Origin of the sequence: Moraxella lacunata (genome assembly GCF_900453205.1) — a bacterium.
In the GTDB taxonomy this organism is placed as follows: Bacteria; Pseudomonadota; Gammaproteobacteria; order Pseudomonadales; family Moraxellaceae; genus Moraxella; species Moraxella lacunata_B.
Genome location: NZ_UGQU01000001.1, coordinates 56,045 through 113,715, shown reverse-complemented (window position 1 = coordinate 113,715; position 57,671 = coordinate 56,045). Strand labels below are relative to the sequence as shown.

Annotated in this window: 56 protein-coding genes and 1 pseudogene (2 of these 57 running past the window's edge); 13 read left to right on the top strand and 44 right to left on the bottom strand. The window is 45.2% G+C overall.

The window, feature by feature from the left end:
- On the top strand, positions 1 to 156 hold the 3' portion of the coding sequence (locus DX073_RS00615; protein WP_115004596.1) for a LysM peptidoglycan-binding domain-containing protein. Its footprint begins 120 nt before the window's first position; only the last 156 of its 276 coding nucleotides appear in the window; the start codon falls outside the window, past its left edge; it ends in the stop codon at positions 154 to 156.
- A gap of 267 nt (positions 157 to 423) precedes the next feature.
- Positions 424 to 846: a M23 family metallopeptidase gene (locus tag DX073_RS00610; RefSeq protein ID WP_147279657.1), complete on the top strand. Its 423-nt coding sequence runs from the start codon at positions 424 to 426 to the stop codon at positions 844 to 846.
- Between the two features lie 808 nt (positions 847 to 1,654).
- On the opposite strand, the gene DX073_RS14970 is transcribed toward DX073_RS00610, so the two are convergent.
- From DX073_RS14970 to prmB, 7 genes are all read right to left on the bottom strand, one after another.
- Positions 1,655 to 1,810 (bottom strand): helix-turn-helix domain-containing protein, encoded by a 156-nt coding sequence (locus tag DX073_RS14970; protein WP_181814336.1) that lies wholly within the window; start codon positions 1,808 to 1,810, stop codon positions 1,655 to 1,657.
- Between the two features lie 159 nt (positions 1,811 to 1,969).
- Positions 1,970 to 2,095, bottom strand: a complete 126-nt coding sequence (locus tag DX073_RS14605; RefSeq protein ID WP_258556837.1) for a hypothetical protein — start codon at positions 2,093 to 2,095, stop codon at positions 1,970 to 1,972.
- Positions 2,096 to 2,251: 156 nt separating this feature from the next.
- Entirely contained in the window at positions 2,252 to 2,638 is a 387-nt protein-coding gene (locus tag DX073_RS00600; RefSeq protein WP_115004590.1) for a hypothetical protein, read from the bottom strand.
- A gap of 20 nt (positions 2,639 to 2,658) precedes the next feature.
- Positions 2,659 to 3,126, bottom strand: coding sequence for a Cys-tRNA(Pro) deacylase (ybaK, locus tag DX073_RS00595; RefSeq protein ID WP_115004588.1), 468 nt, complete (start codon positions 3,124 to 3,126; stop codon positions 2,659 to 2,661).
- A 395-nt stretch (positions 3,127 to 3,521) separates the two neighbouring features.
- Positions 3,522 to 3,809 carry a hypothetical protein gene (locus tag DX073_RS00585; RefSeq protein WP_115004584.1) on the bottom strand — a complete coding sequence of 96 codons (288 nt, stop codon included), beginning with the start codon at positions 3,807 to 3,809 and terminating at the stop codon, positions 3,522 to 3,524.
- 147 nt (positions 3,810 to 3,956) lie between these two features.
- Complete coding sequence (aroC, locus tag DX073_RS00580; RefSeq protein ID WP_115004582.1) at positions 3,957 to 5,045, bottom strand: chorismate synthase; 1,089 nt, start codon at positions 5,043 to 5,045, stop codon at positions 3,957 to 3,959.
- 1 nt (position 5,046) lies between these two features.
- Positions 5,047 to 6,171, bottom strand: coding sequence for a 50S ribosomal protein L3 N(5)-glutamine methyltransferase (gene prmB, locus DX073_RS00575; RefSeq protein WP_115004580.1), 1,125 nt, complete (start codon positions 6,169 to 6,171; stop codon positions 5,047 to 5,049).
- Between the two features lie 253 nt (positions 6,172 to 6,424).
- On the opposite strand from prmB, the gene DX073_RS00570 reads away from it, so the two are divergent.
- On the top strand, positions 6,425 to 7,582 hold the full coding sequence (locus DX073_RS00570) for a cupin domain-containing protein (RefSeq protein ID WP_115004578.1): 1,158 nt from the start codon (positions 6,425 to 6,427) through the stop codon (positions 7,580 to 7,582).
- A 132-nt stretch (positions 7,583 to 7,714) separates the two neighbouring features.
- Entirely contained in the window at positions 7,715 to 9,085 is a 1,371-nt protein-coding gene (locus tag DX073_RS00565) for an ABC1 kinase family protein (protein WP_115004576.1), read from the top strand.
- Between the two features lie 14 nt (positions 9,086 to 9,099).
- On the opposite strand, the gene DX073_RS00560 is transcribed toward DX073_RS00565, so the two are convergent.
- The 3 genes from DX073_RS00560 to ypfJ all read right to left on the bottom strand — a co-directional run bounded on the left by DX073_RS00560 (position 9,100) and on the right by ypfJ (position 12,949).
- On the bottom strand, positions 9,100 to 9,987 hold the full coding sequence (locus DX073_RS00560) for a LysR family transcriptional regulator (protein ID WP_258556836.1): 888 nt from the start codon (positions 9,985 to 9,987) through the stop codon (positions 9,100 to 9,102).
- A 960-nt stretch (positions 9,988 to 10,947) separates the two neighbouring features.
- On the bottom strand, positions 10,948 to 11,775 hold the full coding sequence (locus DX073_RS00555; protein ID WP_258556835.1) for a LysO family transporter: 828 nt from the start codon (positions 11,773 to 11,775) through the stop codon (positions 10,948 to 10,950).
- A 274-nt stretch (positions 11,776 to 12,049) separates the two neighbouring features.
- Complete coding sequence (gene ypfJ, locus DX073_RS00550) at positions 12,050 to 12,949, bottom strand: KPN_02809 family neutral zinc metallopeptidase (RefSeq protein ID WP_115004574.1); 900 nt, start codon at positions 12,947 to 12,949, stop codon at positions 12,050 to 12,052.
- Positions 12,950 to 13,073: 124 nt separating this feature from the next.
- Here ypfJ and DX073_RS00545 point away from each other — a divergent pair, with 124 nt between their 5' ends.
- Positions 13,074 to 13,751: an alpha/beta hydrolase gene (locus DX073_RS00545; RefSeq protein WP_115004572.1), complete on the top strand. Its 678-nt coding sequence runs from the start codon at positions 13,074 to 13,076 to the stop codon at positions 13,749 to 13,751.
- A gap of 45 nt (positions 13,752 to 13,796) precedes the next feature.
- Here DX073_RS00545 and DX073_RS00540 read toward each other — a convergent pair whose 3' ends face one another.
- The 17 genes from DX073_RS00540 to DX073_RS00460 all read right to left on the bottom strand — a co-directional run bounded on the left by DX073_RS00540 (position 13,797) and on the right by DX073_RS00460 (position 30,069).
- Positions 13,797 to 14,324, bottom strand: coding sequence for a hypothetical protein (locus tag DX073_RS00540; RefSeq protein WP_115004570.1), 528 nt, complete (start codon positions 14,322 to 14,324; stop codon positions 13,797 to 13,799).
- A gap of 119 nt (positions 14,325 to 14,443) precedes the next feature.
- Positions 14,444 to 15,853: a type I glutamate--ammonia ligase gene (glnA, locus tag DX073_RS00535; protein WP_115004568.1), complete on the bottom strand. Its 1,410-nt coding sequence runs from the start codon at positions 15,851 to 15,853 to the stop codon at positions 14,444 to 14,446.
- Positions 15,854 to 16,016: 163 nt separating this feature from the next.
- Positions 16,017 to 16,322: a hypothetical protein gene (locus DX073_RS00530; RefSeq protein WP_115004566.1), complete on the bottom strand. Its 306-nt coding sequence runs from the start codon at positions 16,320 to 16,322 to the stop codon at positions 16,017 to 16,019.
- Between the two features lie 21 nt (positions 16,323 to 16,343).
- Positions 16,344 to 16,859 (bottom strand): hypothetical protein, encoded by a 516-nt coding sequence (locus DX073_RS00525; protein WP_115004564.1) that lies wholly within the window; start codon positions 16,857 to 16,859, stop codon positions 16,344 to 16,346.
- A 304-nt stretch (positions 16,860 to 17,163) separates the two neighbouring features.
- Positions 17,164 to 17,967 (bottom strand): glutathione-dependent disulfide-bond oxidoreductase, encoded by an 804-nt coding sequence (yghU, locus tag DX073_RS00520; protein WP_258556875.1) that lies wholly within the window; start codon positions 17,965 to 17,967, stop codon positions 17,164 to 17,166.
- 38 nt (positions 17,968 to 18,005) lie between these two features.
- Positions 18,006 to 18,479 carry a hypothetical protein gene (locus DX073_RS00515; protein WP_115004560.1) on the bottom strand — a complete coding sequence of 158 codons (474 nt, stop codon included), beginning with the start codon at positions 18,477 to 18,479 and terminating at the stop codon, positions 18,006 to 18,008.
- Between the two features lie 9 nt (positions 18,480 to 18,488).
- The gene (locus DX073_RS00510) at positions 18,489 to 19,034 is read right to left on the bottom strand and encodes a hypothetical protein (RefSeq protein ID WP_115004557.1); all 546 of its coding nucleotides are present in this window, start codon (positions 19,032 to 19,034) and stop codon (positions 18,489 to 18,491) included.
- Complete coding sequence (locus DX073_RS00505; protein ID WP_258556834.1) at positions 19,027 to 19,698, bottom strand: GDSL-type esterase/lipase family protein; 672 nt, start codon at positions 19,696 to 19,698, stop codon at positions 19,027 to 19,029. The genes DX073_RS00510 and DX073_RS00505 overlap by 8 nt, the downstream gene beginning before the upstream one ends.
- A 31-nt stretch (positions 19,699 to 19,729) precedes the next feature.
- Entirely contained in the window at positions 19,730 to 20,482 is a 753-nt protein-coding gene (locus tag DX073_RS00500; protein WP_115004555.1) for a hypothetical protein, read from the bottom strand.
- Between the two features lie 59 nt (positions 20,483 to 20,541).
- Entirely contained in the window at positions 20,542 to 22,194 is a 1,653-nt protein-coding gene (locus DX073_RS00495) for a dihydrolipoyllysine-residue acetyltransferase (protein WP_115004553.1), read from the bottom strand.
- Positions 22,195 to 22,205: 11 nt separating this feature from the next.
- Positions 22,206 to 25,037 (bottom strand): pyruvate dehydrogenase (acetyl-transferring), homodimeric type, encoded by a 2,832-nt coding sequence (gene aceE, locus DX073_RS00490; protein WP_115004551.1) that lies wholly within the window; start codon positions 25,035 to 25,037, stop codon positions 22,206 to 22,208.
- 315 nt (positions 25,038 to 25,352) lie between these two features.
- A complete protein-coding gene (locus DX073_RS00485) occupies positions 25,353 to 25,880 on the bottom strand; it encodes a hypothetical protein (RefSeq protein WP_115004549.1) in 528 nt (175 codons plus the stop codon).
- 288 nt (positions 25,881 to 26,168) lie between these two features.
- Complete coding sequence (locus tag DX073_RS00480) at positions 26,169 to 26,699, bottom strand: tRNA (cytidine(34)-2'-O)-methyltransferase (RefSeq protein ID WP_115004547.1); 531 nt, start codon at positions 26,697 to 26,699, stop codon at positions 26,169 to 26,171.
- Positions 26,700 to 26,719: 20 nt separating this feature from the next.
- The gene (gene hemW, locus DX073_RS00475; protein WP_181814335.1) at positions 26,720 to 27,901 is read right to left on the bottom strand and encodes a radical SAM family heme chaperone HemW; all 1,182 of its coding nucleotides are present in this window, start codon (positions 27,899 to 27,901) and stop codon (positions 26,720 to 26,722) included.
- A gap of 126 nt (positions 27,902 to 28,027) precedes the next feature.
- On the bottom strand, positions 28,028 to 29,203 hold the full coding sequence (locus DX073_RS00470) for a DEAD/DEAH box helicase (protein WP_115004543.1): 1,176 nt from the start codon (positions 29,201 to 29,203) through the stop codon (positions 28,028 to 28,030).
- An 82-nt stretch (positions 29,204 to 29,285) separates the two neighbouring features.
- Positions 29,286 to 29,693, bottom strand: a complete 408-nt coding sequence (locus tag DX073_RS00465) for a hypothetical protein (protein WP_115004541.1) — start codon at positions 29,691 to 29,693, stop codon at positions 29,286 to 29,288.
- 163 nt (positions 29,694 to 29,856) lie between these two features.
- Positions 29,857 to 30,069 (bottom strand): cold shock domain-containing protein, encoded by a 213-nt coding sequence (locus DX073_RS00460; RefSeq protein WP_029102179.1) that lies wholly within the window; start codon positions 30,067 to 30,069, stop codon positions 29,857 to 29,859.
- 226 nt (positions 30,070 to 30,295) lie between these two features.
- On the opposite strand from DX073_RS00460, the gene aroQ reads away from it, so the two are divergent.
- The 4 genes from aroQ (at position 30,296) to nudC (ending at position 35,064) form a co-directional block, all read left to right on the top strand.
- On the top strand, positions 30,296 to 30,790 hold the full coding sequence (gene aroQ, locus DX073_RS00455; RefSeq protein WP_115004539.1) for a type II 3-dehydroquinate dehydratase: 495 nt from the start codon (positions 30,296 to 30,298) through the stop codon (positions 30,788 to 30,790).
- Positions 30,787 to 32,382: a DNA polymerase III subunit epsilon gene (gene dnaQ / locus DX073_RS00450; RefSeq protein WP_115004537.1), complete on the top strand. Its 1,596-nt coding sequence runs from the start codon at positions 30,787 to 30,789 to the stop codon at positions 32,380 to 32,382. The genes aroQ and dnaQ overlap by 4 nt, the downstream gene beginning before the upstream one ends.
- A 109-nt stretch (positions 32,383 to 32,491) precedes the next feature.
- Positions 32,492 to 34,201 carry a hypothetical protein gene (locus DX073_RS00445; RefSeq protein WP_115004535.1) on the top strand — a complete coding sequence of 570 codons (1,710 nt, stop codon included), beginning with the start codon at positions 32,492 to 32,494 and terminating at the stop codon, positions 34,199 to 34,201.
- On the top strand, positions 34,198 to 35,064 hold the full coding sequence (gene nudC, locus DX073_RS00440) for an NAD(+) diphosphatase (RefSeq protein WP_115004533.1): 867 nt from the start codon (positions 34,198 to 34,200) through the stop codon (positions 35,062 to 35,064). Before DX073_RS00445 ends, nudC begins: the two co-directional genes overlap by 4 nt.
- A gap of 191 nt (positions 35,065 to 35,255) precedes the next feature.
- On the opposite strand, the gene leuA is transcribed toward nudC, so the two are convergent.
- The gene (gene leuA / locus DX073_RS00435) at positions 35,256 to 36,986 is read right to left on the bottom strand and encodes a 2-isopropylmalate synthase (protein WP_115004531.1); all 1,731 of its coding nucleotides are present in this window, start codon (positions 36,984 to 36,986) and stop codon (positions 35,256 to 35,258) included.
- Between the two features lie 245 nt (positions 36,987 to 37,231).
- On the opposite strand from leuA, the gene DX073_RS00430 reads away from it, so the two are divergent.
- The gene (locus tag DX073_RS00430; protein WP_115004529.1) at positions 37,232 to 37,696 is read left to right on the top strand and encodes an Lrp/AsnC family transcriptional regulator; all 465 of its coding nucleotides are present in this window, start codon (positions 37,232 to 37,234) and stop codon (positions 37,694 to 37,696) included.
- On the opposite strand, the gene DX073_RS00425 is transcribed toward DX073_RS00430, so the two are convergent.
- The 8 genes and pseudogenes from DX073_RS00425 to DX073_RS00385 all read right to left on the bottom strand — a co-directional run bounded on the left by DX073_RS00425 (position 37,693) and on the right by DX073_RS00385 (position 48,183).
- On the bottom strand, positions 37,693 to 38,292 hold the full coding sequence (locus tag DX073_RS00425) for a manganese efflux pump MntP (RefSeq protein WP_115004526.1): 600 nt from the start codon (positions 38,290 to 38,292) through the stop codon (positions 37,693 to 37,695). The two genes, DX073_RS00430 and DX073_RS00425, sit on opposite strands and share 4 nt — an antisense overlap.
- 9 nt (positions 38,293 to 38,301) lie before the next feature.
- A complete protein-coding gene (mfd, locus tag DX073_RS00420; protein WP_258556833.1) occupies positions 38,302 to 41,922 on the bottom strand; it encodes a transcription-repair coupling factor in 3,621 nt (1,206 codons plus the stop codon).
- Positions 41,923 to 41,985: 63 nt separating this feature from the next.
- Positions 41,986 to 43,809: a SurA N-terminal domain-containing protein gene (locus DX073_RS00415; RefSeq protein ID WP_258556832.1), complete on the bottom strand. Its 1,824-nt coding sequence runs from the start codon at positions 43,807 to 43,809 to the stop codon at positions 41,986 to 41,988.
- Between the two features lie 108 nt (positions 43,810 to 43,917).
- A pseudogene (locus DX073_RS14600) lies at positions 43,918 to 44,616 on the bottom strand (DUF1345 domain-containing protein).
- Between the two features lie 245 nt (positions 44,617 to 44,861).
- Positions 44,862 to 45,491, bottom strand: coding sequence for a MarC family protein (locus DX073_RS00400; RefSeq protein ID WP_115004517.1), 630 nt, complete (start codon positions 45,489 to 45,491; stop codon positions 44,862 to 44,864).
- Positions 45,492 to 45,640: 149 nt separating this feature from the next.
- Positions 45,641 to 46,348 carry a YidX family protein gene (locus tag DX073_RS00395; RefSeq protein WP_115004515.1) on the bottom strand — a complete coding sequence of 236 codons (708 nt, stop codon included), beginning with the start codon at positions 46,346 to 46,348 and terminating at the stop codon, positions 45,641 to 45,643.
- Between the two features lie 132 nt (positions 46,349 to 46,480).
- On the bottom strand, positions 46,481 to 47,680 hold the full coding sequence (locus DX073_RS00390; RefSeq protein ID WP_258556831.1) for a glycosyltransferase: 1,200 nt from the start codon (positions 47,678 to 47,680) through the stop codon (positions 46,481 to 46,483).
- 5 nt (positions 47,681 to 47,685) lie between these two features.
- Entirely contained in the window at positions 47,686 to 48,183 is a 498-nt protein-coding gene (locus DX073_RS00385) for a peroxiredoxin (RefSeq protein WP_404932904.1), read from the bottom strand.
- A gap of 200 nt (positions 48,184 to 48,383) precedes the next feature.
- Here DX073_RS00385 and DX073_RS00380 point away from each other — a divergent pair, with 200 nt between their 5' ends.
- Both DX073_RS00380 and DX073_RS00375 read left to right on the top strand, forming a co-directional pair.
- Positions 48,384 to 49,697 (top strand): NCS2 family permease, encoded by a 1,314-nt coding sequence (locus DX073_RS00380; RefSeq protein ID WP_115004510.1) that lies wholly within the window; start codon positions 48,384 to 48,386, stop codon positions 49,695 to 49,697.
- A gap of 153 nt (positions 49,698 to 49,850) precedes the next feature.
- Positions 49,851 to 50,411 carry a hypothetical protein gene (locus DX073_RS00375; RefSeq protein ID WP_115004507.1) on the top strand — a complete coding sequence of 187 codons (561 nt, stop codon included), beginning with the start codon at positions 49,851 to 49,853 and terminating at the stop codon, positions 50,409 to 50,411.
- 132 nt (positions 50,412 to 50,543) lie between these two features.
- Here DX073_RS00375 and DX073_RS00370 read toward each other — a convergent pair whose 3' ends face one another.
- From DX073_RS00370 to queC, 3 genes are all read right to left on the bottom strand, one after another.
- Positions 50,544 to 51,143: a TetR/AcrR family transcriptional regulator gene (locus DX073_RS00370; protein WP_115004506.1), complete on the bottom strand. Its 600-nt coding sequence runs from the start codon at positions 51,141 to 51,143 to the stop codon at positions 50,544 to 50,546.
- 244 nt (positions 51,144 to 51,387) lie between these two features.
- A complete protein-coding gene (locus DX073_RS00365) occupies positions 51,388 to 51,732 on the bottom strand; it encodes a DMT family transporter (RefSeq protein WP_181814378.1) in 345 nt (114 codons plus the stop codon).
- A gap of 524 nt (positions 51,733 to 52,256) precedes the next feature.
- Complete coding sequence (gene queC, locus DX073_RS00360) at positions 52,257 to 53,006, bottom strand: 7-cyano-7-deazaguanine synthase QueC (RefSeq protein WP_115004502.1); 750 nt, start codon at positions 53,004 to 53,006, stop codon at positions 52,257 to 52,259.
- A 228-nt stretch (positions 53,007 to 53,234) separates the two neighbouring features.
- Between queC and DX073_RS00355 the strand changes: the two genes are divergently transcribed.
- Positions 53,235 to 54,542: an NCS2 family permease gene (locus DX073_RS00355; protein WP_115004500.1), complete on the top strand. Its 1,308-nt coding sequence runs from the start codon at positions 53,235 to 53,237 to the stop codon at positions 54,540 to 54,542.
- 410 nt (positions 54,543 to 54,952) lie between these two features.
- Here the strand turns inward: DX073_RS00355 and lptB are convergent, their stop codons facing one another.
- The 5 genes from lptB to DX073_RS00330 all read right to left on the bottom strand — a co-directional run.
- On the bottom strand, positions 54,953 to 55,678 hold the full coding sequence (lptB, locus tag DX073_RS00350; protein WP_115004498.1) for an LPS export ABC transporter ATP-binding protein: 726 nt from the start codon (positions 55,676 to 55,678) through the stop codon (positions 54,953 to 54,955).
- Complete coding sequence (lptA, locus tag DX073_RS00345; protein WP_404932916.1) at positions 55,675 to 56,154, bottom strand: lipopolysaccharide transport periplasmic protein LptA; 480 nt, start codon at positions 56,152 to 56,154, stop codon at positions 55,675 to 55,677. The genes lptB and lptA overlap by 4 nt, the downstream gene beginning before the upstream one ends.
- A 72-nt stretch (positions 56,155 to 56,226) precedes the next feature.
- Positions 56,227 to 56,802, bottom strand: a complete 576-nt coding sequence (gene lptC, locus DX073_RS00340; RefSeq protein WP_115004494.1) for an LPS export ABC transporter periplasmic protein LptC — start codon at positions 56,800 to 56,802, stop codon at positions 56,227 to 56,229.
- A 47-nt stretch (positions 56,803 to 56,849) separates the two neighbouring features.
- Complete coding sequence (locus DX073_RS00335; RefSeq protein WP_115004492.1) at positions 56,850 to 57,371, bottom strand: KdsC family phosphatase; 522 nt, start codon at positions 57,369 to 57,371, stop codon at positions 56,850 to 56,852.
- A gap of 26 nt (positions 57,372 to 57,397) precedes the next feature.
- Positions 57,398 to 57,671 carry the end of a KpsF/GutQ family sugar-phosphate isomerase gene (locus tag DX073_RS00330; protein WP_051225776.1) on the bottom strand. Its footprint extends 716 nt past the window's final position, so the window shows 274 of its 990 coding nt (coding positions 717–990); its start codon lies beyond the right edge, outside the window — the gene reads right to left on this strand; its stop codon occupies positions 57,398 to 57,400.

Below are 57,671 nucleotides of genomic sequence, written 5' to 3'. Positions count from 1 at the left end.
AATAATAACACTCGCACCACGCCTGCTGGTGGCAACCATGCCAAACAAGGCGTGCCCCAGCGTTACCAAGTCCAACGTGGTGATACCGTCTCAAAAATCGCCGCTCGCTATGGTCTTAACTGGCGTGAAGTTAGTCGCATCGGTATTGTTAAATAAAGATAGATTTTAAGGTTTTCCGTTCGGACTGAGCTTGTCGAAGTCTAGGAAAACCGTTATGGTTCGACAAGCTCACCACGAACGGCTTTCTAGAAAAGTATACTCAATTAACAATACCGTCGCATCAATCGCCTAGACAGTAATCACACCATCCGTGTCGGGCAGTGGCTAACCCTATGGGGAACATCAAACCCCGCCCAAGCTGGCACAAGTACCAGTATCACACAAAGCCCCATACACTCAAATACCAATACAAACACAACCAAGGTGATTACCGTTAAAAACCCCATGGTCGGCAGTGTGGGCGTCATGCAATTTGAATACCCTGTCAGCAAAGATAATAAAGTTGTGCGTCACTTTGGTGAAATTAGCAACATCAACGGCATTAACACCAAGGCCGAAGGCATGTGGTTTATTGGCAAAAACAATGATCCGATTCGTGCCGCCCGTTCAGGGACGGTGGTACATGCTGACAATGCTAGTACAGGTGGCATTATTACTATCTCACACCCCGACGGCTTTGTCAGTAGCTACCTGCATGTCAAGGATGTCAGCGTTCGCAAAGGGCAAAAAATCGGTGTGGGCGACCCTATTGCCAAGATGAAACAGCAACAAAATGGGGCAACTTTACTAGAATTTCGTATTGCTAAAAATGGCGTCTACATTGACCCTGTGACGGTTTTAAAATAATTGGATACAACTAAAAACCCTGCCAAAAAGAAAACCATTCATGGCAATTTGTCTGTCCATAACGGCTTTCTTTAAACTTAGAGCCCCAAGAACCTGTTCACAATCAAAATATACTTGCAAGAAACTAAGAGTTATTTGCACTTTGTTTAAAATAAAACTCTAACCACTCATAAGAAGTAAAGGTTTAATGCCAAATCTTGCTTATTTAAAGCAATTGTTGGTGCTAGCTTGTAGTTTAAGTAGTTTAACTTGTACACCCAAGAAACTTTAAAATTACCACAAACACAATGATGTGTGGACGTAGGGGCGTGCTGAGCATGCCTTGCACGGTAATGTCATCAAAGGGTGTGCTCAGCACACCCCTACAAACCCGTGGTAAATATCAAGTTGGTTGGGTGTACCTTGCGATAAGACATGCCTTTGTCATTGATGGGTGCCAAAGCTTTTTTACGAAAGTCTAAGGAGTAGGTCATGGTATTTAAAGCTCTATTTGATGGGTGTTAGGGTATTGTAGCATATTTGGGGTTTGTGGGGTGTATGTTGGTCTATCCTTTATTGTGCAACTGACAATCTTGCCATGAAACAAGTCGATGATGGGGGGATAGGTAGAGTTTTTGGTAAGCTGTGCTGTTACTGCTGTTGTGATTTGACTTCACTGCCACCCTAAACTCTGTCACATCCGTTGTCCACTTCTGGTTGGGTTTGTCTGCGTTAAAGTCTCTTTGTAGGACATTGTCTTTAATCTTGTCTTACTCTTTACCTTGATAAGGTGAGTAAGCTTTGTACCTTTGCTGTCTGATTTTGGCTTTTAAGCCCATCTCTTGCATGAGTCGTTGGTACTCTTTTGTGTAATAACCATGCCTTTTTGACTAAGCTGATTGTTAAGCTGTAATGTGATTCTACGATAGCCATACCTGCCTTTGTGATGGTAGCAGATGCGCTTTATCTGTTCTTTTAAAGACAAGTTTTTTGTCTGGTTTTTTTGCTTTGACGAATGTGGCAATAAAACACACTTCTTGGCAAGCTTGACACTGCCAAGAAGTCGTTAAGTTTGTGCTTATGCCTTAATTCTTGAATCATCAGGACTTGTTTTTTGTTTGTACTGATTGTTCCTTTTGGCGAATTAAGGCATTTGGCTTTTTAGGTAGTCGTTCTCTGCACGCAAATAGGCAAGCTCATGAAGCAAATCATCCACACTTTTCTCGTAATCTTGTTTGGTTTTCCAAGTTGATTTGGTTTTGTTTGACATTGCTTTTTTGCCTTTGGGTATGAGTCTCATTGCACCAAAGGACTGGTAGCGTTTTAACCAGTTTAAAAGTGTTGTGTATTTTGCTATAGAAAGCACCCCAAAGGTTAGAGTGACGAGCTTTGGGTGGGGTTCACACGAGATTTGGATTTATATTTATCAAATACCGCCAGCAAACTCACTCACGCAGGCATTAATCGTCTTGCTTACCGCAGATGTGGCGATTTGCACACGAGCATTTTCATCAATGACAGCTTGACCCAGTTCGGTAAGGGTGACACTTTGTGGGGCTTTTTCGCTCACACAACCACATACTTTGTTTTCAAGAGCTGTTTTTTGTTCAGTAGTCATCAGCATGGTGATGGTTTTGTAGGCATTATAGCCATTGAGCTGGGTGCGACATTGGGTGTCCACAGCAGTTTTAAATACTGCCATACCGACATTAGTTGCGGTATTAATGGCGTTGCTTGTGCCATCCGTGCCTGTGGTGGCACAACCTGTTAGTAGGATAGCACCTGCCATCGCACTTAGGACTAATTTTTTCATAAAGCCTCTCTGATTAAAAATTACTCATCTATGATATCATAAAATTGTGCTGTTAAAACACCCGCTAACTCATCAGGGGCAATGCCAATATCCAGCCCACGTCTGCCACCACTCACATACATGTTATCAAGGGCTTGGGCGGACGAATGTATCACGGTTGTTAGGCGTTTTTTCTGCCCAATGGGACTAATCCCACCCACGATATAGCCCGTTAAGCGTTCAGCATCGACAGGGTTTGCCATTATGAGCTTTTTTACACCAACAGCTGTTGCCATTTTCTTTAAATTAAGCAGATGGCAAACAGGTAGTATCGCCACAAAATACGCCTTGCCATCCGTAACGAGCAAGGTTTTAAACACTTCATCAGGCGATAAACCTAACTTTTCGGACGCTTCCAACCCAAAATTGGTGTTATTTGGGTCATGGTCGTATTCATGAATACTGTGGGCGATTTTTTGCTTTTTTAATAGACGAATGGCAGGGGTCATTGATACTCCCAACGATAAAAACTAAGTCCAATTTGATAACACCAAAACATAAAAATCCAAAAATGCAATCATCACACAAAATACAATTTTTACAAATTTATTGATTTTATCAATATTTAAATAAAAAACACCACAAATCATAAAATAAATAACTGATAAAACACTATTAAAATTAAAAGAAAATAATTGTATAATCAGATTAAGTTTTGAAAATAAAACCACAAAAATAATATTGGTAATTTCACCAATCTTCCCAGAATGGTATGACATAAAAATAAAAATACCCAAAATTTGCATCAATAATGACAAACCATAATAAATGGCAAATTTCTTTATATGATTAACATTGAAGTAATTGTAAGGCATCGTTTTAAAATACCATTTCTAGCACCCAATTATAAAGGAGCATTTAGCACTTCGGTATGAAAAAACAATCCCAAAATTGCTGATAATAGCCCAAATATTATAAAAGAAACAATGGCTAAAATTACCGCCAGCCATTTCTTTTTATATAAAATAAAATAGCCCTTAAAATATACAGGTAAAGCAATAACCATCATCAATATCCAATAAATCATATCATCATAATTTTGCCATTTGAATACATCAACTCTGACATATAAAAAATCCATTATTAAGGCAAATAGGATTTGTAAAATAAGAGCAATGACGATAAATTTCATTATTTTCACTCAAAAATCAATCTTTAAGAGAATATTCTTTTAATTGATGCACCTTTTTTCTTATACTTTGATGAAAATCGCTATTGTCTCTATTGGTAAAAATTTGCGTTTTATATTGGATAACATAATCAGCCTTATGATTAAATTCTATTCAATCGGTTTCATTGGCTGAACCACATCAGAATTTTGCCCCCGATGGCGTAAATAGTGGTCAAGCAGGACAATGGCAAGCATCGCCTCGGCAATCGGTGTGGCTCGCACGCCCACACAAGGGTCATGGCGACCTTTGGTAATCACGTCTGTCGCCTCACCATCTAGGTTAATCGTCTTGCCTGCAGTGGTGATGCTGGCGGTGGGTTTTAGGGCAATGGCTACACGAATGGTCTGCCCGCTACTAATCCCACCCAAAATCCCACCTGCGTGATTGGCACAAAAGCCGTCAGGGGTCAGCTCGTCTCGGCTTTCATGCCCAAACTGCTCGGCAACCGCAAAGCCATCGCCAATCTCCACGCCTTTGACAGCATTGATAGACATCATCGCATGGGCAATGTCCGCATCTAGGCGGTCAAAAATCGGCTCGCCCAAACCCACAGGGACATTTTCAGCAAAAATCTCTAATTTCGCCCCACAGCTTGTACCTTGTTCACGCAAAGACGTAACCAAGGCTTCAAAGCGTGGTATAGCGTCAATATCCCCACAAAAAAATGGGTTTTGGTTTACAATATCCCAATCTAGTTTGTCTGTCTTTTCGGTGCCGATTTGGGTAACGTGTCCACGAATGATAACGCCCAAGCGTTCTTTTAGGTATTTTTTGGCAATCGCTCCTGCTGCCACACGCATGGCAGTCTCACGAGCAGACGAACGCCCACCGCCACGATAATCTCGAAAGCCATACTTCATCGTATAGGTATAATCGGCATGATTGGGGCGAAAAGTCGTGGCGATATTGCCATAATCTTTGGATTTTTGGTCGGTGTTGCGAATGAGTAGCCCAATCGGTGTGCCTGTGGTACGCCCCTCAAACACCCCAGAGATAATCTCCACCACGTCATCTTCTTTACGCTGAGTGGCGAATTTGGAAGTGCCGGGTTTACGGCGGTCAAGCTCAGCTTGCAAATCCGCCTCGCACAGTGCCAAATTGGGCGGTACACCGTCCACAATCGCCATAAGCCCCACGCCATGCGACTCGCCACAGGTGGTTACGGTAAAAAGTTGTCCTATTGTGTTGCCTGACATGTTACACTCCATTTACTCGCCCAACCTGTCTTTTAAACTCATCGCGATATTCCAAAAGTTCTTCGCAGGTAATGGCAAAAATCCCACTTCCGCCTTTTTGGAAGGTGAGCCAGTCAAATTGAATCTCAGGGTAGGATTGACGTAACGCCCATTCGCTGTCGCCCACTTCACACACCAATAGCCCGTCTTTTGTCAGATAATCAGGGGCGTGGTACAAAATCTGGTGTACCAAATCCAAACCATCTTGCCCTGCCGCCAAGGCGTGTTCTGGCTCGTGCAAAAACTCTGGCGGTAGCTCCGCCATGACCGCCGCATCCACATAAGGCGGATTGGTTACAATCAGCTCATACTGATTTTCGGCAGGGATTTTGGCAAACAAATCACTCTCAATCAGATTAACTTGATGAGACAGTTCATGGTGTTCTACGTTTGTCCATGCCACTTCCAAGGCATCTTTATCAATATCCGCCCCGTCCACGTTGGCATCAGGGAACGCCACCGCCAAAGCAATGGCGATACAACCCGACCCCGTGCATAAATCCAAAATACGCTCAGGCGGAGCCAGTTGCAACTCTTGTAAACCATGGGCAAAAAATTTGGTTTTGTTGGCATTATCCACGTCAAAATACGGATAGAAGTTTTGATTAATAAGCTCAGCAATGGGCGAGCGTGGAATAAGTACACGTTCGTCCACATAAAACGGCAAATTACAAAAATACGCTAAGTTAATGAGATACGACAAAGGCTTACGCTGAATAATCCGCTCAGCGAGCAAATCAAGCACCGCCTGCTTTTCGCTGTCAGTCAAACGACAATCCAAAATCTCAGGATTCGCCCCCCAATCTAGGTTTAACGTATGCAGGACAATGGCAGAGCTTTCGGCAAATTCATCGGTCGTCCCCTGTGCCACCACCACGCCATATTCACGCAGTTTGCTCACACAAAAACGGATAAAATCCCGAATGGTACGCAAGTTTCGTCCTGCTTCATCAAGCTGAATGTGTAGCTCATCAATTTGGGCAGGGCTTAATTTGCCATTTTCTAGCTCATCTAAATTGCCCAAGCCGTCAAATTCTTGCTCGGCATCATCGCTAAACTGGTCATCTAAATGGGTGTCTGACATGATATTCTCTTAATTGGATAAAATTGCCATTATAAAGAAAAATTGCCCATTTTTAAACCGCTTTTTAAATCGGTCATTAAATTTGTAGTAAAAATGGTTTTTTGGGGGAAAAATTGATAAAATAGAAAGTTTAAACTTTGTGTTAATTTGGTAAGGGCGAATCACATTCGCCCTAATGATTTTGGATAATTTCAAACATACCAATGATTAACAACATCACTTTTAAAGATAACAGATTTATCAAAAAGAGACACCCATGACCGACAAACTGCCCTTTTGCCTGCCTGCCGACATCACGCCCGAGATTTTTTTGGCAGAATATTGGCAAAAAAAGCCCTTACTTATCAAAAATGGTTTACCTGCCCTTGTGGGTATGTTTGAGCCGACAGACGTGCTTGATTTGGCGATAGAAGACGGTGTTTCGGCACGGCTCATCGCCCAAAAAGACGACAACCCAAAGGAGTGGACGCTCAAAAATTCGCCGCTGACCGAGCAAGATTTGCAAGACACGCCACGCCTGTGGACGGTGCTGGTGCAAAACTTAGAACAATGGTCGCCCGAGCTTGGCGAGCTGTGGCAAGCCTTTGATTTTATTCCAAAATGGCAACAAGACGACATCATGGTATCAATCGCTGGGGCAGGCGGTTCGGTGGGCGAACATTATGATGAATATGACGTGTTTTTGGCACAAGGCTATGGCTCTCGCCGTTGGACGCTGGGCAAAATGTGTGGTAGCGACACGCCATTTATTGAAGGTCAGCCCATTCGCCTGCTTGACGACATGGGGCAGATTATTTTTGATGAAATCCTAGAAGCAGGGGACGTGCTGTATGTACCGCCACGCCTTAGCCATTATGGGGTCGCTATGGACGACTGCTTGACATTTAGCTTTGGGTTTCGCCGTCCCAACATGGTGCAAATCCTAGACGAAGTGGCGGACGTTGCCACAGGCGAACACGCCCTATTCTCTCCGCTTATCCTGCCCCAAGCCTTGCAAGACAATGCTTATGAACTCACGGACGAGAGCATTTCTGCCATAAAAAATGAGCTTATCAATTTGCTAAATTCTGATAAAGGCAACGCCATTTTAACCCAAGCATTAAGCGAATTGGTTAGCAAACGTCAATATGATTTGGTTGCCTTTGATGACGAACTTACCCCTGATGAGCTAGCCGAGCGCTTACAAAATGGCGAATGCCTGATGATAAATCCTGCCTGCCGTTTCGTCCGACAAAACGATGAGTGGTATATCAATGGCGAATGTGTGTGTTTTAATGACAAAGAGCTGGCACTCATTAACCGCTTTACCAATCATGACGTGATTACGTTTGATGACTTATCTTGTGATTTGGATAACGACTTATTGGCAAGTTGTGCAAATTGGCTCAATGATAATTGGCTGATTTTGATTTAATTCATTTAAATGCCAAGCAATAAGCTTGGCATTTTCTACCGCCAACACCCAACCACGCCCTACCCCAAAAGAGCATAGCCAAAACCCCCGTTTTCTGCTATAATCCCCAATTTTAAATGATTTGATAGCTCAATGACCGACAAAAAGCCCCTAGATACCGTAAAAACATCCACATTCTCTCGCCAGTTAAGCATTGCCAAAACTTCCCTAAACATCGGCAAAAACTGGGCGAAAAGTGGCGTTACGGGGCTTTTTTTATCCAAAGAACAGCGGGAACTCCAAAAACACACGCTCATGCAAGAGCAGGCGGATTATTTGGTGGCAGAGCTTGGCAAATTAAAAGGGTCGGTCGTCAAAGTCGGACAAATGCTGGCGTTATATGGCGAGCATATGCTCCCCCGTGAAGTCGTCAATGCCCTGCACACCCTAGACGCTCAGACCGCCCCATTGGCGTGGCACATCATCTATCAGACGATACGGGCGGAGCTGGGCGAGCGAATTGATGATTTTGAGATTGAGCGGACACCCATTGGCACGGCAAGCCTTGCCCAAGTCCACAAAGCCACGCACAAATATTCAGGGCGAGAAGTCGTCCTAAAAGTCCAATACCCCAATGTCGCCCAAGCCATTGATTCGGATTTGTCGTTATTTAAGCATTTATTAAAAGTAACCAATGCCGTCCCCCAAACCAAAGCCCTAGATGACTGGTTTGGCGAGATTAGGCAGTTATTACATCGGGAAGTGGATTATGTCATGGAAGCAAACACCACCAAGCGATTTGCCGATTATCTCAAAGACGATGAGCGGTATATCGTACCGACCATTTATGATAATTATTCCACGCCCCGCCTGATTTGCATGAGCTATGAAGCGGGCATTCATTTAAATGACCCTGCCTTGCAATCATTAAATCAAACACGCCGTAATCACTTAGGGCAATCCGCCATTGACATTGTCATACGAGAGATTTTTGAATGGGGCGAGATGCAAACCGACCCCAATTTTGGCAATTATTTGGTCAGGCTTGATGATGTTACCGAACAAGACAAATTGGTACTCCTAGATTTTGGGGCGATTAAACAATTTGATGAGAAATTATTAACCATTGCCAAAAATCTACTCATCGCAGGTCATTATCAAGACAAAACGATGATGAAAAATGCGATGACTGGCTATGATTTTTTTGACAAACTAACTGGCAAACCCCAAGATGACGTGGCGGACGTACTACTCATGGCGTGTGAGCCATTTGCCGACAGCGATACCGTGGACAGCGAATATCTTGATGATGACAAATACATCTGGGCAAAGAGCGACCTATATCAGCGTGTCATGACCACCGCCAAATCAGGCATGCAGTCGCCAGAATTTAGCCTGCCACCCAAAGAGCTGATGTTCATCAGTCGCAAATTTATTGGGGCATATGCCCTGCTCTCGGCATTAGACAGTCGCACGGACGCTGATAGATTGGTAAAACGCCATGTCGCAAAAAACGCTCAATGATGAGCGTTTTATTTTTATTCAAGATTAGCAAAATGCTTTACCAAAATATCCAAACAACGTTGCACTTTGATGGGCTGAAATTCTTTATCGGGCAGTCTTGCCACCAATGCCAAGGGCGGTAGTTCATGCCCTGCCAGCACGTTTTTAAGCTCGTCACTTTGGATGAATGGCTTAGCGTCCAAGGCATTAACCTTGATGATTCCTTGGTGCAACATGGCAAGTTTTAGGGCAATTTTAGAGCTGTTGGTGGTAAGGCGACTTTTTATGGCGACCGTCTCGCCTGTGGCGAAGGTTATCGTGCGATTGCCGTCTAACAAAATAAAATCCTGCTCAGCCAAATCATCAATGCTGTGGATGGGTGCATGCCTCTCCAGATAGTCGCCCGATGCCAATAATAACTGTGGCACATAAGTCAGTAACACATCATTTTTATCATGTTCACTTACTTCTTTGGCATCGACAAAACCCACGCAGATGTCCACACGGTCATGAGTCATGTCAAGCTCTTCCCCACGCACCATAAAGTGTAGCGACAAAGATTCATTTTGCACCAACCAATCTGCCAAAGCAGGCATGAGATATTGGCAAGCCACCTGTGGCGTGGTCGCAATGGTTAGGTTACCCATGACGTCATCACGCAAACGGCTTGCCTGATGCCAACCCATCTCGGCTGCCGTTACCATTTTTAAGGCTGACTGGTAAAACAACTCGCCCACTTCGGTAAGACTAATTCTGCGTGTCGAGCGTTGCAATAACACCGCCCCAAGCTCGTTTTCCAATGAGCGAATCTGTTGGCTAACTGCACTTGTGGTAATATTTAGTTCTTTAGCGGCACCACTAAATGAACCATGCTTTACCACCGCCACAAAAATTGCCATCGCTCGCAAATTATCCAGCATCATACCTAGCCCCTTATTTACCCATACTGCGATTAACCACCTATTATCGTCATCTGCCTGACAAACATGCAAAACAAGGACAAACCCAATGTTTCATCAGACCCGTTAGCAACCTTTGCAAGCACCTGTTAATATTTGACTAATTACTTTTTAATAGGCAAATAATTAGCTGGCAAGCTGGCAAGCTGGCAAGCTGGCAAGCTGGCAAGCTGGCAAGCTGGCAAGTATTATAACAAATAATTTTTATAAGTCAAATATTTGGTATTGTTAAATAAAGATAGATTTTAAGGTTTTCCGTTCGGACTGAGCTTGTCGAAGTCTAGGAAAACCGTTATGGTTCGACAAGCTCACCACGAACGGCTTTCTAGAAAAGTATACTCAATTAACAATACCAAATATTTATCTAAAATAATATTATTTTTTATAAAAAAATTTTATTAATCATATTTATAAAAAAACAACAAAAAAACAATAAATAATCATAAAAATTTTAAAAATAATTTATAAAAAGAATAATAATATTTGTAGAATATAAATTCAAGTCATTGAAAATAAAAGAATTATTTTATTTTTCAAATAAAAATTATTTTAAGATTATTTTAAAATAGTAATTTTTTTGATAAAGAATATTTCTAGATCAATTCTTGAAAATGACATATAATAGCGAAATTGATTTTTGTCATTCTTATAAAAATTATCGGTATTGTTAAATAAAGATAGATTTTAAGGTTTTCCGTTCGGACTGAGCTTGTCGAAGTCTAGGAAAACCGTTATGGTTCGACAAGCTCACCACGAACGGCTTTCTAGAAAAGTATACTCAATTAACAATACCAAATTATCATATAAAAACAAATAAAAAGTAATTATTAGCTTATTTTATAAATTTCATCTATTTTATATTATAATTAGATAATTATTCTATTAATTTTATATTAATAATTTTTTAATAAACCTTAAAAATATCTAAGAAAAACTGGCAAAAAACACCATCAAAATAGGAGAGATAAGATTGGTAATAAAGCCAAAGCTGATGACTAGCGGAATGATAGAAGCCCCACCCGCCTGCGTGAGTGTTGGCAGAGTAAAGTCAAGGCTGGTCACACCCCCAAGCCCTATCGCTGCCGATGATGAATGTCGCATGACCCATGGGATAAAGATGAGTGCCAGCACTTCTCGCCCTAGGTCGTTTAGTAGTGCCACACTGCCCCACACCGCCCCATAAGCGTCCGTCATGATCGTGCCTGAGAGCGAATACCAACCAAAACCCGATGACAACGCCAAACCCTGAGCCACTGACACATCATCAAAAAGCAGGGCAAAAAGGACACCCGAGAGCAGTGTTACCCCCACAAAAATCAAGCTGATTTGCAAGCCCCGCTTATTTAGCAGTGCTTGTTTGAGACTGACACCTGAGCCTTTGAGTGAAATACCCACCAAAAACAACAGTAGCATGAGTAGCACCGTCGTGGTCTTCTCCGGTGGGTGCCATGTGGTAGGTAAAAACTGAGCGATAATAAAGCCCGTCGCCAGACATAGGATTTGGGTTAGACTGCCATGAATGCTGACATTGGGCTTGGCAGTCGGGCTTTGCTGTGAGCGATACTGACAAGGCGACATACGGTCAAAAACTACCAAAGCCATCAACCCTGAGCCGATGGTTAGCACCATAAGTACCGACAGATACAGGGCGATATTAGCAAGTTTATGCTGTAAATCATCAACCAGTCCTAGCTCCATGCCAATCACCACCAAGATGATGAACACCAGATAATTAAGCCCACGCTCCGCCAAATGCGTGCTTTTTTTTGCTGTTTGGTAGGGCAAAACCAACAAACATCGGGGTTAGGATAAGCAGAAGTGTGATGATACCTTGCATGGCGTGACGGCTGGTGAATGATTTTTGAACATCAGAGAGTGAGCGTAAGATTATAGCATTTTTTGATAAATAGACAAGATTTTGATTAAAATTTATTCAAAATGAATGATTTCTATTCAATGCAAGCCCAAACCCTTCAATCAAAAAGGACGGCGAAAACCGTCCTTGTGTATTTTACAAATCAATCGCTTAGAGCTGATTGGTACCAAAGGTATCGCAGGCTTGGATGTCGCCCGTCTCAAAGCCTCGATAGAACCAACGCTGACGCTGAGCACTCGTGCCATGAGTAAAACTGTCAGGCACCACATGTCCGTGCGATTTGTGTTGTAGATAGTCATCGCCAATCTTCTCGGCAGCGTCTAGGGCTTCTTCAATGTCGCCCTGTTGTAAAAAGCCGGTGCGTTCATGGTTTTTCTTTGCCCACATGCCTGCAAAGCAGTCGGCTTGCAACTCTTGGCGGACGGACAGCTCATTTGCCTGTCGCTCATTGCCTTGCATTTGGGCTTTTCGCACTTCTTGGGATATTCCAAGCAGTGTCTGAACGTGATGTCCTACTTCATGAGCGATGACATAGGCTTGGGCAAAGTCACCCACTTGGTCTTGGCGAGACAGCTCGGTACTGCCATGACGCTCACTGCCAATACCCATGTGCCGTCTCATGTCCACAAAAAACTGCGTGTCCAGATACACTTTTTGGTCGGCAGGACAATAAAAAGGACCGCTGGCAGATGTCGCCGCCCCACACGCTGACTTAACCGAACCTGTAAACATCACCAATTTTGGTGGCTGATAAGTACCACCGAGTTTTGTAAAAATGGGTGTCCATACGTCTTCGGTATCGGCAAGCACAGTCGCCACGAACTCACGACTTTCGGCTTGGTCGGCAGTCTCATTGGCAGGGGCGGATTGCTGTTGAGTCGCTTGCCCTATCTGCTGAGTGACCCCTAGCGTGGTCTCGGGACTAACCCCAAATACTTTCCACAGGACAAGGGCAAGGATGATACTGCCAATACTTAGCCCGCCTGCCTTTACGCCACCGCCACGGCGGTCTTCGATATTATTACTCTGTCTGCGACCACGCCACTGCATAGCTCACCTATTATCGTAAAAAATTAGCCTATTATAAGGCAAAATTGCAAAAAATCTGTAAGAATTTTTAAAAATTATGTATAATTAGCGTGTATTGAACATTGAGCCTTGCTTAGGAGCTGACATGGTCTCGTTACTTCCTTTTGAAACAGTCATTCATAACCCCAAAGACAAACCCATCGAACACGCCGTGATATGGCTTCATGGCTTGGGGGCGAACGGTCATGATTTCGTGCCTGTCGTACCTGAGCTTAGACTCTCTGATGAGCTTGGTGTGCGATTCATTTTTCCGCACGCCCCATCCATCCCTGTGACCGTCAATGGCGGTTATGTCATGCCTGCATGGTATGACATCTTGGAGATGAGCCTAGATAGAAAGGTAGATACCGCCCAAATCAAGGCATCTAGCGAGCGCATTAATGACTTGATTGATGAACAAGTGCATCTCGGCATACCCAGTCAGAACATCATCATCGCAGGGTTTTCCCAAGGTGGTGCCGTTGCTTATCACAACGCCCTGACCAACAGCCGACCATTGGCAGGACTGCTTGCCTTATCCACTTATCTTGCCACCGAGCAGGAGATTGGCGAGCTTGGCACTAATGCGTCCCTACCTGTTAAAATCGACCATGGCGATTACGATGATGTCGTGCCGTCGGTGCTTGGGGTCAAGGCAATCGAAAAACTCACCACTTTGGGTCTGTCGCCTGAATTTAAACGCTACGGCATGGCTCATCAAGTATGCATGGAGCAGATTAAAGACATTGGCAAATGGATGAATAAGGTGTTTGATAAAAGCTAAATAACAAAACCCTGTTTACACAGGGCTTTTATTTATAAACAGGACTTATTTATTTGGTTTATTTGGCAAATCTCTAATCTCCCATGTCGGCGTGGATTCATAGACCTTTGGCGGGGCTTGAACTTTAGGGTTTAGACCCACCGCAATCTTATGCCAAATTGACGAATTGTCATACGCTTCTCGCTCGGCAATGGCGGCTCTCTTTTTGCGTTGGATTTGGTTGTTTTGAATGACGTAGACCGTGCGAGTATCGCTCGCCACCGTTTGGGCATTTTTATCCATCACAATGGCTTCTAGCGTGTACTCGCCTGCCACCAAATCAATGGTTGGCACGCTGGCGGTTAGCCCATCACCCACCACTTTGCCATTTAATAGCACCGCTGTGGTATAGCCCATCTCCAATGTTGGCGACACAGTAGCCTGCACATCAATGCTCTGGGCAGGGCGATGATAGGCACGGTCTTCGGCAGGCTCGGTGATTTGGATGTGATAAGCAAAGCTCAATGTCGGCAGGATAGATAATGCCACGCACATCGCTGATTTGAAAAAGGTTGATTTTGAAAAATAAGTCATCTAAGTTCCAATGCTACAAATAATCTTATTGTACCCAAAAATCAGCAAAAATGCACGCAAAACAAAACGGCATAAACCCAAATTCATGCCGTCTGTCTTTTTAGGGCGTACCCTAACGATTAGCAACGATAATACATATCAAATTCTAAGGGGTGTACCGCTTCATTAATACGCTGTACTTCTTTCATTTTTAGAGCGATATAGTCGTTAATCATCTCTTTGGTAAAGACCCCACCTTTTAACAAAAAGTCATGGTCATCACGCAGGGCATTTAGTGCCACTTCTAGATTTTCTGCCACCGTTGGGATAAGCATTTCTTCTTCTGGGGGCAAATCATACAAGTTCTTATCAGACGCTTCACCAGGGTCAATTTTATTTTCAATGCCGTCAAGCCCTGCCATAAGTAGTGCCGAAAACGCCAAATAAGGGTTGGCTGATGGGTCAGGGAAACGCACTTCCACACGCACCGCCTTGGGGCTATTGACATGCGGAATGCGAATACTGGCAGAACGGTTGGACGCCGAGTACGCCAGTTTAATCGGTGCCTCAAAGTGCGGTACAAGGCGTTTGTAGCTGTTGGTGCTCGGATTGGTAATGGCGTTCAAGGCACGAGCGTGCTTGATGACCCCACCAATAAAGTACAAAGCAGTCTTAGACAGTCCTGCGTACTCATCGCCAGAGAACGTGTTTACACCGTCTTTTGAGATAGACATATTCACATGCATGCCCGAGCCATTGTCTCCAACTAAGGGTTTGGGCATAAAAGTGGCGGTTTTACCAAATTGACTGGCAACATTTTGTACGATGTATTTAAACTGCTGTACTTCGTCCGCTTTTTTAACGAGCGTATTAAATGAGATACCGATTTCTAGCTGACTGCTCGCCACTTCATGATGATGTACTTCAATACGACCTTCGCCCATGACTTCATCGATGCGGTCGCACATCACCGCACGCATGTCATGATAATGGTCAATGGGCGGTACGACGGCATACGCCCCTTTGACAGCAGGACGCTGACCGCTATTGCCCCACGCATAGTTTTTGTTGGTACTCCATGCCGCCGCTTCAGAAATGACGGTGTGTCTAGCCCCTGACATATCAATATCCCATTTGACTTCATCAAAGACAAAAAATTCAGGCTCTGGCCCTATCAAGGCTTTATCGCCCAGACCTGTTGATTTTAGGTACACTTCGGCACGCTTGGCGATAGAGCGTGGGTCTTTGGCATAGCCTTGCATGGTGTCAGGCTCGATGATGTCGCACGCCACCACCACCGTTGGCACTTCAAAAAATGGGTCAAGATAGGCGGTATCAGCATCAGGCAATAATATCATGTCCGAGCTTTCCACGCCTTTCCACCCTGCCACGCTTGACGCGTCAAACATCTTACCGTCTTCTAGGGTGTCTTCGTCCACGCTATATGCAGGAAAGGTTAGGTGCATTTCTTTGCCATGTGTGTCGGTAAAACGAAAATCCACCCATTTCGCCCCTGATGATTCAATCAAGTCAAGTAACTTATTCGCCATGCTCGCTCCAAATTTGTAACTTAGTTAATCGGTTAAACTGCTATAATTTACCACCGCTTTGGCTTTTATGCAAATGGTATTTTATGATAAATTTGCGTTTATTCATGAAAAATTATCAGCACCACTTTTAGTCTAAGAAAACAAATATACCCCAAAACCAACATTAATCAGGCAAATTCATCTGCGACTGGTCGGGATTTAACCCAAAATAAAACACAAACGTCGCCACCATGCTATTTGCCAAAATAAATGCCAAATCCAAGCTCTCATGCCCCATCACAAACCGACCAAGCATTGCCGATACTGCAAGCATTATCACAAAACACGCCAATAATAGCTGTATCATGGTCGGATGTGTGAGTGTGTAATTTGTGCCTGCTTTGCGTTTGGGATTTAGGATTTTTAAATTTATCATAAATCCGATGACATATACCGCACTACCTAATATCAAATAACCAAGAAAACCCATCTTTATTTACCTTAATTTACCTTATCCACCCAAACGTTTACAGTGAGCCGTTTTTTGTTTTATCTCGCCATAATTAATCGCCCCCAGCTCATAACTAAAATTATCTTTATCAATCACCGTTACCGCTTGTATTATTGGGCTATTTTCTCTAAACATCTCTGTAAATAAAGCCTGCATTTCTGGCTCCTTCTCATATTCTCGTTGTTTTGATATGGCATTATAAATCATCACATGATTAATATTCCCCACATTTACTGTCAAATGCTTACCATCAAAATCCCAATTATCTTGCGTACTCATAAAGACGGATTGAATATCTACCCCTTGATAAATCTGCCGAGTTTCGCCATAACCCACCGAACGCCCATCAGCAAAGAAATGGTGCATATTTTGACTTTTGGTAACATTGCCGTCCACTTGCTCTATCAATAAATCACATTGCCAAACCCCAACCAAATCATCTTTATTAAAAGTAGTATTGGCATAAGTCGTGGTTGCCATGAGACTTATGATACTGGCGATAAATAATTTTTGCATGGTTAATATTTATTCCTATGTTTTTAATATTATAATCACTTAACTTCAAAATACACCAATGACAGTAAGGTGCGTATCACGCACCAATAAGATTTTCCATTTAAAAGGTGCGTGGTACGCACCTTGCCATACAACAAATAAATTTTTAAAATTAGCATTGGTGCAAATTGGGGTTAATTGACTATAAAATAACTAATATAAATTAAGCGATAATTTTTAATTTGATATAGGGCAAATTAATTCGCCCCATCTCAAAAACAATTAACCAATAATTAATCAATCTTTTAAATTGACATTGGCTTTATTATACCAACGGCAACAATTCCAACTTCTCGCCCTGCTCTACCGCCTTGCGATTTTTTATGGTATTCGCCCAGCGTATGACGTTTTGGTATTCGTGTACACTCAAAAATTCAGACGCGTTATATTTGGCATAGTCATTCTCGCCAATGTACAAATTGCCTAACACCAACGCCCCATACCACGGATAAATCGCCATGTCAGCAATGCTGTACTCGCCTGCCATGTAGTCATGCTCCATCAGATGTTTGTCTAGCACATCAAGCTGGCGTTTGGTTTCCATCGCATAGCGGTTAATGGCGTACTCAATCGGCTCGGGAGCATAGGCATAAAAATGCCCAAAACCACCACCGACAAAGGGAGCTGACCCCATTTGCCACATGAGCCACGACAGCATTTGGGCGTGGTCGGTCGGATTTTTTGGTAGAAATTTGTCATACTTTTGGGCAAGATACAGCAATATCGCCCCACTTTCAAACACCGATATGGGCGTGTCGGTGCTATAATCTACGAGTGCAGGGATTTTTGAATTGGGATTAATTTCCACAAAGCCTGTGCCAAACTGCTCGCCATTCATGATATTGATTTTAAAAGCGTCATAGTCAAGTAGCCCCAACGCCTTTAACTCTTCTAAAATGATATTAACCTTAATGCCGTTGGGCGTGTTTAGGCTGTATAACTGATAAGGCTTATCGCCTTTTGGCAAGGTTTGTTCGTGCCTTGCCCCTGCACTAGGTCGGTTGATACCGCCAAATTTTCCGCCCATGTCATTAGGCGTCCAAACTTTTGGGGGTGTGTAGCTCATAATAACTCCAAATTAATATTTAAATAATACATCAAACCAACTTATTTTAAGCGTTGGCAATGCCCTTCAAAACCATCTTCAAAATAATAACGGTGTTTATCTTTACCATCAAATTCAAGATAATGCCAATTATTTTCTTCAAAACTTTGAATCATCAATGCCCTACCTTCTGCATTTACTTCATCGTCAAATTTATAAAAATCACCATCAGGCAAAATAAAATAAGATTGATAATAAGTAATGTCTGGATTACTCATCAATAGCTTATTATCTTTGAATTGCCATTGATAATTCATGATACCAAATTCCAATTCAGGCAAATTATCTGCTTTTTCTTTGGTTTCTATAAACTCCGTTGCCGTACCATCGGCATGATAACGCATGAGTGTTTTTACCGAATGATATTCACTATCTGCCACGCAATGCCAATCACCTACCACATCAGGGGCGGATATATTGCTATTTGCTAAGGCTGTCATGGGTAATATCATCGCCCATAAAAGAGATTTTTGCATGATTATTCCTTATAAAATAAAACCAAATAAACCTTGTTTATGACACGTGGTAAATATCTGACTGCCCACATCATTCATGATAAAAGATTTTTTATTGATAAAATGAATATCAAACGTTCTTTTGTTAATGTCATTATTCATCATATCCTGCACCATTGGCAAGGATTTTTGTAGGGCGATATTTGCCTGCTCCAAATCATCTTTATTGGCATTTGGCATTCTGACAGCATAATTATGAAATTGATGATTGCCATAATGCAGGGTCTCTTGTGCCAATGTCCATGACGATTTGGCAGTGGCGGATTCGATTTGATAGGCATAATCGCTGGGCTGTCCATAATAAATGCGAATATGCTCGTGCATGGTGTGATTTTTAAAAAATTGCAACTGACTTTCTTGTTTGATGAGCGGATTGGCGTGTTTGATGTGGCATTGCCATTTGCCAATCAGGGCTTTATCGCCATCGGCATGGGGACTATATGACGGATTGGCAAGACCCATTATCGGCAGTATCATGCACAGGCTTAGACTGGCACTCATCATACGTTTAGACATAGCCAATTTCCTTTAAAAACTGATATAACTCATCGGCAAATTTGGTGTACCCTGCCCCATTGGCGTGGATTTGGTCGGATTTTAGTTTGTCGTCCGATAAGATAGTTGACCATACTTTTTCAAGTAACGGCACGCCCATCTCGCTCGCTACGTCTTTATACACAGGGTTATCGCTTGCCTTGCCAAACAAGGCACTGGCGGACAAATGTGGCTCAGCAATCAGCACCACAGGGATATTTTTGTCTTGCAATGCCTTGATAATGCTTACCAAATTAGTACGGGTTTCGCTGGCATTTACTCGTCTTAGTACGTCATTACCACCAATGCCTAGTAGCACCAATTTGGGATTTTCGCTAATCACACTGTCCATACGGTTAAGTACGTCTTTGGTCGTATCGCCATTAACGCCCATATTGATGATGTTCCAGCCTGTTTTTTGAGCAAGGATAACGGGATAGCTTTGGGATTTGTCCGCCCCATAGCCAAAGGTCAAGCTGTCGCCCAATGCCACAACCTTTGCCCCGCTTGGCATGGCGGTGTATTTGGGTGTGTCGCTACACCCAATGGCAAAGGCAATGGGCAGGACGAGGAGTGATTTTAATAGGCTACGGCGGTTTGGCATGGTTTTAATGTGGTTTTTCAGAATGGTAAAATAGTATACCATATATTGCATTATTAAAGATAGAAATCATGGCTTATTTGATGTATAAATATACCATCAAGCAAAATAGAGAAGCATAAAAAATAAAAAATCCCAACCTTCTATTTTCCATTCTCACTTTTTCTATTTCTGTTTTTATAAATCTGTTATTTTTTCTTAAATTATTAATTTCATCTTTCAATTCTAATTCTTCTTCGTTTTTTTCTTTAATAAATTTCTGAATATCCTCATGTTCAACAATATTATCACGCCAAGTCTCTCTTAGAATCAAATCATCAAGAGTGGCTTTGCCAATACAATCATTATTATGTATATTTTTCGTGATTTTTATACCCATATTTTCGTATAATTTATTTCTTCTGATGCCATTTTCACCCTTGCCATCAGATTCTATCAGACGAATATCTTTCATTAAAAATTGTTCTTCATTGGGTAGATTAAAACTCTTTAACCAGCTAACGATTTTGTACATAAAGTATGTACCTATTCTATGTGACGGCTTTTGTCCTATCAAGTCTAATCTAATATCTCCATTACCATCTTTACTCTTTGAGCTGATGGAAAACTTTCTATCAACAAAGTCAATACTTGCTTGAAATGGGCTGGTAAATCTACTATAACCGCCTATCTCAAATTCAATGTATGCAATATTTTTAAAATCAGTTTTTTCACTCGTTTCAATTATTTTAACAGCCAATCTATCAATTAACCCATTTATTCTTTCGGTGTCATTAGGTTGATAAATATCCAATACAAAAAAATTTTCTTTTATAATCTTTTCGTTCATAGTAGCTCCAAAAAAGGCGATGATAAACACCGCCTTTTATTATACAAAATTTCACTTTATTAAAGCAAAATCTTTCTTGGGTCAGCCAACAGCTTAGCAATATAGCGAGTAAACACCGCCGCATCCGCTCCGTTAATCGTACGGTGGTCATACGATAGAGATAGCGGTAGCATAAGACGTGGTTCAAACTCTTTGCCGTTCCAACGTGGCTGATAGGTGGATTCAGAAATCCCCAAAATCGCCACTTGTGGGTGATTGACAAGCGGTGTGAAGTAAGTACCACCCATGTTGCCTTGGCTTGAAATGGTGAATGACGCACCTTGCAAGTCTTTGGCGGACAGTTTCTTATCACGGGCTTTTTTAGCAAGCTCGCCAATCTCAATGGCAAGCTGGCGAATGCCTTTGGCTTGGGCATCACGAATCACAGGCACAATCAAGCCGTCATCGGTCGCCACCGCAATACCCATGTTTACCGATTTACGGATAATCATTTGGGTGTTGTCATCCGACACGTGGCTGTTGAATTTGAGGTGCTGAGTCAAAGCGTACGCAACCGCCTTAACGATAAACGCCAAAATGGTAAGGCTCACGCCTTGTGCCTTAAACTCGGCTTTTAGCTCGTTACGCATGGCTTCGGTGTCGGTAATGTCCGCCAAATCAAACTGCGTAACCTGTGGCAGTAGCGTGTTTAGGTTAAGCTGTGGGATAGAGACTTTTTGTAGGCGGGATAGGTCTTGAACTTCAATCTCACCCCAAATCTCTTTGTTACTCATGTCGGGCAGTGGTGGCAGGCTAATCGCTGAACCGCTTGCCACGTTGGCGACAGGCTTGGTGCTGGCACTACTGATGACCGACTTGACATAACCAAACAAGTCTTCTTTTAGGATACGACCGTGTGGGGCAGTTCCCTTGACAAGGCTAATATCCACGCCCAATTCACGAGCCAGCTTACGCACGGCAGGCCCTGCGTGAGCATCTTTGGCACGAGCATTGACTTCTGCTTCTGGCAGTTTGGCACCGCTTGCAGGAACGGTTTGGGCAGGGGCTTGGGCTTTTGGTGCTTCTGCCTTAGGCACATCAGCTTTGACTTCTGCTTTGGGTTCGCTTGGGGCAGACGTTTGAGCAGGGGCAGAACCACCTTTAATGGTAATAAAGGCTTGACCGTTGGTTACGGTGTCGCCAGCATTTACCAAAATCGCCTCTACCACACCGTCAAGCGGAGCAGGCACTTCCACAGACGCTTTGTCAGACTCGACAAGGAGCAAGGATTGACCTTCGGTAACGCTATCGCCAACCTTAACAAGCACTTCGGCAACTTCAGCACTATCCACGCCCAAATCAGGTAGGTTATGGGTTTGGCTTGCACCGCCCGAGACCGCACTTGGCGCTGATTCGGATTTTGACTCTTCGGCTGTTGGAGCTTGTGGCTCTTCTTTTGGTTCTTGTGGGACTTCTTGAGTTTCTGCTTTTGAAGTGGAGTCAGATTGACCTGCTTCTACCTCAAAAAGGACTGTACCCTCAGAGATACTGTCGCCAACTTTTACCAAAACGGAGGTTACGGTACCGCCCACAGGGGACGGCACTTCTACGGACGCTTTGTCAGATTCTGCCAAAATTAGGCTGTCATTTTCAGAAATAACATCGCCAACTTTTACCAAAATTTCTGCCACTTCGGCACTGTCTACACCCAAATCGGGGGCTTTAATTTGCATGATTTGTCTCCTTATTTGGGTTCGGTAATATTGCTGTCGTTAAGCAGTTTGGCATCTGCCTTATCTTCGCTACGCCCTTCGGTGCTGATGGCACTGTCTGGCTCATCTTTTAGCTCAGGCACGGCTTTTGGTGTTGGGCGTGCAGGAGCTGGGGCATCTGGGTAGTAGTCATGGTGTGGTTGCGGCTGCCATGCAGGAAGTTGGTCAGCATCAATACCAAAGCTAGAAATGGCATCTTTAACCAAACGCACGTCAATCTCGCCCTCGTCCGCCAACTTTTTCAAGGTGGCGACCACGATATGAGCTGCATCCACATTAAAGAAGCTACGCAAGTTGGCACGAGTGTCCGAACGTCCAAAACCGTCTGTGCCTAGCGTGGTATAAGGGCGTGTGTCAGGTAGCCAGCCACGAATCTGCTCAGGATAGTTACGCATATAGTCGGTAGCAGCAACCACGATACCTTTGTGTGGGGCAAGCTGTGTGGTGACCCAAGGCAGTTTTGGTTCGTCCGTTGGGTGCAAGCGGTTGTAATCGTCGCACGCCATGCCGTCACGAGTCAGCTCGTTAAAGCTCGTTACACTCCATACGTTGGCTTTGATGTTAAACTCTTCTGCCAAGATACGAGCCGCTTTTTGTACTTCACGCAAAATCACACCCGAGCCAAGCAGTTGCACTTGGGTTGAGCCATTGTCTTCTAGTAGGTACATACCACGCTTGATACCTTCTTCAATGGCTTGTCTGTTGTCGCCAATGGCAGGTTGGTCGTAGTTTTCGTTCATGAGTGTGATATAGTAGTACACACGTTCGCCATTGCCATACATGCGTTTTAGACCGTCATGCATGATAACGGCAAGTTCATAGCCAAAGCATGGGTCGTACGTTACGCAGTTTGGCACGGTGCCAAATAGGATATGACTGTGTCCGTCTTGGTGCTGTAAGCCCTCACCGTTTAGCGTGGTACGTCCTGCGGTCGCCCCAAACAAGAAGCCTTGGGCTTGCATATCGCCTGCTGCCCATGCTAGGTCACCAATACGCTGGAAGCCAAACATCGAGTAGTAGATGTACATCGGAATCATCGGCAGAGCATTGGTTGAGTAGCTTGTGGCAAGACTAATCCACGAACTCATCGCCCCTGCTTCGTTAATGCCTTCTTCTAGCATATGCCCGTCTTTGGCTTCTTTGTAGCCCATGAGTGCTTCGGCATCTTCGGCAACATAGTTTTGACCGACTGATGAATAAATGCCAAGCTGACGGAACATACCCTCCAATCCAAAGGTACGAGCTTCATCAGGAACGATAGGCACAACGTATTTGTTTAGCCCTTTGTCTTTTAATAGTGCTGACAGCAAACGCACAAATACCATGGTTGTGGACTGCTCTTTGCCTTTACTGCCTTGCAACACCCCGTCAAATACAGACAATTCAGGGATTTCTAGTGGGATATGACCGCTACGGCGAGCAGGCAAGTGTCCGCCCAAAGATTCACGGCGACCCATTAGGTATTTGTACTCAGGGCTGTCTTCGCTTGGGCGGTAGAATGGCAAGTTTTGCAATTCGTCATCGCTGATTGGTAGGTCAAATCTGTCACGGAAGTATTTTAGACCGCTCTCGTCTAGTTTTTTTAATTGGTGGGCTTTGTTTACCGCTTGGATTTGCTTGGATAGACCATAGCCCTTGACAGTTTTGACAAGGATAACGGTTGGCTGACCCTTGGTTTTCATGGCTTCGGCATAAGCAGCATACACCTTTTTGGGGTCGTGTCCGCCACGGTTTAGACGCATGATTTCATCATCAGACAAGGCAGACGCCATGTCGGCAAGCTCTGGGTATTTACCAAAGAATTCTTTGCGTACAAACGCACCGTCACGAGCGGTATAAAGCTGATATTCGCCGTCCACCACTTCTTCCATGCGTTGCTTTAACGCACCCGATGTGTCTTTGGCAAGTAGGCTGTCCCAATGGTCGCCCCAAATCACCTTAATCACACGCCAGCCTGCCCCACGGAACACAGATTCTAGCTCTTGGATAATTTTGCCATTACCACGCACAGGACCGTCAAGGCGTTGTAAGTTACAGTTGATAACCCAAATTAGGTTGTCTAATTTTTCACGCCCTGCCATTGAGATGGCACCCAAGCTTTCAGGCTCGTCCGTTTCGCCGTCGCCTAGGAACGCCCACACTTTGCGGTCTTCATCTTTGATAAGGCTACGGTTGGTTAGGTACTTTTGGGTACGGGCTTGATAGATACTCATCAAAGGTCCAAGACCCATCGATACAGTCGGGAACTGCCAGTAATCAGGCATCAAATAAGGGTGCGGATAGCTTGATAGACCTTTGCCGTCCACTTCACGGCGGAAGTTTTTGAGTTGTTCTTCTGACAGACGACCTTCCATAAAGGAGCGAGCGTACATACCTGGGGCACCATGACCTTGATAATAAATCATGTCGCCACCGTGGTTCTCGCTTGGAGCTCGCCAAAAGTGGTTAAAACCAGTTTCATACAAGGTTGCTGATGAGGCAAATGTCGCCAAATGCCCACCCAAATCGTCATCATTTAGGTTGGCACGCATGACCATCGCTAGGGCGTTATAACGCATGATTGAGCGGATTTTACGCTCTAGGTGCAAATCCCCTGGATAAGCAGGTTCGTCTTCAGCGGGAATGGTATTGACATAGGCAGTATCTAGGCGGTTAAAAGGCAAGCCTTCTTGTACTGCTTTATTATATAAGGCTTTTAATAAGAATTGAGCCCGCTCTTTGTCGGCGTTTTTGATGACCGACTCAAATGCATCAAGCCACTCTTGGGTTTCTACATGGTCGGAATCGTTGTAATAGGTCGTCATAAAATTTTCCTACTGTTGTGAATGCTAAGATGAACTTAGCGATGAATGCCAAACATAAATAGCTTGACAGAAAACTATGTCGCTTTTGTGAAAAGCTGTGAAAAGTTACTTTTTATAAAAGCTAATTTTAGCCATATATTATAAAAGACTTTGCCTAAAATTTGTTATGTCTTTTGGTAAATGTTTATCATTGGACTATTTTTTAAATAAATAGTGAAAATAAATTTTGGGTGAAATCATAACAGACATCTCATCCCAAGCCCACTAGCCAAACACCGTATCGCCTACCACCAAAGGATAACCAAGCAGAACAAGTCACTGATAAAACGCCTGTACTTTCTTCTCGCCATCTTTGACAATGTCCACAGGCGTATCATCGCACGGCACTTGATAAATGGTGTTCGCCCCTTTAAAAATATAGACCACATAAGGACTGTCAAGCAGTGGATTGATGTTTTGACTGGCGTCCTTGATCTTTGCCAATACCATCATCTCATCAGGGCGTGCCAGTACACGCTCGACATCAGATTTATCAAGCGATAAGGCATTCACGCCAAAATAATCCCACGCCTCATCCACGCTTATCTCATCCAAAGGTTCGGGGCTATCCCACAGCGTTTTTGCCCCGTCAGGCTCTTTCATTTGCATGACAAAACCGCCCGCCTGCTCACTCACTTTTATCTGAGCAGGGCTATTTTTCTCAACGCTATAACAGCCGACAAATACCCCTGCCTGCCCATCTGCTTTGACTGGGGCGTTATCGGTTGGGGTGGTTTGGTTGCAGGCGGTCAAGCCAAGGGCAAAGAGAATGGATAGGATGCAAGAATGGGATTTGATAGACATGGTGTGATTAATAAAGGTTAAGTTAAATTGACTCGTGTCAGTTTTTGATTTTAGATGATTTTATTAATTTTAAAAGCAAAACCATCAAGCACTGACATCATTTAAAAAATGATAAGTTTGTTAAAGGGTAAATTTTAAAAAAACAAAATTGCAATCAACAATATTTTTTAGACAATCCTTATCGGAATGCATTGCAATTTGTTTATGTTAAAACCTTATTGTTTTGGCAAATGCGACTGTTACCGATATTTGTTATTTTAAAAATTATTCAAATAACAAACCAAACCATCACTCAGGACGGCTAGACAGACGATGGTAGCCCACGCTCTCACCAACATCACCGACAAAACCAAGCTGTCGCCACACTTCATACAGACAAATTGCCACGCTGTTAGATAGGTTAAGACTGCGAGAATCAGGGAGCATGGGCAATCTTAGCCAGTTATTCGCCCCAATGTCATCACGCACAAAAGACGGCAGTCCGTCCGTCTCCGAACCGAACACCAGTGCCACCGAGCTGTTACCAACTTTAAAATCATAGTCATAAAACGGACGGCTAAACTTGGTCGTCATCGCCACGACCGTATCCACGCCCACGCTTGCCAAATAAGCACGGCACGCCTGCCAATCATCATGCACTTGCATGTTGGCATATTCATGATAATCCAGTCCCGCCCGTCTTAGCTTTTTATCATCAAGCTCAAAGGCTAAGGGCTTGATAAGGTGCAGTTTCGCACCTGTATTGGCACACAGACGAATGGCATTGCCGGTATTGTTGGGGATTTTGGGGGTGTAGAGAACAATATGAATTTGTTTCATGGTTGTTATTTCATGGTTTTTTATAAAAAAGCCCGCACCAAATGATTGACGTATTTAAAGCCCATCTTGGTCGGGGCGATGATGTCAGGATGAAACACCATCAGCCCTTGATGTTGCAGGGGTAAAAGCTCATTATCAATGGTACTAATAAGTAGCCCTGTCCGCTCTTCAAAGGTGCGAGTTGTCGTGCCATCCGCCAAACGCAGGGCGTTCATCATAAATTCAAAGGGCAGACTCTCATCCGCCACCCGTTCAAAGCCCACCATCTTTGGGGCGTTATCATAATTTAGATAGTCTTTGGGCAGGCGAGATTTGGCATAACGATAAATGCCATCTGCATAATCATCATGTCCACGCAGTGTTACTTTGCCATGCCCACCTGCCCCAATGGCAAGATAGTCGCCAAACTGCCAATAATTGACATTATGACGGCACGGCTCATCATCACGCCCAACCCATGCCGACACTTCATAATTGGCAAAACCTGCTTGCAAAAGTCGCTCTCGCCCTGCATTCTCTATGCGTTCTAACTCATCATCATCGGGCAGGTCGGGTGGGCTGCGATAAAAGGCGGTGTTCGGCTCAATGGTTAGCTGATACCATGAGATGTGCGTCGCCCCTGCCGATAATGCCATGTTAATATCACGCACGGCAAGTGTGGCAGTCTGATTGGGCAAGCCATGCATTAGGTCGGCATTGATACGGGTAAAGCCTGCTTGTTTGGCGTTTTTGATGGCATTGACCGCTTCATCATGGCGATGTATTCGCCCCAATGTCGTCAATGCCCCATCATCAAAGGACTGCACGCCCATCGATAAGCGGTTGATACCCAGTGCCAAATAGTCGGCAAAAGGGGCGTGTTCTAACGTGCCAGGGTTAGCTTCTAAGGTAATCTCAATATCATCGGCAAAAGGGAGCATCTCACGCAACCCCAAAAAAAGCACCCGATACTGCTCTATCGGCAACAGCGACGGTGTCCCCCCACCGATAAAGATACTCTGTATCGCACGCCCCCCTGTTAAGGCAACCTGCGAGCGAGCGTCAGTCAAAAGTGCCTTAACATAGTCGGCAAAGGGAGCGGACTCGGGCAAGGCGTGCGAGTTAAAATCACAATACGGGCATTTTTTGACACACCACGGAATGTGAATGTACAAAGACAATGGGATATTGGCAGAGTCAAGGATTAGGCTATGTTCGTTCATGGGTTTATGCGGCGTGACACATGCCATGCCTTTTGTTGTTTTTAATGATTGGTTGTTATGATTTTTGTGTTAAGTTGCCATACTATTTGGTATTGTATTTAGCCATCATATCATATCAGCTCACGCCTAGTCTTGCACCAAATCATCAAATTGCAACAAACCAAACTTCATCCCCAAATGCTTCTCTAAGGCAGGCAGGTTAAAAGCGTCATCTTCGCCCACCAAACTAACAGATACGCCCGATTGTCCTGCTCGTCCTGTACGTCCGATACGATGAACATAATCATCAGGCAAGTCAGGCAGAGTGTAGTTAATGACATGGGTCACGTCATCCACATGTATGCCACGCCCTGCCACGTCGGTCGCCACCAGTACATTAACTTCGCCATCTTTAAAGCGTTTTAGGTAACGCTCTCGCTTGGCTTGGGCGACATCGCCTGAAAGCATGGTCACGTCCACATGCTTGCGTAGGTTGTCATACAGGCGTTTGACTTGGTCTTTGCGATTGGCAAAAACAATGGCTTTTTTGACATCATCACTGCCAAGCAACTGCTTTAATGCTGTCAGTTTTTGGCGGTCGGTCAATAGATAAAAACGCTGTTCAATGTTCTTATTGGTACGGCTCTCGGGGGCGATTTCCACAAAAGTCGGCTGATACAGCCAGCGATACGCCAAATTCATGACGTCGGTGTTAAACGTCGCCGAGAACAGCAAACTTTGGCGGTGCGTATTGGCAGGCATTTTGTTGATGAGTCGCTTGACATCAGGAATAAACCCCATATCCAGCATGCGGTCGGCTTCATCTAACACCAACACTTCCACACGGTCAAGAAACAACACGCCCTTTTGCACCCAATCAATAATCCGCCCCGGTGTGCCAATCAAAATATCCATCGGGCGACGGTTTATCTCATTTGCTTGCTTGTCATAATCCGCCCCACCAGTCATACACAAGGCATACAACCCACTGTATTTGACGAGCTCTCGGCAGTCGCTATAAATCTGCTGTGCCAACTCTCGGGTCGGTGCTAGGATTAACGCCCGCGGCTCACCCAAATAACGTGTCTCATCATCACCAAACGGGCGAGAAAGCAGGCTTTGGATGATGGTAATCAAAAACGTGGCAGTCTTGCCTGTGCCTGTCTGTGCCTGCCCAATGGCGTCTTGCCCTGCTAGGGTATGGGGCAAGATTTGGGCTTGAATAGGCGTGAGAGTCTCAAAACCCAAAGCCGATACTGCCTTTTGGATGGGTTCTGCTAGGGGTAAGTCACGAAACGTGCTAAATTGCTCGGTCAAGGGCATGTCCTTTTAAGCTAAATGGGCGAATATTGTTTGGTGTTTTTACCAAATGTTTGTCAAGTTTTTATCTTTTGATATTTTTAAATCATCCATCCAAATCATTAAAACAGGCATTAAGTGAGCCTTCCACAGCTTGCTGAACAAACCGCTCTTTGTCGGCTTTGTCATCATAAACGGGCATTTTATAAATGATGTTCAAGCCGTTTTGCCATGTCTCGTCGATAAATGACACCATGTCTTTTTTTGAAAAACTTTTTTCCACTCTTTTTAGGGCTTTATCAAGGTTTTTCTTGGCTTTGTCTTTGCTGACGCCATTTTGATGGTCGATGGCGATGTCATAAACGCCTTTACTGGCAAGCATGCAAATCCCTGCTATCTCTTCGATTCTGGCTGATTCATCCGCTGATAAGGTCACTGCCGAATGAGCCGTACCGCCAACACCAAGCAACGCTAGGATACCAAGTGTGCAGATAAGTTTGTTTGGCTTTTGCATAATCACGTCTTTATAAAAGAATCAATCTTATATTTTATCATAACTTATCATAACAGGCAAAACCCAATTTAAAAGCCTAATTTTAAAAGCTAATATTAAAGCCCAGTTTTAAAACCTTATAAAAAAAACCCACCCCAAGGGCAGGTTTTGCGTGATTTAAACATCACATTAATTTGGTGACTTCTTCGGCTTGCAATCCTTTATCGCCTTCGGTCACGACAAATTCCACCATTTCACCTTCTCTTAGCGAGCGATAGCCGTCACCGACAATGGAACGAAAATGCACAAACACATCTTCACCAGTGGCACGCTGGATAAAGCCAAAACCTTTGGCATTGTTAAACCATTTAACCTGACCTTGTTCACGAGCAGACATAACACTTCCTTAAAAAATACCACATTGTAACACTTACAATGATACAAATAATCAAATAAGCCTACGCACTACGCAGTTATCGTAAACTCGTGCCTAAATATAGCACACTTTTAAAGGGCTGTAAACGTATGTAACCAAACATTAACAAAAAATTTACGCCCCACTACCTTTAAAAATTTGTTAAAATAATCAGCATTTAACATAAAACACACAGACATCAACACTCATGAATCAAACCACCCCCCTAAACCGTAAATTATTATTACTAAACGGTGCCAATCTGCACTTACTGGGCAAGCGTGAACCGCACATTTATGGCACGACCACCTTACAAGACATCATTCACCGTCTATCCGCCACCGCTCATCAGCACGGTATCCAACTTGACCATTTTCAGTCCAACCACGAAGGCGACATCGTGGACATCATCGGTAGCCAAGGCGTATTGGCGGACGACCACGACAAATTTGATGGGGTCATCATCAATCCAGCCGCCTTTACCCATACGTCCGTTGCCATTCGTGATGCTTTGCTTGCCAGTGGCAAACCCTTTATTGAAGTGCATTTATCCAACGTCCACGCTCGTGAACCGTTTCGCAGTCATTCGTATTTTTCGGATAAGGCGGTGGGCGTGATTTGTGGGCTTGGCGACATGGGTTATGATATGGCATTGGCATGGTTTTTAAAAAATTTATATAAAACAAACGGCGTACACTCATGACCATCATCGCTTATACTGACGGGGCGTGCAAAGGCAACGGCAAGGCAGGGGCGTCCGCTGGCGGATTTGGCACGCACATCATCTACCCCACAGGCGACGTGCTAAACATTTGGGGCGGTGAGAGCGACACCACCAACAACCGCATGGAACTCATGGGGGCAATCACCGCCTTAGAACGCACGCCTACCGACACGCCAATACAGATTTGGACGGACTCGGGCTATGTCAAAAACGGCATTACCCAGTGGATTAACAGCTGGAAAGCCAAAGGCTGGAAAAAAGCGGACGGCAAAGCAGTACTCAACCAAGACCTATGGATACGTCTAGATAACGCCTGCCAACGTCGCACCATTGATTGGCAATGGATAAAAGGACATGCAGGACATGTCGGTAATGAGATGGCGGATAAACTTGCCAATGATGGCGTTACTGGCAGTGGCGAGTTGTTTATCAGTCACGCCCCCACAAATAACCCTGCAAGCGACAAGACAGACAGCAAAACCAATACCGAGCCAAACACCATATCAAAAGAGACAGATGAGACAACCACGATGAATGAGACCACCAACCACGCCCTTAATGACAGTAATTTTCACGGCACTGATTTTCACGACAGTGCCGTTTATGAAAATGATGTGGGCGATGACATGAGTTATTATGCCGACATGGCAAACATGGTTGCAGATGATGAATTTGACCCCACCGACCCAATGGCAGATGTGGGAGCGGATGTTAATGACAGCGAACCAGTCAGCCAAAATCAAAATGAAACCCCCGCCAAAAAATCCAAGAAAAAAACACCACCTGCCCCCATGCAAGTGGTTCGCCACAACCACCAAAACCCTGACTATGACGGACGCACCGATGAGATTCGTGAGCCGTTTTGGGCGGTACTGCCCGACCCCATTCATCGTGGGGCGTCAGAACGTCAGCTGATTATGGATACGGAGACGACAGGCATTGACCCTGCCACGGGCGACCGTATCGTTGAGATTGGCATTGTTGAGATGGTCAAACGTAAGCCAACTGGTGTTCAGTTACATGTGTACCTAAATCCTGACAGGGAGATGGATGATGAAGTCATTGGCGTTCACGGCATTCACAATGAATTTTTGGTGGACAAGCCCCGATTTGCCGATGTCGCTCCTTATGTCTATGAGTTTATGAAAGGGGCGGAAATCATCGCTCATAACGCCCAGTTTGATATGAAATTTTTATCGCATGAGTTTGACAAAGTGGGCATGACCGACTTTGCCGATGTCGTGGAAGTCACCGACTCACTCATGCTTGCCCGCAAAATGTATGCAGGGCAAAAGAACAATTTGGACGCCCTTGCCAAACGCCTAGATGTCGGTCAGGACATTGACCGTTCCTACCACGGAGCATTAAAAGACTCACAGATTTTGCTTGAAGTCTATCTTGCCATGACCAGCGGACAGATTGCCATGAGCATGGAAGAAGAAGGGGTGAGCCAAGATGACAACAGGGGCGAGATTAGTTTTAGTGATTTAAGTGCCTTATCCGCCCAACTAATCCGCTCAAAAGATGACTTCTCTGCCGATGGGGCATGGCGCAAGAGCGTACTCAAATAACAATTTATCCGATATTTGCCCTATTTAGCATAATTTTACTTGCCAAGTTTCGCCAAACATGGTTAAATGTAGCGATTATTAATGCGTGCTGTAAAACAACAGGATTATCATGACTCAATCAGCCAAAACCGCCACCAATTTTGACTTGTCATCACTTCATATTTTGCGTAATGAAATCGGCTCTGTGCTAAAAGACGCCGAAGTGCATTTGCGTGAGTTTTATGATGACCCTGACCAAGCCCCCCTGCTGTTAGACTCAGCAAATAACCTATCACAGTTATCTGCCATTTTTAAATTGATTGCTTTTAACGGAGCAGGACTGCTTGCCGAAAATCTATCAGCAAGTTATACCCTGTTGCATGGTAATGCCGATGGCGACGAAGATGAAAATGAGATTCTGATGACGGACATCTCAGAAGCCATCATGCTACTAGACCGCTATGTTGAATTTGTCTTATTAAAAGAAACGCCCGAACCTGCCCTGCTACTACCCATCATTAATAAACTGGGCGAGCATTTGGGACATGCTGTCATCGAATCCACCACCCTAAACCAAAACATTAACAGCGTCATCATCGCCGACCCCCAAGCAAACTACGCTTCTCTTAGCACGCTTGGACTCAATGTCAGAGCCTTGACCCAAGCCTACCGTGCAGGTCTGTCTGTCATGCTTGAAAATAAAGACGGGGTCATCTCTGATGATGAACGTCAAAAATTAGATGGCATGACCAAAGCCTGTGCTTTGATTGCCCAACATTCTGACACCTTATTTTGGCAATCGGCAAAGACCATCACCCAAAACATCGCCAACGACCTACCGCTAAGCCATGCCAAAAAGCGTATCTTGGTTTATCTAGAACAGCAATTTTCTGACTATCTGCCGATTGAGGACCGTCGTTTTGCCGAAATGGTCAGCTTTGCTTGCAACAAAAACAAAGATTTTGCCACCCTTGCCAATCAAAAGTACGCCCTAAACCGAGTAAGCGACACCAAGTTTAGCGAAATGCAACGTTTCTTATTCGGGCCCAACCGTGAAATCACCGATACGCTCAATAATTTGATTCAAGAGCAAATAGAAACAATCAAACAAAAAGTAGATAAATTCGTGCGTGCCTCTAACGGCATGGGTGAGATTGGTGACATGGTCAGCATTGATGACATCAAAGCCGAGCTTAATACCTTATCCCAGACCATGACCTTGTTAGAGCTTACCGACGCTAGCCAAGCACTAACAGCAGCGTCAGCACAAGTGAGCGGATGGCAAAATCCCACCCTAGAAGACTTGGACACATTCTTAGATAAACTATTGGTTGCTGAGAATGCTGCCATCTTCCTTGCCAAGAGCCACACCCCTGGGGCGGTTAAATTACCCCTACACAACCGTGAAATCTCACTACATCAGCTCGATACTTCTTCACTACATCAGCTCGATACTTCTTATGAAACTTTGGTCAAAGAAGCACGTAGCAACCTAACTGCGGCGACTTTGGCATTGACTGACTATATCGCAGATAGCAACCGCGACATCATGAATCTGCAAAACACACCTGAGATGATTCGCCAAGTGGCGGGAGCAGCAGCGTTCCTACGCCTATCTGCTATCTCAGCTCAGCTATACCTGTTGGCTCGTCGCTTAGAAAACGGACTGCTTGATAAGGTCAAAACCTCCCCTGATAATGAGCTGATTCGCATCAGCAACGCTTGGGCAGATGTCTTGGTGGCGGCAGACTTTGAATTTGAAAACTTTGAAGAAAACCGCCCTACCAATGAACAAAGCATTCTCATCAGCCAAAATAGCTTAAATCAGCTCGTGGCATGAGCCATCAGAATATCAACACAGTAGACGCCCAGTCATCGGCTACCCATGTAATATGGGTCGTTGATGGCGAGCGTGTTTTTTGTCGTGATGGCAAACCTTATGCGTTTTGTCATACTAAGATAGGCATAGATGGCTTAGACGACTTGGATGATGGTTTGGATGACACACTAGGCGTGGTTGAACTGCTACATTTTGGACATGATGGCAGACGGATATTTGCCATGGATTGTCAAAAGATGACTAAGCCATATCCTTTTGATGGCGAGTTTATCGCTTATCGCCATGCCGTTGCCGCAACCGACAGCCACACCGCCCATGAAATCTCGGCAGGCATTCAGCTGTTATTATGGCAAAAGGGCAATCAATTCTGTGGCTATTGTGGCACCAAAACAGTACGCCACCGCAAAGAAAACGCCATGGCATGTCCCACCTGCCATCAGCATTTTTATCCCAAGATACAGCCTTGTGTCATCATCGCCATCACCCGTTCCTGCCCTGTGACGGGTCAGTCCCAAATCCTATTGGCACAACATCATCGCCATCAGGCAACAGGCATGTATGGACTTATCGCTGGATTTATGGAAGTGGGCGAGAGTGCCGAGATGACCATTCATCGTGAAGTACTAGAAGAGACCGGCATTCACGTGGATAACATCCGCTACATCAAAAGCCAAGCTTGGCCATATCCGACCAATCTCATGCTTGGCTTTTGTGCCACTTATAAGTCGGGGGATATTGTCATCGATGAAGATGAGCTGTCCCATGCTCAGTTCTTTGGTAAAGATGACCTGCCACTAATTCCCAAGCAAGGGACAATTGCTTATGATCTGATTAGTCAAACATTAGGGCTAAATAAATGCTAGTGCATGCCTATCATTGATGACATCTTAACACTATTGATTTACCTTACCTTTAGATGTATTTATAATAAAAAATTGCAATTTACCCTTATGACCTATTGTGCTTGAATAAGTCACAATTCATTCTCACGCCCCATATTGAAAAAAAACAAAGAGCGAATATTCTCGCCCTTTTGATCATTACACCACAACAATTACCACGCCTGCGACAATGCCGACAGCACGCCTTTTAGCATGGCAGAGACGGTACTGCTACACACGCCAATGCCTGAATACACCTTGCCTGCCACATTAAGCTGAACGTACGCCGCCGCCGCTGAGTTGGTTTGGTTGTCGCCCAGCTCATCATCAAGCAGGCTCTCGGTCGCCTTGGTGTTAATGGCATGCTCTGAATAATTGGTCACGTGAATGTCCTTACCTGTCGCCTTGACCAGTCCGTCAATAAATGCCGACAACGCCCCATTGCCCTGCCCGATGATTTCTAGCACATCTGTGGGCGTGGCGATTTGTCCGTTAAAGGATACGTCTCCGCCCTTGTTGTTAATCTGATAATCACTTAATTTAAAGGTCTCTTGGGTCAGATAAGTCTTGGTAAAGATGTCAAGGAGCTCATCTGTTTTTAGCTCACGAGCCAAACTCTCGGCTTGGTTCTGCACCACTTTGGCAAAATCAATCTGCGTCCAGCGTGGCAAATCAAAGCCATAATGACGTTGCAGAATATACGCCGCCCCACCCTTGCCCGACTGGCTATTGATACGCACCACGTCTTGATAGCTCCGCCCGATATGCACAGGGTCAATGGGCAAGTATGCCACGTCCCAATGCTGTTCGGTTTCGGGGTGCTTTTCATTATAATCAAGCGACTTTTTAATGGCATCTTGGTGCGAACCGCTAAATGCCGTGAACACAAGTTCACCGACATAGGCATGGCGTGGGTGTACGGGCAAATTGGTGCAGTCGGTCGCCACTTGCACAATCTCGCTCGCCTGCGACAAGTCAAGCTCAGGGTCTACCCCTTGTGTGTACAAATTCATCGCCATGGTCAAAATATCCATGTTGCCCGTACGCTCGCCATTACCCAACAATGTGCCTTCCACACGGTCAGCCCCTGCCATCACGCCAAGCTCACTTGCCGCCACGCCACAGCCACGGTCGTTATGCGTGTGCAGGCTCACAATTACGTCTTTACGGCTTGGCAAGTGACGACAAAAATACTCAATCTGGTCGGCATATAGGTTGGGCGTGGACGCTTCTACCGTTGCAGGTAGGTTCAAAATCACTTTTTGCCCATCTTGGGGTCGCCACACATCGCACACCGCTTGGCACACTTCTACGGCAAAATCCGTCTCGGTCTGGCTAAAACTCTCAGGACTGTACTGAAAAATCCACTCGGTCTCGGGATAACGTTTGGCAATGTCTCTTAGCAGGGTCGCCCCACCCACCGCAATCGCCTTAATACCGTCCTTGTCAAGCTGATACACCTTATCACGTTGCACCCTTGAGGTGCTATTATAAACGTGAACAATGGCACGTTTTGCCCCTTTTAGGCTCTCAAAGGTACGCTCAATCAAATGCTCACGAGCCTGTACAAGCACCTGCAAAGTAACATCATCAGGCACATGGTTTCCTTCAATCAAAAGGCGTGTAAAGTCAAATTCCACTTGGGCGGCAGACGGAAAACCAATCTCAATTTCCTTGAAACCAACCGCCACGAGCAATTTAAAAAAGCGTAATTTTTGCTCAATGGTCATCGGGTCAATCAAGGCTTGATTGCCGTCTCGCAAATCCACACTCGCCCAAATCGGGGCTTTTTCTATGCGTTTGTCGCACCAAGTGCGGTCGGGCAGGTGCGGGGCGAATTCAAAAGGGCGGTATTTGGTAAAATCAAAAGCGGGGTTTTTGGGGGTGATTTTGGGTGTTGGCATGGCTAGGCTCGCTATATTTTTTAAATTAAAATCGTTCGTGGTGAGCTTGTCGAACCACAAGGGTTTTCCCGCCCTTCGATAAACTTAGAGCGAACGGAAAACCTTAATAAATCATTGTATTATCATACCAAAATTTTGCACTAATTTTTACCAATTTTACAAAAATTTTTGGCAGATTTTAGCCATATTTACCAAAAAATGCTGATTTTATGGTAAAATCCACCAAATTTTGATAATTTTCCAACATGAACGCCATTAGCCTAGACCCTATTGATCACAAAATCCTAAAACTACTCACGGACAACGCTCGCCTTGCTATTGCCGACATATCCGAGCAAGTCAATCTGTCCGCCACGCCTGTCATTCGCCGAATTAAACGGCTTGAAGACATGGGTGTTATCACAGGCTATCACGCTCATACGTCCGCACGCTCACTGGGTAACACATTGTCCGTCTTTGTGGCGGTCAGCATGGATAAGCACACCGCCGAACGCTTTGGCGAATTTGAAAATCACATCAAAACCTTTGATGAAGTGGTGTCATGTAGCCTTGTTACAGGGCGGTCGGAAGATTATCTGTTAAAGGTCGTGGTGCGTGATATGAGCCATTATGAAGAGTTTTTGCTCCATAGGCTAAGCAAAATTGACGGGGTCAGTCAGTTACACACGAGTTTTGAGTTACGGGAAGTGTTTGATAGAAGTGCGGTTTAACCATGCTCCACCAAGTGCATCCCCAAAATAAACACACCGATACCAATTAGCATCACACCACCCACACCCATCGCATAACGCCCAAAGCTCGCTCCCAAGCGGTTGCCAAGATACAGTCCGCCTGTTGCCATAACAGTCGTGGCAAGTCCTATCAGCACGCATGCCAAGACGATGTTCACGTCCAAAAACGCCAGCGACACGCCCACCACCACCGAATCAACGCTTGTGGCAATGGCGGTAATGAGCATTAGGGCGATGTTTGAAGTGTTTGCTTGTTTTTGCTCGGCTTTTTGTTCATTGGTTTGCTTATTCGCTTGTTCATCATGACACACCGCCCCATAAATAAACCGCACGCCCAACGCCCCAAGCAGTCCAAAGGCAACCCAATGGTCAAAGGCTTGCACCCAACTCTCAGTAGCCTTACCCAAGTAATAACCGATAAACGGAGCCAGCCCTTCCACCACCCCAAAGAACAGTCCACCCTGCACCGCTTGCCATAGGCGTGGGCGTTGCTCGCTTGCCCCTTTTGCCACCGCCACCGCAAAGGCATCCATTGCCATGCCAAAAGATAGGGTGGTGAGTGTAAGTGCGTTCATGGTCTATCCTTATTCTTTGACAATATACCCATGCAAATATTTCATGAGTTCAAACACCACATTCGTCCGCCCCACCACGTCTTTTTCATCTTTAAAGGTGTATTTTAGCCCTGTCGCCCCATTCATGCGATAGCCGTCATTAGACTGAATGAGCTTGATAATCGCCAAACCGTCCACAGGCGTATCCGCCTTAAACTCCATGCTAAGCCCATGAGCAGTTACGTCAATTTTGCTAATGCCAAGTGGTATGCTTTGCACTCGCATTTTGTGCACCAAAAACAAATTGGCAAGGGCGGTCGGCATCACCCCAAAACGGTCTATCATCTCGGCACGCATCTCATTGAGCTCGTCCACCGTCTCGGCATTGGCGATACGCTTATAGCACAAAAGCCTCTCATGCACGTCCGCCAAATAATCGCTCGGTATCAAGGCAGACGCATGAATGTTAATATCACTCACCAAATCAAGCGGGGTCGCTAGACTTGGCGTGTTGCCCGATTTTATCGCCTTTGTGGCACGTTCTAGCATATCCATATACAGCCCAAAACCAATGGTCTGCATATTGCCCGACTGCTCTTTGCCCAAAATCTCGCCTGCCCCACGAATCTCCAAATCCTCGCTCGCCAGCATAAACCCTGCCCCAAGCGTGTTGGCTCGGCTAATGGCATCAAGGCGTTTTTTGGCGTCAGTCGTCAGCCCCTTAATGGACGGCACAAACAAATAACAATACGCCTGATGATGAGACCGCCCCACTCGCCCACGCAGTTGGTGCAACTGGGCAAGCCCAAATTTATCGGCTCGGTTGATAATAATCGTATTGGCGTTTGGCACGTCAATGCCTGTCTCAATAATGGTACTGGCAACAAGCACATTGGTTTTTTTATGATAAAAATCACTCATGACATCGTGAAGCTCTTTCTCCGCCATTTGCCCATGAGCCACGCCCACACGCACCTCAGGAATCAGCTCGGACAAGTTCTCCGCCACCGTGTCAATGCTCGCCACGTCATTGTGCAAATAATACACCTGCCCCCCACGCAAAATCTCACGCAAAATCGCATCTTTGGTTGTCTGCTCACTCTTTTCAGCGACAAAAGTCTTAATAGCAAGCCGTCTGGCAGGCGGTGTGGCAATGATAGAAATGTCCTGCATACCCGATAATGCCATATTGAGCGTGCGTGGAATGGGTGTGGCGGTCATTGTGAGCGTATCCACGTCCGCTTGCATGGCTTTGATTTTTTCTTTGTGGCGTACGCCAAAACGGTGCTCTTCGTCAATTATCATCAAGCCTAGATTTTTAAATTTGACATCGTCTTGTAGTAGCCTATGCGTACCGATGACAATATCCACCTTGCCGTCCGCCAAATCAGCCAACACCTTGTCTTGGGCTTTTTTACCGACAAAACGAGACAAGCTTTCAATCCTAATCGCCCAATCAGCAAATCTGTCCTTAAAACTGTCCTCGTGTTGCCCCGCCAGTAGCGTGGTTGGCACAAGCACCGCCACCTGATAGCCTGCCTGCACCGCAATGAATGCCGCTCGCATTGCCACTTCTGTCTTACCAAAGCCCACATCGCCACAGATAAGCCTATCCATGGGTTTAGTCTGTTTCATATCAAACATCACCGCTTCAATGGCACTTTGCTGGTCAGGCGTTTCATCATAGGCAAAGCCACTAGCAAACAGCTCATAACTTGCCATATCAATGTCAAAGCTAATGCCTGCTTTGGCGTTTCGCCTTGCCTGCACATTCAAAAGCTCCGCCGCCACATCATAAATGTCGGTCAAGGTCTTTTGGCGTGCCTTGTCCCACTTGCCCGAGCCAAGTTTTGACAATTGCACCGCCTCGCTATCGGTACCGCTATACCGCCCAATCAACGCAAGATTGGTAATCGGCACATAAACATTGGCATCATCGGCATATTTGATATGGATAAATTCCTGCTCGCCCTCACCCACATCAAGCACAACAAGCCCTTGATACCGCCCAATGCCATAGGACAAATGCACGACAAGCGACCCTTCGGTCATCTCGCTTACCGACTTTATCAAAAAGGCTTGTGATAAGGCATTTTGGCGTTTGCGTTTGGTGGTGGCGACCACCCGCCCAAAAATTTGCGTTTCGCTAATGACACAAAAACCTTGGTTTTGCTCATTTTTTAACCATAATCCACGCTCTATTGGGGCAACAGTTAGGGCAATTTTTTGGGTAAATTTATCCAAATTCGCCAAAAACTCACCAAAATCCGCCACCGTGTCGCTGTCAAGTTTGCCCTTTAATAATTCTAAAATAATCTCACGGCGACCTGCACTTTCGCACACAAGCAAAATCGGCTCATCGCACGCCCCCACAAAGTCCAAAAACTCGCCCAATGGTTCGTCTTTTTGATGATTGATTGGCAAATTGGGGACAGTATGGACGGTAAATTGACGAAATAAGGCAAGTGGATTTTCTTTATTGCCATTCGCTGTTTTCCGTTCGCCCTGAGCCATGCCTGCGGGTGGCGGAAAACCGTCATGGTTCGACAAGCTCACCACGAACGGTTGTTGAAATACTGCCCTTGGGTAAGTTTTTAAGGCTTGAAAAAATTCATTGCTTGGCAAATACAAATAATCAGGGGGCAGGATTGGCACGTCCTTATCAAACGCCCGAGAATGATAGCGTGCGTTTACCTGCTCCCAAAAGTCGTGATGATGAGCGGACAAATTGTCATCACAGACAACCAGCGTATTTTTGGGTAAATAATGAAACAGCGTGCCTGTCGTTTGCCATTCATGCAAGTCAAAAAACAGCGGTGCGTAATACTCCACCCCAGACGGCTGTATGCCATTCATGACATCGTTATAAAATTCCACCTTGCGAGCGGACGCATTGGGGAATAGGCTGGCAAAATTCTGGCGGAACGCCTCTTTGTCGTCTAAGTCAAATTCACGGGCAGGCAACAGGCGAAAACTTGCCACTTTGGGCGATGTTGGGGTGGTTTTGTCGTCAAATACGCCGTCTTTTTTGAGCTTATCAAGCTCTTCATCGGTAACGGTTCGCTGGGTATCAGGATTAAAAAATTTAATCGTTTCTATCTCATCGTCAAATAATTCCAAACGAAACGGCAAGACTTGCCCCACCGCAAAAATATCCACAATGCTCCCACGCACGGCAAATTCGCCCGCCATATAGACGTTGTCCACCGCCTTGTAGCCTGCCTTGGCAAGACGTTCACGCTCATGCTCTATATCAAAGGTGTCGCCCACATTCAAATCAAAAAACCGCCCCAAAAGATAGCTTGGCGGTGTGATTTTTTGCATGAGTGTCTGCACGCTCACCAGTAGCACGCCACTTGTCGGCATGTGGGTCAAAAGGTCAATCCGCTCGGAAATAATGTCTTGGTGTACCGACAGATTGTCATAAACAAGCGTCTCATAATCGGCAAACACATGGGCGGATATCCCAAAAAAGTGCAGTTCATCGGCAAGGCGTTGCAGTTCGCTTTGGGATTGGCAAATGACTAAGGTCAAATGGTCTTTGCTTTGGGTGCTAAGGGCGGATAGCCACAGGGCAAAACTTGCGTCCGTTTGGGCGATAAAGTGGGTGTGGAAATTGGGTTTGGTGGTAGGGGTATTGATATTTATCATTAACATGACTCGTCTAATGAAAAACCCATATTGTGAATATGGGTTTTTGATATTATGCTTGTCTTAGTGTCCAGACATGGCTTGTTCATTGATTTGCACTTCTTTGGTGTCACGCAGGTAGTGCAAATAGTCTTGGAGTTGGTCTTGACCGACATTATCACGGATGATTTGTGAGGCTGACAGACGTTCTGCATCCGAGATTTGGGCGGTTGCCGTGCTTTGGGCTTTATCGCCCACCATGACACTCGCCCCTGCATCCGTCTCTACCACCCACGCACTCATGCCGTCTTTGTTATGTACAAACAGGCTAGCACGCTCGGCAGGCAGTAGCTCTGGGCTTTGGCGAGTGACCACGCCTAGACGCTGGGCAGACTTGGCAAGGGTCGCCGGGTCTTCTTTGGCACGAGCATTGGCTGTGTCTAGGGCAAGTTTGATGGCCTTTTGTTTGGTTAGGGTCGCCTTGATTTGCTCACTCGCTTCTGCCAATGTCAGCTCTCTGGCATCTTGGTAATTGGTCGGCTGTACCCACACCGTTTTGTCAGCGAGCGTGATGTTGGGACTGACCGATTGGTCGCTGATGGCAAAGTCGTCAAAGGCCGCCGACACCACCACAGGAGCGGACAGCTCGCTGGTGTTGTTATCCTTGGTATAGCTTTTAATGCTACGGGCGGTCAGTCCCGTCTCTTGGGCGATGTCGCTAATGCCCATACTGTCGGTCGCCATGGTGTTGATTTTGGTAATCATCTCGTTCATGGCGTTAGCACGTTTACGCTCGGTCGCTCGTTTGGTTAGCTCATCACGCATGCTATCAAGGCTTGGGGCATCGCCCATTTTGGTGACTTTAAAGATGTGATAACCAAACCCTGTCTGCACAGGCTCGCTCACGCCCCCTGCTGTCAGCCCACTGATGGCATTCTCTACAGCACTGCTACTGTCACCAAAAAAGGCAGGGTTATAGCTTCCGATGTCGCCACCGCTCTCACCTGTGGGGTCATCCGAATGTGCTTTGGCAAGTGCTTCAAAAGACTCGCCTGCATCAAGTTTTGCTTTGATGTCTTTGGCACGACGCTCGGCATTATCTCCCATCAAGAGAATATGCGACAACTGTCTGCCATCGCCTTGACCTTGTAGGCTGGCTTGATATTCTGCACGAATCTCATCTTCACTCACAGCATCCACTTTAATGTCAGCATCGCTTAGAGTGACATAAGCCAAATCCACGCTTGGCGACTGAATCATGTCTTTTTTATTGGCGTTATAATAAGCCTCAATCTCAGCAGGGCTAACCGTCACTTTATCGGCAAAATCCTGCCAGTTATAACGCACCACCCACGCTTCACGGCTTTGGGTTTGCAGGTCTATCAAGCGACTGATTTGACTGTCAGGATAAACAGCCGTTCCCAAAATACTGCTCGTGAGCTGTCGTAGCGACAACTGCGTGCGAAACATGGCAAAGAGCATGTCCTTGGTCATGCCGCGACTTTGTAAATACTGAGCAAACACATCATTAGAAAATTTGCCGTTAGCATCATGGAAAGTCGGGTCAGCTTGTAGTAGACGAGTAATGGCATCATCAGAGACCGTCATACCAAAAAACTGAGCTTGGTTTTCTAACAACGCTCTGTCAATCATGCTGTCTAACACTTCATCATTTAGGGCTTTATCATTAATCAGACTGCCATCCACTTGTTCAAGCAGGCGAGTCCGATAATTATTGACCTCTGACTGAAAGGTTGTGGTATCAATGGCAGTATCGCCCACTTTGACGATTTGGTTGGGGGCAATCTGCCCACCACCGCTAAATGACTGCACACCCAAAAATGCCATAGGAATGAGCGTGATGATAAGCACCGCCTTACCCGCCCAACTCTGCATAAAATTACGCATTTTTTCCATAATACATCACTTTTTAAAATCACAAAAACTCTTTATGATACAACATTTTGGCAAAATTCTCTACCAATTTTCACACCCATTTCATCACATTAAATCATTTTATGGCGAAACCAGCGACCCCATCATCTCCATCACCAGCGACAACACTGCCGTATTAAAGAAAAAGGACAATACACTATGAAACGTCCCCACACGACGGAGTTTTTTACTGGTAAATGAGACATCAGGCACGCCCCCTGTCGCCCCAATACCCAACGCAAAATACAAAAAATCCCAATAATCAGGGTTGTTTTCATAAGGAAAATCAAGCGGATATTTATCGTCATGAGTGGCATCATAATAACCATGGGCATAATACAAGGCGGTATTGTTAAATAAAGATAGATTTTAAGGTTTTCCGTTCGGACTGAGCTTGTCGAAGTCTAGGAAAACCGTTATGGTTCGACAAGCTCACCACGAACGGCTTTCTAGAAAAGTATACTCAATTAACAATACCTACAAGGCAAACAAAGTATGGATAAACAACCATGAGACAATGAGCGTACCAAAAGTGATGCAAACATGTAAGGTAGAGAGCCAACCTTCATACTGAGCACTGATACGCATCTCATTAATAATGGCAATCATACTAATAAAAGACGTGATTAGTATCAAAATAAGCATGATGCGTTTGCGTTCATACTGCTCATGAGCTCGTTTTTTGATGTCTTCGGAGTTCGTTGTAATGAACATTCTAAGTGCCAGTAGCAAATACGCTACCAAAAAGCTGTCCCACGCCAACAAATACACCGTCTCCATGTTAATGCTTGGCACAAACCGCTTTAAAAAACGCACATCAGACAAAGAAAAATACACACAAATAGCGACAATGATTGAAATAGCAAGGTTAATGTTATCCCGAAAAAAGTCATAGATTTTATAAAGCAAGGTGCCTTTTTTGGGAGTTTTGATGTTAAATATTGGCATGGGTATGTTCAAACAAGCAAAAAGGCAAAAATTATAACACAAGCCTTGTTTTATCATGTTTGCTTTTTGTAGCGTGCTTAGCTCATCAGCTGTGGAAATAAGGTTCTAAGTCCATTAATCAAAATCTCAATCGCCACCGCCGCAAGTAGCATGCCCATGATACGACTTAGGATGTTAAGCCCTGTATCACCCAAAAAGCGACTGATTTTACCTGCCGCCATGAGTGATGCATAACAAAACATACTAATGCACAGCCCCGCCGCCAAAATCATGCCTACTTCAAACACGCCTTTGACTTGGCTGGAATAAATGATGACCGTTGAGATACCGCCTGGCCCTATCATCATCGGGATAGCAAGAGGCACGACCGCTGACGCTGTCAAGGATGAGCTCACTTCCACTTCTTCTTCGTTGGGCTTGACAGGGTTGCCACCGCCATTCATCATGTTAATGGCAATCAAGAATACCAAAATCCCACCTGCTACCTGAAACGACCCCACCGAAATGCCCAGCACTTTTAGCAGGCTCTCACCTAAAATGGTAAAAAAAGCAATACCCACAAACACCGTCACACAGGCGATTTGGGCGACTTTTTGGCGGTCTTTGGCAGGATAACCTTTGGTTATGTTTAAAAAAAGCCCCAAGGCACTAAACGGATTTATCAGCACCACAAAGGCAAGAATGATTTTGATGAGTTCGGTATCCACAAGATGTCCTTGATGTCATTGTCATGGCAAAAGGCGTATTTTATCATGACTTCTATGTTTTTCCTATGGCAATCATCATCACAGAGCAATTATCCACAAAAATAGGACGCACCCAAATACGTCCTATTTATCAACCATAAACTTTAATATCAGTCAAAAATTTGCCCGATGATTTGCAGTGGCAAGGTGACTACATCAAAAGCAGCGGCGAAAGGAAACAGCACCAATTTTTCAACAGAACTGCTTTGCCCTTCACGGTAAGCCGTGGTTTGCTCGTTGGTGTAGATGGTGACAGGGTAGGCTTTACTCAGTGCTTTTAGGCTAGACTGGTTGCTCACGGCAGGATAGGTGTGACCTTTTAGGGGAATATCAAAGCAGTAGCTTTGAGCCCCAAGATTCGATTCGCTGTGATTGGTGCACTCTTTGACGCCATTTTGTAAAAAGAAGTTTAGCTCTTCGTTGGTCACTTCGGCTTTTAGCTTGGTGTATTTAAAGGCAAGCTCACCGGTAAAACTGCCGTCATTATTGGCAGAATAAAAGTCCAAGCCTTTGGTAAGATTGATGTAGCGTGGGTCAAGGCGAGTGATGAGATTGTTAAAGCGAGTCCCGCCTTCAACCAACACATAGCTGTTACGCTGACCGACAATCACGACCGCATCCGATGGGATATTGGGTAGCTTTAATGACGGCTTACCAAATGCCACAACGACGTCATTGGTTAGTACCCTCTTTTGGGTGGTGGTGTAAGTACCGCCTGAGTCCTTTTCTAACAATGCACTGGTTGCACAGCCTGATAGCAGGGTTGCTGATAGGACAGATGTTAGGGCGATTTTGCCAAGCTTGCTTAGTTTTTTCATAAAACAGCCTTATATAACCAATAAAAAGGTAGATTATTTTTATAAAACCAAATAATCTACAAAACCGATTATAAATAATTTTAAAACGCCTGTAAACGCTCCGTGAAAAAATAACTTGCAAACCCATGATTTTTAGGCACTTTCGGCTTTGACACAGACCAGATTATCATGCCTATCTTTATCAACCAAATGACAGTCTGGCACGAGCGACTGATACACCGCCAAAGTCTCAGCAGTCATCTGCTCGATGGTGTATTCGTGCGTCATTGGGGGGCGAGTTTTGTTTTGTAGGTGGAATTTGATGTTTTTGCACAGAGCAAGGGCGGTCTCTTCTTTGACCAGTCCTTGGGGATAGGTGGTTTGTAGGATGTCGGCAAATGCCCCCTTTGCCCAACCGATGACAGGCGTGCCAAGATGTATCGCTTGAATGGCGGTAATGCCAATACTCTCGGGGCGTTCGGCAAGGGCAAGCACCACATTGGCAGATGACAGCCATTCTTTCATGTCGGGGGGTCGCCGTCCGATGAACGTCACACGGCTGTTTAGTCCCAAAGCGTGCAGGCGTTGGACAAATTCTTCGTGGGCGACGTCTTGGTCGGTGGCGTTTGCCAAATCATCTTCCATGATGATGGCGTGGATGCTTGGGAATTTTTCTTGTAAGTTGCCCAAAATATCCACAAGCCAGTCTTGACCGTATTCATGTCCGACAGGTGTGGGAAATACGAGCCATTTTTTGTGTTCAAGTTCGGGATATTCGGCAAACACGCCATGAAGCCAATGCACGGATGCATGATGGCGATAGGGGTATTTGCGAGTGTCCACGCCACGGCGGACGCAGACGATTTTAAAGGGGAATTCTTGGATGTTGTATTCTTCTTTTTTGATGGCGAGTTTTTCTTTGAGATATTTGTCAATACTGCGAGATGCACTGATGATGACGTCAGAGAAAAACAGGGCTTTGCCGTAGTTGTTAAATGGATAAAAGCCATAGATGGTCGCCACGATTTTGGGTTTTTTGTCGTCAGGTAGCGGACGGATTGCCCAATGTAGCACCCATGCAGGCGTGCGAGAATGGATGTGTACGATGTCGGGCTCGTGTTCACTGATGAGTCGTCTAAGTTTTAGGACATGTACCAATGACAGCCACGATTTTTTTGCCATGGGAATGCGATAATACTCGGTGTCATCACGAAGCAAGCGAAGTACAAGCTCATCATCGGTGGTGGCAGAGCCGATAACCACGGATTCATGCCCTGCTTTGGATAGGGCATGCGTGATGGCAAAAATACCCCGTTCGGATTCATCGTGCTTTAACGATGATGATAAGTGCATGACTTTCATAGGGTTTTTAAAAAGTCCAGTAGAGCGTTGGCGTGTTCTTTGGCTTTGATGTTGCGAAAACTTGCGACCATCTCCCCTGTTTTGTCAAACACGAACGTCGAACGCACCACGCCTAGGTGGGTTTTGCCGTACATCATTTTTTCTTTGATGACATCAAAATGCTGGCACAGCACCTCATCAGGGTCGCTGATAAGCCCAATGCCCAGCTCTTTTTTGCTGATAAAATTCTGATGCGAGCGTACGCCATCACGAGACACACCAAGCACCACATAGCCAAGTTTGGCAAATTCATCGGACAAGGCGGTAAAGTCGCTCGCCTGCACGCTACATCCTTGGGTGTTGTCTTTGGGATAAAAATACAAAATCAAGCCTTTGCCATAGGTACCAATATACTCTGCCAAATCAATGTCTTCATTAATAAAGCCATCATCATGCTGACGCACCAGATGAACATGAAAATTGGGTAGGTGGATATTTTCTTGGGAATTTTTCATGATGGTATTTTGCAATTTAAGAATTTAAGTAGGGTAAAAGATAATAAGATAATCCGCCTATTTTACCCAAAAATTGCCTAAATTACCAATCATAAAACAAGGCATATGTCATAAAAAAATTTTCGTTAATATTTGTAAAAATTGTAATTATACGGTAAAATTACTCGCTATTTTTTGAGCAATTTAAGATAAGGCGATTTATGTCTTTGCTTTCTTTTTTTAACATCAATGAACGTGGCTCAACGGTACGCCAAGAAGTCATCGCGGGCTTGACCACGTTTTTGGCGATGGTGTATTCGGTGATTGTCGTGCCAGGGATGCTCGCTGATGCTGGCTTTCCTGCCGAGTCGGTCTTTATCGCCACGTGTTTGGTGGCAGGGTTTGGTTCTATTTTGATTGGCGTATTTGCCAATGTGCCAATGGCAATCGGCTGTGCCATTAGCTTGACGGCATTTACTGCGTTTAGCTTGGTGCTGGGTCAAGGCATTAGCATTCCTGTCGCCTTAGGGGCGATTTTTTTAATGGGGTTGCTGTTTACGCTGATATCGGTCACAGGCATTCGGGCGTGGATTTTAAAGAACCTACCCAGTTCCATCGCTCACGGGGCAGGGATTGGCATTGGCTTATTTTTGCTACTCATCGCTGCCAATGGCGTGGGGCTTGTCATCAAAAATGACGCAGGACTGCCTGTCAAGATGGGCGAGTTTACCTCCTTTGGGGTCATCATGTCGCTCATCGGTCTGGCGGCGATTGTCGGTCTTGAAAAACGTCAGGTCAAGGGCGGTATCCTATGGGTAATTATCGCCATTACCATCATCGGACTGATTTTTGACCCGAATGTCAAATTTGGCGGTTCTATTTTTAAACTGCCAAGTTTTGGCGATGAGTCGTTGTTTGGGGCGATGGATATCATGGGAGCGTTAAATGCGGCGGTGTTGCCTGCGGTGTTTGCCCTTGTCATGACGGCGGTGTTTGATGCCACAGGGACGATTCGTGCGGTGGCAGGGCAGGCGGGTCTCATTGACAAAGACGGGCAAATCGTGGGTGGCGGTAAGGCTCTCACGGCAGACTCGGTGTCATCACTCATGTCGGGTGTGTTCGGTACCGCCCCTGCGGCGGTATACATCGAGTCGGCGGCGGGTACGGCGGTCGGTGGCAAGACGGGGCTGACGGCAGTGGTCGTGGGTGGTCTGTTCTTGCTCATGCTGTTCTTTCAGCCATTGGCATTTTTGGTGCCAAACTATGCCACCGCCCCTGCACTCATGTATGTGGGACTACTCATGCTAAGTAACGTCTCAAAACTGGATTTTGATGACTTTGTGGAGGCGATGAGCGGACTTATTTGTGCGGTGTTTATTGTTTTGACTGCGAACATCGTCACAGGTATCATGTTAGGCTTTGGCTCGCTCGTGCTGGGTCGTGTCATCTCTGGTGAGTTTAAAAAGCTTAACATCGGTACGGTCATCATTGCCATTGCCTTGGTGGCGTTCTATGCGTTGGGTTATGCCATTTAGATTTGGGTGTGGTAACAACAAAAAACCATTTGCCATGCGGTGAATGGTTTTTTGTTGGTGTTATTAATGGCATTGATGGCTTGATGGGTTTACAAGCAGTAGTTACCATGCTACAATGAGAATCGTTTTTAAATATTAACTGGGAGTAAATTTATGTCTGATTTGACCAACATCAAAGAAGTATTACAGCAGTGTGCAAGTGTGCCGATATCGTTACTAGATGGCATTGGTTATGATGGCAAATGTGATTTGGTGGCGGATGTGCTGTTTCCTGTGCTGGGTTGGGACAGCGATAATAACTATCAAACCCCTGCCGATGGGCAATTTATGGAATACATGGAGTGGAAAGAGCCTTATTTGGATTTTGATAAATTCGCTTTGATAAAACAGCGTGGCATTGCCATTGAAGATGAGTTTTTGGAGCATTATGCCCAAATATGTGGCGATGACGATGATGAGGACGATGATTTTGATGGTACTGACATTAACATGATGTTTGATGCCATGATACAAAAAGAGATGGCACGATTTGAGGCCATGCGTGAGCTGTTTTTTAACTATTTTAATGAACAATTAGCAGGACATGGGCTAAAATTGGTGGAGCTTGGCTCACATGAAAATGCCTTTTTTCTACTGGTTCATAACAATGATGACGACATAAAAAAGCTCACCGAAGTCTTTGCCAATTATGATGTGGCGGTATCGGCAGGTTGATAGGTCTGTCTGATTTTGGCTTTATGGCTAACGAATTTGATATTTGCCACAGGCTTGTGAGGGCGTGCTCATCACGCCCTTTTTTAATGGTGTTATCCTTAGCGTTCGCATATCATTGAGCTTGTCATGATTTTAAAGATTTGGCGAAACATCATCTGCCAATGCCAGCAGATACGTTCGCATGGCAGGCAGTTCATCATGGGGGATGTTATTGAGCCACGCCCCGTCCACAGCACAGCGTATGACAGACAGACGTGGGTCGCTGTCGGTGCTTGCGTGGGTTTTGATTTTTTGGGCGAGCCAACTTATCCACAACTCATTCATCTGGCTGTCAGCGGTCATCGCTCGGATAAGTCCCGCCCAGTCGCTTTGTAGTCCAATCTCTTGGTTGTCAAACATTACCCGTGCATAGGCTTTGGTAAACGCTCCCATCTCGGTGGGGTGTGCGTCCATGTCGGCTAATATGGCGGTGTTGATTTGGGCGATGAACAGCTCTACCACGCTGGTGATGAGTTCGTCTTTGGATTTGAAATGATGAAATAGTCCGCCTTTGCTCGTGCCTGCCATGTCCGCCACTTTTTGCATGGACAGATTGCCAATGCCGACATCTAGCATGAGATTTTTGGCGCAGACTAGGATGGTGTGGCGTAACAGCTCGGGGTTGTTTTTGCGTTTGTTGGTTTTGTCATCAGGTGCGGGCGTGGGGGTGTTGGCGTTAAATAAGTCGTTCATGAGAATCTCTTGGGGTTAAAATAAAAAATAATTTTGAAAGTTAGGGCGTGCCTACCATTGGTATTTGCAATGAAAAATAGGGGAAATCGTACGTTTTTCAAGGAAAAGTCCGCAGTTGATATTGAAATATCAACAAGGATTTTGACTTCGAGCCACAAGATTTAGCCATTTTTCATGCAAAAATTGATTTAAAGCGTTAAGTTTTTACCTTGTTTTATAAGATGTTATCAATGGTGGGTACACCCTAATGAGCGGTGGCGGATGAAAAGACATTCGTAATCACCACACCTGCCACAATAAAAGCCATGCCGATGATGGCAGGCGTATCTAAGGGCTGTTTTAGGATAAATATGCCAATCAAGGCGGTCAAGACAATGCCCACGCCCGACCAAATGGCATAGGTCATGCCAAGGGGAATGACCCTGACGACATGAGACAGCAAATAAAAAGCGATGGCAAAACAGGTCAGCGTGATACAAGTGGGGATGAGTTTGCTAAATCCGTCTGATTTTGCCAAAAAAGTCGAGCCTGTCACTTCGCTGATGATGGCAAGGGCGAGCAGGGCATAAGCAGTAGAGAGTTGCATGATGATTTTCAATGATAACTATGACTGATAAAACCGACTGGTCGGTCTTTTATATTTTACAAGAAGCCATGACCAAATGCAAGTTTTTAGGGCGTGCCTGCCTTTTGTATTTGCAGCGAAAAATGAGAAAAATCGCCCGTTTTTCAAGGAAAAAACGTAGGCTGATAATCATTCTATCAGGCAAGTTTTTGACGATGAAAACAAGATTTAGCCATTTTTCATGCAAAAACGATTAGTTTTTTCTAAAATATTTCTATATTGTAAATAGTGTTATAAAGGGCAGGCACGCCCTATTTATCCTTGCTTCATTCTCAACTTAAAATGGTATAGTCAAACAAATTTGAAATAAGACAAGGAAAACGAGCGAAGTTGTACAAGTAGCACTACGAGCGAGTTTGACACAGTATTATTTCAAAGTTGCAGACTATAACTTATCGATTGTCTATGATTAGTCTGGATATACAAGGGGCGAATTTCAATTTGCCCCTTGATAAATCAAGCACTTATAAAAAAATTGAGAATGGGGTTTATCCTTGCGTTGGTTTATTTTGATAACGGGTGGGGTCAGGAACACCTGCCTGCACAAAGCCTTGATGACGTAGCACACAGCTGTCGCACTCGCCACAGGCCCGCCCGTCACTATCGGCACGGTAGCATGACACGGTTTGGGCATAATCCACACCCAGTGATAGCCCAAGCGTTAGGGTCTCGGCCTTGGATAAGTACTGCAAGGGAGCGATGATGGATAGGCGTCTGCCTGCTCGCCCTGCCACGGTAGCAAGATTTGCCATGGTCTCAAAGGCACGAATGTAGTCGTCTCGGCAGTCAGGATAGCCCGAGAAATCAACCGAACTTACCCCGATGATGATGGCACAGGCTTCGGTCACTTCTGCCACGGCTAGGGCATAGGATAGAAAAATGGTGTTACGAGCAGGGACGTAGGTGACAGGCACGGCATCACTGTCCGCTTGATAATCAGGCACATCAATGCTGGTGTCGGTCAATGCCGAACCGCCAAGCTGAGCGATGTCAATGTCAATGATACGGTGCGACACGCCAAGTGTCTGGGCGATGGCGGATGAAAACGCAAGTTCGCTTGAATGCCGTTGCCCGTAGCGAAAACTGATGGCGGTAATCTCTTTAAAAACCGCTTTCGCCCAATACAAACAAGTGGTGGAGTCAAGCCCCCCTGAGAGCAAAACGACCGCCTTTTGGTGGGCAAAATCATCAGAATGGGGAATGTTAAGGTTATTGCTATCGGGGCAAAATGTCGTCATGAACTATAAACCATGTAAAGAATCAAGCAGTCAATTTTAGCATAAAATTCAAAAAATCGTTCAATTTTAATAGGGTGTATTAAGCCTTTACAAACCCATTTACATTTTAGAAAGTTTAAGAAATAAAATGATTGTATTTACCCAAACAATTTGCTACAATTTGCCAGAAAAACAAGCCTTTTGTTTTTCATTGGTCTTTTTACATCTCGCTTATCTTTTGGCTCACCAATGAAAACTCTCCTAGACAACCTCTTTAAATTATCCGCACACCATACCACCGCCAAAACCGAACTCATCGCTGGCATTACCACATTTTTTACCATGGTCTATATCGTCTTTGTCAATCCGTCCATTTTGGGCGTGACAGGCATGGACACACAGGTCGTCTTTGTTACCACTTGCCTTATCGCCGCCTTCGGCACGATAGCGATGGGACTGTTTAGCAACTTACCCATCGCCCTTGCTCCTGCCATGGGGCTTAATGCCTTTTTTGCATTTGTGGTCGTCTCTAAGATGGGCTATTCGTGGCAGACGGGCATGGGGGCGATTTTTTGGGGGTCGGTGGGGCTGTTTTTGATGACGATTTTTCAGATTCGTTATTGGCTCATGGCAAGCATTCCTTTGGGACTGCGTGTGGGTATCAGTGCAGGCATTGGGCTATTTATCGCCTTGATTGGTTTTAAGAACATGGGACTGGTCGTGCCTAACGAAGCCACGCTTGTGACGGTGGGCAACCTACATTCGCCCACGCTACTGATGGGCGTGCTTGGCTTTTTTATCATCGTTGTGATGGCAGCCAAAGGTCGTCACTCTGGGGTATTGGTCTCTATCGTGGTGGTTACCGCCCTTGCTCTGATGTTTGATGACAACGTTGCATTCTCAGGAGAAATTCTCTCACTACCCCCTGCTCTCACGCCCGTGGTCGGACAGGTGGACATCATGGGGGCATTGGATGTGGCATTATTTGGGATTATTTTCTCATTTATGCTCGTGAACTTGTTTGATTCATCAGGCACGCTCATTGCGGTGGCGGATAAAGCAGGTTTTGCCGACAAAGACGGTAAATTCCCCAAAATGAAACAAGCCCTGCTCGTGGATAGCACCAGTGCCATGGCGGGGTCATTCATGGGAACATCCGCCATCAGCACCTACATCGAAAGTGGTTCGGGCGTGTCGGTCGGCGGTCGCACGGGGCTAACAGCGGTGGTCGTGGGCATGCTGTTTTTACTCACCATTTTCTTCTCGCCACTTGCCAGTATCGTGCCTACTTATGCCACGGCAGGTTCGCTCGTGTTTGTGGGGATTTTGATGGCGAGTAGTCTCATCAAGGTAGAATGGGACGATTTGACCGAAGCCACGCCTGCCTTTATTACCACTGCCATGATGCCGTTTACCTACTCCATCACCGAAGGCATTGCTTTTGGCTTTATCAGCTACTGCGTGATGAAGATTGCCACTGGTCGCTACAAAGAAATCAACGCCCCTGTTGCGGTGGTCGCCCTGTTATTTATCATTAAATTTGCGTGGGTGGGTTAGGTGCGTGTATTCTTTTATAAAACACCATCAATAGAATGCTTTCCAAACCCAGATTTTTTGTGGGTTTTTAAAAAACTTCAACCCTCGGGCGGGCGTGCCTTTGGTATTTGCAATGAAAATCACGAAAAATCGCCCGTTTTTTAAGAGAAATCGCAGGCTGTGAGTCTTTTATCAGACAAGTTTTTGACACAGAAAAACAATCCGACCACTTAATTTGAAGAAATTAAGGTAAAATCTTGAAAATTTACACGATTAAGTGGTCGGATAGCCATTTTTTTATGCAAAAATTGATTGAAATTTTCAAGTTTTCATCTTATTTTATAAGAATGTTCTCAATGTTAGGCACGCCCTAGTATTCACAAGGATTTATACTTAGTTTGAAAAGAGATTTAATGGTAGGCATGCTCAGCCTACACCACAAAATCCTTGCCCAAATACACCCGTTGTACCAACTCATTTTGTAAAATATCACTGGGTGAGCCTTGGGCGATGATGTTGCCTTCGGAGGCGATATAAGCCTTCTCGCAGATGGATAAGGTCTCACGCACATTATGGTCAGTAATCAGTACGCCAATGCCCCGCTGTTTTAGGGCGGTGATGACCTCCTTGATGTCACCCACCGAAATGGGGTCAACCCCTGCAAATGGCTCATCTAACAAGATAAACTTAGGGTTGCTTGCCAACGCTCGGGCTATCTCACAGCGACGACGTTCGCCCCCTGACACACTCATGCCCAGCGAATGCCGTACGTGTTCTAAGTGGAACTCACCAATGAGCTTTTCAAGCTCGGCAAGTTGGGCAGGTTTATCCAAATCCTGACGGGTCTGCAATATCGCTAAAATGTTCTGCTCAATGGTCAGCTTACGAAAAATAGATGCTTCTTGGGGTAGATAGCCAATGCCTGCCTTGGCACGCTCATGCATGGCTTTTTTGGACAAATCAGTATTGCCCAACATGACTTGCCCTTTATCCATCGGCACAAGCCCGATAACCATATAAAAACTTGTGGTCTTGCCTGCCCCATTAGGCCCCAAGATACCCACCACTTGCCCTTCGTCTATCTCAAAAGAGACGTCTTTGACCACCCAACGCTGTCCGTAGCGTTTACCCAAATGGTGCATGGAAAGCGTGGTCATGGGCGAACACCTATTTGGCTGTTAGACTCGTTTGGCGGGAACACCAACTCCACACGGCGACCACCGCCAGCATTGGCTTCCACATCGCCCAGTTTTAGGCTATAACGAATGGTATTGCCCGAAAAGCTTGCCCCTGCTTGGGTCAGCTTGGCATTACCTGTGAGCGTGATGATACCTGTCACGGCGTTGTAATCAATCTTATTTGCCTGCCCCTTAGCAAGACCCTTTTCTTGGGTGACGACTTGTTGCATGGTTGCAGGGCGACCTGTTGCTAGGGCAGTTTTGATACTGCGTTTGTCGTCTAGGTTTAGCGTGATGTTATCGGCGGTGATTTTGAGCGTGCCTTGCTCGATGATGACATTGCCCGAATAACTGGTTACGCCTGTACTCTCGCTGTATGTCGCTTTGTCAGCAAGCAGACGAATAGGCTGACTGGCATCCGATGGCAGAGCATGGGCGGATAACGCCATACCCATCCCTGCCACAAAAAGTAGGAATTGGGCTGATATTAAGTGTGATGTTCTCATAAGATATCCATGATAGATGAATTAAAATAAGGGCTTGTCTTCACGCTTGGGTGGGGCAAATTCCATTTGAATGCGATAAAATTCATACTCGCCTGTCTGCAAATTCCCTGTAAAACCCTGTGCCATAAAGCTGTCCGCCCCTTGGGTGACGCTGATGGGTTTACTGCTTGCCACTTGACGCTGTTTGGTATTGCCTGTTAGTAGATTGCCTTTGATGGTCATGTCAGGCTTAGTGTCATCGCCTTGTCTCACCAACACAAAGCCTTCTTTTAATAACAAATCGCCCGTGGTCTGCTCCAAACTGGCAAGACTGGCTTCTAAATGATAAGTTTCGCTATTTGGTGGTGTCCAGTCCATTTTGGCATTTTTCATCCCATCCACGCCTGCACTGTTTTTTGCCAAACTGTCCGCCGTTAGCGTGTATTCAATCTCGCCCGTCTCAGGACTGGTCTGCACCGCCTTAATCTCGGTCACTTCATAAGAGACGGCAGGGGCAGACGGCACGGCAGGTTCGATTTTGACGTCTTCTTTGTAAAAAAACCATGCCCCGACCATGAGTGCCATCACACCAAGCACGCTGAGAATTTTTAGATTCATGAGTGATTATCTCTATTTTTCAGCTTGATTATTGCCAACTTAGACGCTTAGATGTATTGGGCGATAAAGGCATCATAAGCCCCTTTTGCCTTTAACAACTGCTCGCACACTTCACGCACCGCACCATGACCGCCTGATTTGGTAGTTACGATGTCCGCCACCGCTTGTGTTTCGGCACAGCCATTTGGCACAGACACGCCCACGCCTGATTCACGCACGGCTTTTAGGTCAGGCAAATCATCACCCATGTACATGCATTCGCTCACAGAGAGTCCAAGCTCATCGGCAAGGGCAGATAAAGCGGTAAATTTGTCATCTCGCCCCTGCACCACATGGTCAATGCCCAGCTCATCAGCGCGACGTGCCACCATGGGCGAGTTTCTACCTGTGATGATGGCAAGGATAATGCCCTGCTCTTTTAATGCCTTTAATCCCACACCATCTTGGACATAAAAGGCTTTGGTCTCTATCCCATTGGCATCATAGATGATTTGCCCATCTGACAAAACCCCATCCACGTCCATGGCAAAAAGTTTGACCGCTTGCAATCGTTTGGTTAAGTCGCTCATGCTTCTCCTTTTGTTGTTTTATAAATTTAGCTTACGCCTGCTTTTAGCAAGTCATGAATGCTAATCACGCCTGCAAGCCGACCGTTGTCCAGTACCAACAGCTGACTAATGGCATGCTCATTCATCAACGTTAGGGCATCAGACGCTCGCATCTCGCCCGTGGTATGCTTAGGGTGCTTGGTCATAAGTGTATTCATGGGGGCCGATAGCGACACGTTATCCGCCAGCTTACGCCGTAAATCGCCATCGGTAAAAATACCCACCACACCATCCTGTTCATCAACCACCACCGCCAAGCCC

Bases quoted from the DNA above. Each gene is read 5' to 3' on its own strand.
- DX073_RS00570 (WP_115004578.1), top strand. From the start codon at position 6,425: ATGACCGACAAACTGCCCTTTTGCCTGCCTGCCGACATCACGCCCGAG.
- aceE (WP_115004551.1), bottom strand. From the start codon at position 25,037: ATGACGACCTATTACAACGATTCCGACCATGTAGAAACCCAAGAGTGG.
- DX073_RS00425 (WP_115004526.1), bottom strand. From the start codon at position 38,292: ATGAACGCACTTACACTCACCACCCTATCTTTTGGCATGGCAATGGAT.
- leuA (WP_115004531.1), bottom strand. From the start codon at position 36,986: ATGCCAACACCCAAAATCACCCCCAAAAACCCCGCTTTTGATTTTACC.
- DX073_RS00460 (WP_029102179.1), bottom strand. From the start codon at position 30,069: ATGTCTGCTCGTGAACAAGGTCAGGTTAAATGGTTTAACAATGCCAAA.
- DX073_RS00470 (WP_115004543.1), bottom strand. From the start codon at position 29,203: ATGCCCTTGACCGAGCAATTTAGCACGTTTCGTGACTTACCCCTAGCA.
- DX073_RS00500 (WP_115004555.1), bottom strand. From the start codon at position 20,482: ATGAACGAAAAGATTATAAAAGAAAATTTTTTTGTATTGGATATTTAT.
- DX073_RS00390 (WP_258556831.1), bottom strand. From the start codon at position 47,680: ATGCACTTATCATCATCGTTAAAGCACGATGAATCCGAACGGGGTATT.
- DX073_RS00370 (WP_115004506.1), bottom strand. From the start codon at position 51,143: ATGAACGACTTATTTAACGCCAACACCCCCACGCCCGCACCTGATGAC.
- DX073_RS00385 (WP_404932904.1), bottom strand. From the start codon at position 48,183: ATGAAAAATTCCCAAGAAAATATCCACCTACCCAATTTTCATGTTCAT.
- DX073_RS00510 (WP_115004557.1), bottom strand. From the start codon at position 19,034: ATGTCTAAACGTATGATGAGTGCCAGTCTAAGCCTGTGCATGATACTG.
- DX073_RS00415 (WP_258556832.1), bottom strand. From the start codon at position 43,809: ATGCGTAATTTTATGCAGAGTTGGGCGGGTAAGGCGGTGCTTATCATC.
- DX073_RS00480 (WP_115004547.1), bottom strand. From the start codon at position 26,699: ATGAAACAAATTCATATTGTTCTCTACACCCCCAAAATCCCCAACAAT.
- ypfJ (WP_115004574.1), bottom strand. From the start codon at position 12,949: ATGCAGTGGCGTGGTCGCAGACAGAGTAATAATATCGAAGACCGCCGT.
- glnA (WP_115004568.1), bottom strand. From the start codon at position 15,853: ATGGCGAATAAGTTACTTGACTTGATTGAATCATCAGGGGCGAAATGG.
- lptC (WP_115004494.1), bottom strand. From the start codon at position 56,802: ATGAATCTAAAAATTCTCAGCGTGCTTGGTGTGATGGCACTCATGGTC.
- aroQ (WP_115004539.1), top strand. From the start codon at position 30,296: ATGAATCAAACCACCCCCCTAAACCGTAAATTATTATTACTAAACGGT.
- DX073_RS00495 (WP_115004553.1), bottom strand. From the start codon at position 22,194: ATGCAAATTAAAGCCCCCGATTTGGGTGTAGACAGTGCCGAAGTGGCA.
- mfd (WP_258556833.1), bottom strand. From the start codon at position 41,922: ATGATAAATATCAATACCCCTACCACCAAACCCAATTTCCACACCCAC.
- DX073_RS00465 (WP_115004541.1), bottom strand. From the start codon at position 29,693: ATGCAAAAGCCAAACAAACTTATCTGCACACTTGGTATCCTAGCGTTG.
- DX073_RS00530 (WP_115004566.1), bottom strand. From the start codon at position 16,322: ATGGGTTTTCTTGGTTATTTGATATTAGGTAGTGCGGTATATGTCATC.
- DX073_RS00380 (WP_115004510.1), top strand. From the start codon at position 48,384: ATGTCTTTGCTTTCTTTTTTTAACATCAATGAACGTGGCTCAACGGTA.
- DX073_RS00445 (WP_115004535.1), top strand. From the start codon at position 32,492: ATGACTCAATCAGCCAAAACCGCCACCAATTTTGACTTGTCATCACTT.
- DX073_RS00335 (WP_115004492.1), bottom strand. From the start codon at position 57,371: ATGAGCGACTTAACCAAACGATTGCAAGCGGTCAAACTTTTTGCCATG.
- hemW (WP_181814335.1), bottom strand. From the start codon at position 27,901: ATGAACGAACATAGCCTAATCCTTGACTCTGCCAATATCCCATTGTCT.
- DX073_RS00395 (WP_115004515.1), bottom strand. From the start codon at position 46,348: ATGAAAAAACTAAGCAAGCTTGGCAAAATCGCCCTAACATCTGTCCTA.
- DX073_RS00525 (WP_115004564.1), bottom strand. From the start codon at position 16,859: ATGCAAAAATTATTTATCGCCAGTATCATAAGTCTCATGGCAACCACG.
- DX073_RS00545 (WP_115004572.1), top strand. From the start codon at position 13,074: ATGGTCTCGTTACTTCCTTTTGAAACAGTCATTCATAACCCCAAAGAC.
- DX073_RS00515 (WP_115004560.1), bottom strand. From the start codon at position 18,479: ATGCAAAAATCTCTTTTATGGGCGATGATATTACCCATGACAGCCTTA.
- queC (WP_115004502.1), bottom strand. From the start codon at position 53,006: ATGACGACATTTTGCCCCGATAGCAATAACCTTAACATTCCCCATTCT.
- DX073_RS00565 (WP_115004576.1), top strand. From the start codon at position 7,715: ATGACCGACAAAAAGCCCCTAGATACCGTAAAAACATCCACATTCTCT.
- DX073_RS00540 (WP_115004570.1), bottom strand. From the start codon at position 14,324: ATGACTTATTTTTCAAAATCAACCTTTTTCAAATCAGCGATGTGCGTG.
- DX073_RS00600 (WP_115004590.1), bottom strand. From the start codon at position 2,638: ATGAAAAAATTAGTCCTAAGTGCGATGGCAGGTGCTATCCTACTAACA.
- DX073_RS00585 (WP_115004584.1), bottom strand. From the start codon at position 3,809: ATGAAATTTATCGTCATTGCTCTTATTTTACAAATCCTATTTGCCTTA.
- DX073_RS00355 (WP_115004500.1), top strand. From the start codon at position 53,235: ATGAAAACTCTCCTAGACAACCTCTTTAAATTATCCGCACACCATACC.
- DX073_RS00505 (WP_258556834.1), bottom strand. From the start codon at position 19,698: ATGGTATACTATTTTACCATTCTGAAAAACCACATTAAAACCATGCCA.
- lptB (WP_115004498.1), bottom strand. From the start codon at position 55,678: ATGACCACGCTTTCCATGCACCATTTGGGTAAACGCTACGGACAGCGT.
- nudC (WP_115004533.1), top strand. From the start codon at position 34,198: ATGAGCCATCAGAATATCAACACAGTAGACGCCCAGTCATCGGCTACC.
- ybaK (WP_115004588.1), bottom strand. From the start codon at position 3,126: ATGACCCCTGCCATTCGTCTATTAAAAAAGCAAAAAATCGCCCACAGT.
- dnaQ (WP_115004537.1), top strand. From the start codon at position 30,787: ATGACCATCATCGCTTATACTGACGGGGCGTGCAAAGGCAACGGCAAG.
- DX073_RS00375 (WP_115004507.1), top strand. From the start codon at position 49,851: ATGTCTGATTTGACCAACATCAAAGAAGTATTACAGCAGTGTGCAAGT.
- lptA (WP_404932916.1), bottom strand. From the start codon at position 56,154: ATGGGTATGGCGTTATCCGCCCATGCTCTGCCATCGGATGCCAGTCAG.
- aroC (WP_115004582.1), bottom strand. From the start codon at position 5,045: ATGTCAGGCAACACAATAGGACAACTTTTTACCGTAACCACCTGTGGC.
- DX073_RS00430 (WP_115004529.1), top strand. From the start codon at position 37,232: ATGAACGCCATTAGCCTAGACCCTATTGATCACAAAATCCTAAAACTA.
- DX073_RS00560 (WP_258556836.1), bottom strand. From the start codon at position 9,987: ATGATGCTGGATAATTTGCGAGCGATGGCAATTTTTGTGGCGGTGGTA.
- DX073_RS00485 (WP_115004549.1), bottom strand. From the start codon at position 25,880: ATGTCTATCAAATCCCATTCTTGCATCCTATCCATTCTCTTTGCCCTT.
- DX073_RS14605 (WP_258556837.1), bottom strand. From the start codon at position 2,095: ATGTCAAACAAAACCAAATCAACTTGGAAAACCAAACAAGATTACGAG.